General features: G+C 58.2%; 52 protein-coding genes, 1 tRNA gene and 2 pseudogenes. 25 read left to right on the top strand and 30 right to left on the bottom strand.

Going from position 1 to position 54,908, the window contains the following annotated elements:
* Positions 1-244: 244 nt before the first annotated feature.
* Positions 245-1,393 carry an ABC transporter substrate-binding protein gene (locus tag FJ145_19840; protein MBM4263663.1) on the bottom strand — a complete coding sequence of 383 codons (1,149 nt, stop codon included), beginning with the start codon at positions 1,391-1,393 and terminating at the stop codon, positions 245-247.
* Positions 1,394-1,535: 142 nt separating this feature from the next.
* Here FJ145_19840 and FJ145_19835 point away from each other — a divergent pair, with 142 nt between their 5' ends.
* Together FJ145_19835 and FJ145_19830 are read left to right on the top strand one after the other, a co-directional pair.
* Entirely contained in the window at positions 1,536-2,492 is a 957-nt protein-coding gene (locus FJ145_19835) for an ABC transporter substrate-binding protein (protein MBM4263662.1), read from the top strand.
* Positions 2,493-2,494: 2 nt separating this feature from the next.
* On the top strand, positions 2,495-3,487 hold the full coding sequence (locus FJ145_19830; protein ID MBM4263661.1) for an ABC transporter substrate-binding protein: 993 nt from the start codon (positions 2,495-2,497) through the stop codon (positions 3,485-3,487).
* A 286-nt stretch (positions 3,488-3,773) separates the two neighbouring features.
* Here the strand turns inward: FJ145_19830 and FJ145_19825 are convergent, their stop codons facing one another.
* Positions 3,774-5,069, bottom strand: a complete 1,296-nt coding sequence (locus FJ145_19825; protein MBM4263660.1) for a membrane dipeptidase — start codon at positions 5,067-5,069, stop codon at positions 3,774-3,776.
* A 98-nt stretch (positions 5,070-5,167) separates the two neighbouring features.
* On the opposite strand from FJ145_19825, the gene FJ145_19820 reads away from it, so the two are divergent.
* Positions 5,168-6,388, top strand: coding sequence for an MFS transporter (locus FJ145_19820; GenBank protein MBM4263659.1), 1,221 nt, complete (start codon positions 5,168-5,170; stop codon positions 6,386-6,388).
* Between the two features lie 30 nt (positions 6,389-6,418).
* Here the strand turns inward: FJ145_19820 and FJ145_19815 are convergent, their stop codons facing one another.
* Positions 6,419-7,291: an LLM class F420-dependent oxidoreductase gene (locus FJ145_19815; protein MBM4263658.1), complete on the bottom strand. Its 873-nt coding sequence runs from the start codon at positions 7,289-7,291 to the stop codon at positions 6,419-6,421.
* A gap of 171 nt (positions 7,292-7,462) precedes the next feature.
* Here FJ145_19815 and htpX point away from each other — a divergent pair, with 171 nt between their 5' ends.
* Positions 7,463-8,338: a zinc metalloprotease HtpX gene (gene htpX / locus FJ145_19810; GenBank protein ID MBM4263657.1), complete on the top strand. Its 876-nt coding sequence runs from the start codon at positions 7,463-7,465 to the stop codon at positions 8,336-8,338.
* Between the two features lie 71 nt (positions 8,339-8,409).
* Here htpX and FJ145_19805 read toward each other — a convergent pair whose 3' ends face one another.
* Positions 8,410-9,066, bottom strand: a complete 657-nt coding sequence (locus FJ145_19805) for a hypothetical protein (protein MBM4263656.1) — start codon at positions 9,064-9,066, stop codon at positions 8,410-8,412.
* Positions 9,067-9,178: 112 nt separating this feature from the next.
* Here FJ145_19805 and FJ145_19800 point away from each other — a divergent pair, with 112 nt between their 5' ends.
* From FJ145_19800 to FJ145_19780, 5 genes and pseudogenes are all read left to right on the top strand, one after another.
* On the top strand, positions 9,179-9,682 hold the full coding sequence (locus FJ145_19800) for a hypothetical protein (protein MBM4263655.1): 504 nt from the start codon (positions 9,179-9,181) through the stop codon (positions 9,680-9,682).
* Between the two features lie 75 nt (positions 9,683-9,757).
* Positions 9,758-9,833 (top strand) — tRNA-Asn (locus tag FJ145_19795).
* An 86-nt stretch (positions 9,834-9,919) separates the two neighbouring features.
* Complete coding sequence (locus FJ145_19790; GenBank protein ID MBM4263654.1) at positions 9,920-12,148, top strand: xanthine dehydrogenase family protein molybdopterin-binding subunit; 2,229 nt, start codon at positions 9,920-9,922, stop codon at positions 12,146-12,148.
* Between the two features lie 3 nt (positions 12,149-12,151).
* Positions 12,152-12,862 carry an OsmC family protein gene (locus tag FJ145_19785; GenBank protein MBM4263653.1) on the top strand — a complete coding sequence of 237 codons (711 nt, stop codon included), beginning with the start codon at positions 12,152-12,154 and terminating at the stop codon, positions 12,860-12,862.
* 208 nt (positions 12,863-13,070) lie between these two features.
* Positions 13,071-14,208: pseudogene (locus tag FJ145_19780) on the top strand (HAD-IC family P-type ATPase).
* Here FJ145_19780 and FJ145_19775 read toward each other — a convergent pair.
* From FJ145_19775 to FJ145_19735, 9 genes and pseudogenes are all read right to left on the bottom strand, one after another.
* Positions 14,181-14,354 (bottom strand): annotated as a pseudogene (locus FJ145_19775) (formylmethanofuran dehydrogenase). The pseudogenes FJ145_19780 and FJ145_19775 overlap by 28 nt on opposite strands.
* Positions 14,355-14,404: 50 nt before the next feature.
* Positions 14,405-15,352 carry a hypothetical protein gene (locus FJ145_19770; protein ID MBM4263652.1) on the bottom strand — a complete coding sequence of 316 codons (948 nt, stop codon included), beginning with the start codon at positions 15,350-15,352 and terminating at the stop codon, positions 14,405-14,407.
* A complete protein-coding gene (locus FJ145_19765; protein MBM4263651.1) occupies positions 15,349-16,179 on the bottom strand; it encodes a hypothetical protein in 831 nt (276 codons plus the stop codon). Before FJ145_19765 ends, FJ145_19770 begins: the two co-directional genes overlap by 4 nt.
* Positions 16,180-16,230: 51 nt before the next feature.
* Complete coding sequence (locus tag FJ145_19760; protein MBM4263650.1) at positions 16,231-17,496, bottom strand: nitrate oxidoreductase subunit beta; 1,266 nt, start codon at positions 17,494-17,496, stop codon at positions 16,231-16,233.
* A gap of 8 nt (positions 17,497-17,504) precedes the next feature.
* Positions 17,505-17,864, bottom strand: coding sequence for a hypothetical protein (locus FJ145_19755; GenBank protein ID MBM4263649.1), 360 nt, complete (start codon positions 17,862-17,864; stop codon positions 17,505-17,507).
* Positions 17,865-17,973: 109 nt separating this feature from the next.
* Entirely contained in the window at positions 17,974-21,504 is a 3,531-nt protein-coding gene (locus tag FJ145_19750; protein MBM4263648.1) for a twin-arginine translocation signal domain-containing protein, read from the bottom strand.
* A gap of 66 nt (positions 21,505-21,570) precedes the next feature.
* Complete coding sequence (locus FJ145_19745; GenBank protein MBM4263647.1) at positions 21,571-23,151, bottom strand: c-type cytochrome; 1,581 nt, start codon at positions 23,149-23,151, stop codon at positions 21,571-21,573.
* A 34-nt stretch (positions 23,152-23,185) separates the two neighbouring features.
* A complete protein-coding gene (locus tag FJ145_19740) occupies positions 23,186-23,599 on the bottom strand; it encodes an Rrf2 family transcriptional regulator (GenBank protein MBM4263646.1) in 414 nt (137 codons plus the stop codon).
* A 249-nt stretch (positions 23,600-23,848) separates the two neighbouring features.
* Entirely contained in the window at positions 23,849-24,574 is a 726-nt protein-coding gene (locus tag FJ145_19735) for a PEGA domain-containing protein (protein MBM4263645.1), read from the bottom strand.
* 234 nt (positions 24,575-24,808) lie between these two features.
* Between FJ145_19735 and FJ145_19730 the strand changes: the two genes are divergently transcribed.
* The 7 genes from FJ145_19730 (at position 24,809) to FJ145_19700 (ending at position 29,886) form a co-directional block, all read left to right on the top strand.
* Entirely contained in the window at positions 24,809-25,318 is a 510-nt protein-coding gene (locus FJ145_19730) for a DUF4149 domain-containing protein (protein ID MBM4263644.1), read from the top strand.
* 259 nt (positions 25,319-25,577) lie between these two features.
* A complete protein-coding gene (locus FJ145_19725) occupies positions 25,578-26,138 on the top strand; it encodes a hypothetical protein (protein MBM4263643.1) in 561 nt (186 codons plus the stop codon).
* A 118-nt stretch (positions 26,139-26,256) separates the two neighbouring features.
* Entirely contained in the window at positions 26,257-26,730 is a 474-nt protein-coding gene (locus FJ145_19720) for a hypothetical protein (protein MBM4263642.1), read from the top strand.
* A gap of 130 nt (positions 26,731-26,860) precedes the next feature.
* On the top strand, positions 26,861-27,163 hold the full coding sequence (locus FJ145_19715) for a hypothetical protein (GenBank protein MBM4263641.1): 303 nt from the start codon (positions 26,861-26,863) through the stop codon (positions 27,161-27,163).
* Positions 27,164-27,425: 262 nt separating this feature from the next.
* Positions 27,426-27,866 (top strand): hypothetical protein, encoded by a 441-nt coding sequence (locus tag FJ145_19710; protein ID MBM4263640.1) that lies wholly within the window; start codon positions 27,426-27,428, stop codon positions 27,864-27,866.
* A gap of 74 nt (positions 27,867-27,940) precedes the next feature.
* Entirely contained in the window at positions 27,941-28,159 is a 219-nt protein-coding gene (locus FJ145_19705; GenBank protein MBM4263639.1) for a hypothetical protein, read from the top strand.
* 863 nt (positions 28,160-29,022) lie between these two features.
* Positions 29,023-29,886 carry a hypothetical protein gene (locus FJ145_19700; GenBank protein ID MBM4263638.1) on the top strand — a complete coding sequence of 288 codons (864 nt, stop codon included), beginning with the start codon at positions 29,023-29,025 and terminating at the stop codon, positions 29,884-29,886.
* Here the strand turns inward: FJ145_19700 and FJ145_19695 are convergent.
* The 10 genes from FJ145_19695 to FJ145_19650 all read right to left on the bottom strand — a co-directional run bounded on the left by FJ145_19695 (position 29,883) and on the right by FJ145_19650 (position 38,269).
* Positions 29,883-30,335 carry a GNAT family N-acetyltransferase gene (locus tag FJ145_19695; GenBank protein MBM4263637.1) on the bottom strand — a complete coding sequence of 151 codons (453 nt, stop codon included), beginning with the start codon at positions 30,333-30,335 and terminating at the stop codon, positions 29,883-29,885. The genes FJ145_19700 and FJ145_19695 overlap by 4 nt on opposite strands.
* Before the next feature lie 91 nt (positions 30,336-30,426).
* Complete coding sequence (locus FJ145_19690; protein ID MBM4263636.1) at positions 30,427-31,221, bottom strand: enoyl-CoA hydratase family protein; 795 nt, start codon at positions 31,219-31,221, stop codon at positions 30,427-30,429.
* A gap of 57 nt (positions 31,222-31,278) precedes the next feature.
* Positions 31,279-32,058 carry an enoyl-CoA hydratase/isomerase family protein gene (locus FJ145_19685; protein MBM4263635.1) on the bottom strand — a complete coding sequence of 260 codons (780 nt, stop codon included), beginning with the start codon at positions 32,056-32,058 and terminating at the stop codon, positions 31,279-31,281.
* A gap of 19 nt (positions 32,059-32,077) precedes the next feature.
* A complete protein-coding gene (locus tag FJ145_19680) occupies positions 32,078-32,326 on the bottom strand; it encodes a hypothetical protein (GenBank protein MBM4263634.1) in 249 nt (82 codons plus the stop codon).
* A gap of 20 nt (positions 32,327-32,346) precedes the next feature.
* Entirely contained in the window at positions 32,347-33,192 is an 846-nt protein-coding gene (locus tag FJ145_19675) for an amidohydrolase (protein MBM4263633.1), read from the bottom strand.
* Between the two features lie 89 nt (positions 33,193-33,281).
* Positions 33,282-34,043 (bottom strand): glucose 1-dehydrogenase, encoded by a 762-nt coding sequence (locus tag FJ145_19670; protein ID MBM4263632.1) that lies wholly within the window; start codon positions 34,041-34,043, stop codon positions 33,282-33,284.
* On the bottom strand, positions 34,043-34,870 hold the full coding sequence (locus tag FJ145_19665) for a 2-hydroxyglutaryl-CoA dehydratase (protein MBM4263631.1): 828 nt from the start codon (positions 34,868-34,870) through the stop codon (positions 34,043-34,045). The genes FJ145_19670 and FJ145_19665 overlap by 1 nt, the downstream gene beginning before the upstream one ends.
* Positions 34,871-34,883: 13 nt before the next feature.
* A complete protein-coding gene (locus FJ145_19660) occupies positions 34,884-35,732 on the bottom strand; it encodes a hypothetical protein (protein MBM4263630.1) in 849 nt (282 codons plus the stop codon).
* The gene (locus FJ145_19655) at positions 35,729-37,042 is read right to left on the bottom strand and encodes a hypothetical protein (GenBank protein ID MBM4263629.1); all 1,314 of its coding nucleotides are present in this window, start codon (positions 37,040-37,042) and stop codon (positions 35,729-35,731) included. The genes FJ145_19660 and FJ145_19655 overlap by 4 nt, the downstream gene beginning before the upstream one ends.
* Before the next feature lie 69 nt (positions 37,043-37,111).
* Positions 37,112-38,269 (bottom strand): benzoyl-CoA reductase subunit C, encoded by a 1,158-nt coding sequence (locus FJ145_19650; GenBank protein ID MBM4263628.1) that lies wholly within the window; start codon positions 38,267-38,269, stop codon positions 37,112-37,114.
* 417 nt (positions 38,270-38,686) lie between these two features.
* Here FJ145_19650 and FJ145_19645 point away from each other — a divergent pair, with 417 nt between their 5' ends.
* From FJ145_19645 to FJ145_19625, 5 genes are all read left to right on the top strand, one after another.
* Positions 38,687-39,274, top strand: coding sequence for a hypothetical protein (locus FJ145_19645; GenBank protein MBM4263627.1), 588 nt, complete (start codon positions 38,687-38,689; stop codon positions 39,272-39,274).
* Between the two features lie 269 nt (positions 39,275-39,543).
* The gene (locus tag FJ145_19640) at positions 39,544-40,134 is read left to right on the top strand and encodes a hemerythrin (protein ID MBM4263626.1); all 591 of its coding nucleotides are present in this window, start codon (positions 39,544-39,546) and stop codon (positions 40,132-40,134) included.
* 180 nt (positions 40,135-40,314) lie between these two features.
* Complete coding sequence (locus FJ145_19635) at positions 40,315-41,331, top strand: hypothetical protein (GenBank protein ID MBM4263625.1); 1,017 nt, start codon at positions 40,315-40,317, stop codon at positions 41,329-41,331.
* On the top strand, positions 41,331-42,911 hold the full coding sequence (locus FJ145_19630) for a PAS domain S-box protein (GenBank protein MBM4263624.1): 1,581 nt from the start codon (positions 41,331-41,333) through the stop codon (positions 42,909-42,911). Before FJ145_19635 ends, FJ145_19630 begins: the two co-directional genes overlap by 1 nt.
* A 3-nt stretch (positions 42,912-42,914) precedes the next feature.
* Complete coding sequence (locus FJ145_19625) at positions 42,915-43,664, top strand: hypothetical protein (protein ID MBM4263623.1); 750 nt, start codon at positions 42,915-42,917, stop codon at positions 43,662-43,664.
* Between the two features lie 17 nt (positions 43,665-43,681).
* Here FJ145_19625 and FJ145_19620 read toward each other — a convergent pair whose 3' ends face one another.
* The 4 genes from FJ145_19620 to FJ145_19605 all read right to left on the bottom strand — a co-directional run bounded on the left by FJ145_19620 (position 43,682) and on the right by FJ145_19605 (position 47,104).
* A complete protein-coding gene (locus tag FJ145_19620; GenBank protein MBM4263622.1) occupies positions 43,682-44,926 on the bottom strand; it encodes a glycosyltransferase family 9 protein in 1,245 nt (414 codons plus the stop codon).
* Positions 44,745-45,677 carry an ABC transporter substrate-binding protein gene (locus FJ145_19615; GenBank protein ID MBM4263621.1) on the bottom strand — a complete coding sequence of 311 codons (933 nt, stop codon included), beginning with the start codon at positions 45,675-45,677 and terminating at the stop codon, positions 44,745-44,747. The genes FJ145_19620 and FJ145_19615 overlap by 182 nt, the downstream gene beginning before the upstream one ends.
* Positions 45,678-45,805: 128 nt before the next feature.
* A complete protein-coding gene (locus FJ145_19610) occupies positions 45,806-46,279 on the bottom strand; it encodes a hypothetical protein (GenBank protein ID MBM4263620.1) in 474 nt (157 codons plus the stop codon).
* A gap of 9 nt (positions 46,280-46,288) precedes the next feature.
* On the bottom strand, positions 46,289-47,104 hold the full coding sequence (locus FJ145_19605; GenBank protein ID MBM4263619.1) for a YfhL family 4Fe-4S dicluster ferredoxin: 816 nt from the start codon (positions 47,102-47,104) through the stop codon (positions 46,289-46,291).
* A gap of 283 nt (positions 47,105-47,387) precedes the next feature.
* Between FJ145_19605 and FJ145_19600 the strand changes: the two genes are divergently transcribed.
* A complete protein-coding gene (locus FJ145_19600; protein ID MBM4263618.1) occupies positions 47,388-48,395 on the top strand; it encodes an ABC transporter substrate-binding protein in 1,008 nt (335 codons plus the stop codon).
* A 160-nt stretch (positions 48,396-48,555) separates the two neighbouring features.
* A complete protein-coding gene (locus FJ145_19595; protein MBM4263617.1) occupies positions 48,556-49,302 on the top strand; it encodes a glucose 1-dehydrogenase in 747 nt (248 codons plus the stop codon).
* A 141-nt stretch (positions 49,303-49,443) separates the two neighbouring features.
* On the opposite strand, the gene FJ145_19590 is transcribed toward FJ145_19595, so the two are convergent.
* Together FJ145_19590 and FJ145_19585 are read right to left on the bottom strand one after the other, a co-directional pair.
* Positions 49,444-49,899 carry a response regulator transcription factor gene (locus FJ145_19590; protein ID MBM4263616.1) on the bottom strand — a complete coding sequence of 152 codons (456 nt, stop codon included), beginning with the start codon at positions 49,897-49,899 and terminating at the stop codon, positions 49,444-49,446.
* Between the two features lie 8 nt (positions 49,900-49,907).
* Positions 49,908-51,449, bottom strand: coding sequence for a sigma-54-dependent Fis family transcriptional regulator (locus tag FJ145_19585; protein ID MBM4263615.1), 1,542 nt, complete (start codon positions 51,447-51,449; stop codon positions 49,908-49,910).
* On the opposite strand from FJ145_19585, the gene FJ145_19580 reads away from it, so the two are divergent.
* The gene (locus FJ145_19580; protein MBM4263614.1) at positions 51,435-52,304 is read left to right on the top strand and encodes a hypothetical protein; all 870 of its coding nucleotides are present in this window, start codon (positions 51,435-51,437) and stop codon (positions 52,302-52,304) included. The two genes, FJ145_19585 and FJ145_19580, sit on opposite strands and share 15 nt — an antisense overlap.
* 75 nt (positions 52,305-52,379) lie before the next feature.
* On the top strand, positions 52,380-53,564 hold the full coding sequence (locus tag FJ145_19575) for an amidohydrolase (GenBank protein ID MBM4263613.1): 1,185 nt from the start codon (positions 52,380-52,382) through the stop codon (positions 53,562-53,564).
* A gap of 110 nt (positions 53,565-53,674) precedes the next feature.
* Here the strand turns inward: FJ145_19575 and FJ145_19570 are convergent, their stop codons facing one another.
* Positions 53,675-54,652, bottom strand: a complete 978-nt coding sequence (locus tag FJ145_19570) for a Tim44 domain-containing protein (GenBank protein ID MBM4263612.1) — start codon at positions 54,650-54,652, stop codon at positions 53,675-53,677.
* Between the last annotated feature and the right edge of the window lie 256 nt (positions 54,653-54,908).

Genomic DNA, 54,908 nt, shown 5'->3' with positions numbered 1-54,908 from the left:
GAAGATCAGGCAATTGACCGCGTTCATCGAATCGGTCAGGAACGAGAAGTTATCGTCTTCACGATTACTGCTAAGGGGACTTTGGAGGAAAAAATCGAGCAGAAGCTTGCGCAAAAACGTGACATCTTTGATTTAGTAATTCGGCCGGATGAACTGTTAAGGAAGGAAATAACTAGAGACGAACTGATGGAGTTGGTACAGCTGGAAGAATAGCCTGAAAAACATGGTGGCTTCATCGTAAAGGTTAGCGTCTGTAATTCTCACTCCCCCAGATCTCTTTCATGAATCCACTCTTTTCCAAGTTGTTGACAAACGTGTTGTCGTAGATCTCTTCCGGTTTGCGCCGCACCGTGGTGCCGCCTTCGCGGGCGAGGTCGACGGCTTCGGCGACGGTGCGGCCGGGCACGACCATGGTGCGGTCGAGGATTTCACGGGCATACACGTTGTAGGAAGATTGCAGCGCCTCTTCGTCTTTGACGCGCATCGCTTTGGCGATGGACGCCTTGGCTTTGTCGGGATTCTTGTCGACGAAATGAACGATCTCGGCGAAGGCAGCGACCATGCGCTGGACAATCTCGGGACGCTCGCGCAGCATCTTATGGCTGGTGTGCAGGCTGCTGTAGAGAAACGGCAAGTCGAGCTCGATCAAACGGTAGAGCACGTTGTAGCCTTCGTTCTTGGCGCGCACGTCCATCGGCGGCGTGATGATCACCCCCTGGACGACATTGGCCGCCATCGCCTGATAGCGTTCCCCCTGGCTGCCGCCGATGGGGCGAATCATCACGCTGTCGGGCGCCATGCCGAATTTTTTCACTACCGCGCGGGAGAGCCGGTCGCTTAAGTCGCCGGCGCGGGCAATGCCGAGCGCCTTGCCCTTCAAGTCTTCGACCCGTTTGATCTCCTTGCGGGTGATCAAAACGTAGGGCAGTTTGATCAGCGGCGCGGCGACCAGTTTGACATCGACGCCGGTGGCGAGGCCGGGAATGGTTCCATCCGCAGCGCAGTAGGTGAACTGCACTTCGTCGGTGGCGAGCGCCGTCATGTTTTGCGCGCTGCCGCGGATGAAAATGTTTTCGAACTTCATGCCGTATTTATCGAAGAGGCCATTGTCCAGCGCGGTGTAAAGATGGACGAAGCCGCCCGAGATGGCGCAGGTCGATATTTTCATCGACAGGGTTTTCTCGCCGGGCTTGGGCAAGTAGTGAGTCGCGAATGCCGCCGACCAAGACCATGCGACCCAGAGGGCCGCAAGGAGGATTTGCTGCGCAGAACTTCTAACGCCGATAGTTTTCATTGCCCCAGATCTCCTTGAGAAATCCGCTTTTCTCCAAGCTATTGACGACGCTGTTGTCGAAGAGGATTGGCCAAGGCACTGGCCGCGAAGAAAGCACATTGCACCAACAGTAAGAACGACAACGCTTCATCGCGGAACTCTAAGCTAGATCGGAGCGGCTTGTAAAGAGACTTTGGCTAGCCTACATAGGGAGAAAGTTTGAGAAACAGCCGATCGGCAGCCGCTGGACAAGGAGCAAGGCATGAGAGTTCGGAGCTATTTCGTTGGGCTCGGTATGATCGTAGCGATGGTTGCGAGCTTCGCGCCCTTCGCTCAGGCGCAGGCGCCGCTGCAAAAAATCCGCATTTCGCTGTCGAGCCGCAGCAATACCAACACCACCTACTATGTCGCCCAGGCGCGCGGACTTTTCAAAGAAGAGGGACTGGAGGTCGAATTCATTCAGGTCAATCCACGGCTGGGCGCATTGGCGGTGCTGAACGGCGACGTGACGTTTACGACCTCATTTGTCAGCACCTTTCGCGGCGTCGTGCAGGGTTTCCCGATGAAGACGGTCTTTATCTTGCTAAAAAAAGGACTGTACTATTTGATGGTGCGCCCGGAGATCATCAAAGAGCCGCAGGATCTAAAGGGCAAAAAACTCGGCGTCACCGCGGTCAATGGCGGGGATCATATCATTGGCCGCGAGCTCTTGCGCATGAAAGGCGTCGATCCCAACTCGGTGCAGGCGATCGCCGTGGGCGATCCGTCGCTGCGTCTGCAAGCGGTCGTGACCGGCATCGTGCAAGCGGTGTCCGTGCCGCCGCCCTACGACATTCTTTTGCAGAACCAGGGCTTGAAAGCGATCTCCGGCCCACCGGAGATCGGTGTGCCGTCCTCCGGGCTCTTCGTCGCCGACAAATTTATTAAAGAGAATCCGTTGGCGCTGCGAAAAACTATTCGCGCGTTGTTGAAAGCCAATCGCTTTATCGAGGCCAATCGCGATGAAACCTTGCGCATCATGACCCAGTACGTGGCGCAGAAGATCGAATATGCCGCGCGTTCCTACGATGTCGAGTTCAAAGCGCTGTCGAAGGACGGCACCATGACCGACGCCGAGATCGAAGCGCAGATGGAAAGACTGGCGGACAAGAAGCGGCCGCTCGACGAGATTCGTGATTTTTCCTTTGCCCGGGCGGCGCTGAAAGAACTGGGAAATTGAAAATGAAAAATGGGAAATTGAAAACCGAAGACGCGCGGTTCGGGATTTGCGCGCTTTCTCTGGCGGTCGCGATGGGTATCACCGCGGCGGTCTTCTTTGTCGATTCGGCGCTCGGCCAGACTCAGAAAGTGAGCATTTCGATCTCCAGCCGCAGCAACACCAGCGTGTCGTACTACGTCGCTGCGAGCAAGGGTTTTTTTCGTGACGAGGGGATGGACGTCGAGATTATTCAAGCCAATCCGCGGCTTGGGACGATGGCCCTGCTGAACGGCGACGTTGCTTTTACGGGCACGTTCGTTAGCACCGTGCGCGGTATTCTTTCCGGATTTCCATTGAAGATCGTCGTTGTCGCATTTAAGAAGGGCGTCTACTATTTGATCGCCCATCCGAGCATCAAAGACGTGCAAGAGCTGCGCGGCAAGAAGCTCGGCGTTTCAAGCATTCGAGGCGCGGATCATCTCGTCGCCGAAGAGTTGCTGCGATCCAAGGGTCTCAATCCCGCGCAGCTCCAGCCGGTCGCATTGGGCGACACCTCGGTGCGCTTACAATCGGTCACTACCGGCGCGGTGGAGGTGACCGTGCTGTCGCCGCCGCACGATCTGATGGCGCAGAAAGCCGGCGGCAAAGTCTTCGCCGGCCCGCCGGAGATCGGCATGCCGGCCTCCGGCATGATTACTTCGGAGAAATTGATCAAAGAAAACCCCCAATTCGTCCGACGCGGTGTGCGCGCCCTGCTGCGCGCCAATCGCTTCATCGAAGAAAACAAGGCGGAGACGATCAAAGTTCTGCTGCAGTGGGTGAAACAGACACCCGAGATCGCCGCGCGCTCCTACGACGTCGAGCTGAAATCGATCCTGCGTGACGGCATCATGAGCGACGCCGAGATGGAGAGTTTTATCGAACGACTGGGCAACGAAAAGAAGAAAACCGTGGACGACGTGCGCGACTTCTCTTTTGCCCGGCAGGTTTGGAAAGAGTTGGAAGCGGGGAGATAATCGGAGAGTGGCAGTTAGCTTCCCCTGCGCCAGCCTCGCAATGCCAGACCTAGAAATATTAGTCCGGTGACGAGAAACCCCGTTGCTGGTTTTACTTTAGGGTTAGTGAAGAGATCGGCCTCGTGCATCAACTCTGCCCATGCGAGTCCCGCGCCGGCGAGAAAGATAAGGGCTAGAAACAGGGCCGTATAGCGCACAAACGGTTTCATCTCGCCAACCTACCATAGATACGGTTTCATTTTCTTTTGTGAACGGGCGCTAATAAGTCGCTACCGTTTCTACCGGCTCAGTGCCGCCACTGTGTGGTTGGCGAAATCGTTGCCACCGTCTGCGCTGCTTCCATCACTCGCAGGATATTGCCGCCCCAGAGTTTGGCGATCTGTGCAGCGCTGTAGCCGCGGCGGATTAATTCCAAAGTCACGTTGCGAGTTTCGCCGGCGTCGTTCCAACCGGCGACGCCACCGCCGCCGTCGAAGTCAGACGCGATGCCGACGTGGTCAATACCGAGCAGTTTCACCGCGTGGTCGACGTGGTCCAGCAAATCGTCGATGCTGGTGGCTGGGTCGCCGGGGAAGGCTTCAGCGATGGCGGCAAGTTTTTCTTCGTAGATAGCGCGCTGATGTTCGGAAAGACTTTTCAGCAGCGCGTGGTAGCGGGCGCGGCTGGCGAAGTGGTTGGGTTCGGGCAGGCCAAACTCCTGGCGCGCTGCGGCCAGGGCCGAGCTTCTCTGTGGTGAATCGGGCGTCAGCTTTTTCAGAAAGAGATCGTAGGCGACGATTTGAATGACGCCGCCGGTGTGCTTGAGCGCTAATAATTGTTCGTCGTCCAAGTTGCGGCTCGAATCGCACAACGCACGGCAGCTCGAGTGGGACGCGATGATCGGCGCCTTTGACAGGGCGGCGGTTTGCAGCATCGCTTCTTTCGAGGCGTGCGAGACGTCGACCATGATGCCGCAGCGATTCAATGCGGCGATGACTTGTTTGCCGAGCGGCGAGACGCCGTGCCATTTCCAGCCTTCTTTCTCGCCGGTGTGCGAGTCGCCCAGCTGATTGTGGCCATTGTGGGTCAGTGACAGATAGCGCGCGCCGCGCTGGTAAAACTCTTCGACCCGGGCGATGTCCGCGCCGAGCGGATAACCGTTTTCGACGCCGATCAACGCGACTTTCTTGCCCATGTCCGTTATGCGGCGCACATCGCTGGCGGTCAGCGCGAGGGCAATCTTGTCGCCGGCGATCTCAGTAGTAAAGCGTTTGACGGCGTCGAACTTTTCAACCGCGTGCTTGTAGGCGCGCTCGTAGCCGGTTGTCTGAAGCGCCTCGGGATGCTGCGCCTCGCGGGTCTGGCCGACGTAGACGATGAAGAACGCCGCCGCCAGGCCGCCTTCGATCATCAGCGGCAAGTTGAATTGGGTTTCCAGCCGCTCCGAATAGTTGCGTTCGCCGGTGAGGTCGGCCGGCGCGAAATCGATGTGACTGTCGACGGTGAGTATCTGCTGATGCAGAGCGTTGGCGCGCTCGCGTAGCGCCGCCGCAGCACTCGCGGGAGATTCAGAAGAAAGCGACATGCAACTACTGGATAGCATGAACAGACGGCAAAACGCCAAGTCGCGTTTCCTTGGTCGCCGATTTCCGCTAGTCTGGCGGGAATTTCGCGGTTGCCTGCTGGGAGTTGGTTTACCACATGGAACGAAAATGGTGGCTGGTCATCCTTGGCTGCATTACCCACGCGGTCAATACCGGTTTCAGCTACTTCGGCATGAGCGCATTTTTTCCGTCCTTCGAGCGTGAGTTCGGCTGGAGCCGCACGGCGATCTCCGGGGCGTTTTCCCTGGCGCGCATCGAAGCCGGCATTCTCGGCCCCATCGAAGGCTACTTCGTCGACCGCGTCGGGCCCAAGCGCATCATGTACATCGGTATCGTCATTTGCACCTTAGGCTTTTTGTCGCTCAGCTTCGTCAACTCGCTGCCGATGCTTTACGTTTCGATCGTGCTCGGCATCGTGCTCGGTTCGAGCCTGGGCTATCACATGCCGATCAGTTTGCTGATCGCCAAAACTTTTCGTGAACGGCGCAGCTTCGCCTTCGGCATCTTTCGCATGGGACCGGGCTTGTCCGGTGCCATCGTGCCGCTGGTCGGCGCGATCATCGTCGCTTGGGGCTGGCGCACGGCGGCGCTGCTGTCGGGTTTGATCCTTTTTGCCATGAGCTTGCCGATCGCTTACCTGATCAATCGCATCGCCGACGGCGAAGAACGCAAAACGGAGTCGCTTGTTGCGGGTCACACGGGTAGCGGCGCGCAGGCGACCGTCGATCCGCAATTTAGTTTAAAAGAAGTGCTGCGGCTGAAAGCATTTTGGTTCCTGTCAGTCTCCATGGCGCTGCGCCACATGGTCACCGAAGGCGTTTCGGTGCACTTCGTTATTTTACTGGTCGACCGCGGTTGGAGCACCGAAGCGGCAAGCCGCCTCCTCGGCGTGTCGGCCTTGATCGGCGCTCCGGCGCGCATCGGCATGGGGTGGTTGGGCGACATGGTCGACAAGCGCAAGCTTGTGATGGGGCTGCTGCTGGCGTTGAGTGTGTCGGTATGCGTGATGGGCTGGGCCGCGGGTTCGCTGGCGTTTACGACGATGATGATCGTCTACTCGCTCGCCTACGGCGGCCTGGCGTCGCTGCAGGAACCGATTCGCGCCGATTATTTTGGCACCAAAGCCTTCGCAACCATTCAGGGCGTCAGCCGATCGATCACTACTTGCGGGACATTTCTCGGCCCGATCATTGCCGGGCTGTGCTATGATCTCACCAAGAGCTATGCCGTGGCGTTTACGATCTTCGCGATTGTCAGTTTGCTGTCGATGTTCTTGATGTTTCTGGCGCGCCGGCCGCAGGCGCAAACACTAAAATAGGACCGAAGCCGGACGACCAGCCGGTCGCCCCTACAAAATCGCCGCAATCGCTTTCTTGAAGCGGCGGATCGCTTCAATATGAGCTGTGGGGTTTGCTAGTCCCGACTTCATCGTGTTGACGCTCACGTGGGTGGCGCCGAGTTTCTTCCAGGCTTCCAGCTCTTTGAGCCAACTTTCCACAGAGCCCTGGCCGAAATTGATTCTTCCTTCGATGCCGATCTGCGCCGGATCCCGCCCCGCCGCGCGGGCGTAGCCGCGGACCTTCTCAATCGCGGCTTGGCATTTGTCGTCGGGTGCCATCAACGGAAACCAACCGTCGCCATGTTTAGCCAAGCGGCGCAGCGCGCGATCATCGGTCGCGCCGAACCAGATCGGGATCGGTCGCTGCACCGGCAAAGGGTTTATGCCGGCGTCGGTGATCTTGTGCCATTTGCCGGTAAACGTCACGGCGTCTTCGGTCCAGAGCTTGCGCATGAGCTCGATCTGCTCTTCGGAGCGCTTGCCGCGGTTGTTGAAGTTTTCGCCCAGCGCTTCGTATTCGACCGCGTTCCAGCCGATGCCAATACCCAAGCGCAGCCGGCCGCGGCTTAGCACGTCGAGCGCTGCGGCTTGCTTGGCGACCAGGACGGTCTGGCGCTGCGGCAAAATAATAATCCCGGTGGTGAATTCGATCTTCTTGGTCACCCCAGCCAGATAACCGAACAGAACCAAGGGTTCGTGAAAACTGTCTAAGTGAGTGTAGGGCGCGCGCCAGTTGGGCCGGCTGGCGCTGTTGGCGCCGACAACGTGATCGTAGACTAAAATATGCAGATAGCCCAACTCCTCCGCCGCTTGCGCATAGTCTTTGATGACAGCCGGATCGCTGCCGATTTCAGTTTGCGGAAACACCACGCCGACTCTCATGAGTGGCTCCTATTTTAATGAAGATGGGCGAATCATAGGCAAATTCGCGCAAGTTGGAAACGACCCCCTTGAAATGTCATCGCACCATACGCAAATTCGCGACAATGACTTCTTACTTGACATGGTCTAGTTATTTCGTAGGATACCTGCACACTTAAAGGAGGGCAGAGTATGAATGGTTTTCGAACCACGATTCTCCTCGCAGTGCTAACCGCGTTGGTGGTGTGGATCGGCCAGATGGTCGGCGGCCCCAACGGCGCAGTGATGGCGCTGATCTTGGCCGGCGCCATGAACTTCTTCAGCTACTGGTTTAGCGACAAGATCGTGCTCAAGATGTACGGCGGCCAAGAAGTCGGACCCAACGAGGACCCCGAGCTCTACAACATGGTGCGCGAGCTGGCCACCAAGGGCGGCCTGCCGATGCCGAAGGTTTATGTTATCCCGGAAGACACGCCGAACGCTTTCGCCACCGGGCGCAATCCGGAGCATGCCGCGGTGGCAGTGACCCAAGGGATTCGCCGCATCTTGAATCGCCAAGAGCTCGGCGGCGTGATCGGCCACGAGCTCGCCCACGTGAAAAACCGCGATATCTTGATCAGCAGCATCGCTGCGACGCTGGCCGGCGCGATCAGCTATCTCGCCCAGATGGGCCAGGTTGCCGCCATGTTTGGCGGCAACCGCGACCGTGAAGAAGGCGGCGGCGGTGGCATGTTCGGCTTGATCTTTATGATGATAGTGGCGCCGATTGCGGCGATGTTGATCCAAATGGCGGTGTCGCGCTCGCGCGAATACATGGCGGATGCCACCGGCGCGAAGATCGCCGGCGACCCGATGGCGCTGGCCAACGCGCTGCGCAAGCTGCACATGGGGGCGCAGAATATTCCGCTGCAGGTGAGTCAGGGCACCCAGAACGCCACCGCTCATATGTTCATCGTCAGCCCGCTTAGCGGCAGCAGCTTCGCGTCGCTGTTTGGCACCCACCCGGCGATGGAAGAGCGCATCCGCCGCCTCGAAGCGATGTCGAAGGACTTGAGCTACATGCGCTAATCTTCGCTGGCGCGAAGAATTCCAGACTACAAATTCCAGATTTCAGATTAGGGGCGACCAATCGGTCGCCCCTAAGTGTTTCTGGCGACCTTTTCGTCTAGCCAGGCGGAGAGGTCGTTTAGGCTGCGCGCGGAAATCTCGTGGCCCATGTCGTATTCTTTATACGTGAGCGGCAGGCGATATTGGCGCAGCGCTTCGACGGACTCGCGCGCGCGGTCGACTTGAATCGTCGGGTCATGGGTGCCGTGCTGCACCAAAGTCGGCAGCGTTTCGACACCTGTGCCGACACCTTGCTCGGCGACCAATTCTTTGGCCAGCCAAGAGCTGAGCGCGGCCAACGCGGTGAAGCGGCTGGGATTTGCTAGGGCTAGCCCGTACGCCATCACGCCGCCTTGGCTGAAGCCCAAAACGGCGAAGCGCTTGGGGTCGACGGGGTAGCGTTTCGGACACTCCTCGGTGAATTCTCTCAAGGCCTTTTGCGACGCGAGCATTGCCGTCACGTCGACCGGGCCGCCCATGCTGAGCGGGTACCAGGCGTAGCCAACCTGGTTCGGACCGATGGGTGTTTCGAGCGGCCCCTGGGGGCAAATCATCATGAACTTGCCGCCGCAAAGGTAGGGCGCCAAGCCGAGCAGGTCGAAGGCGTTGGCGCCGCGGCCGTGCAGGGTGAGAATTGTCGGGTGCGGCCCGGGGCCGTCGGGTTCGTAGATTGTGTGAACTAAGTTCATGGGAGCCTCCTGCAACAGCAGACTGGGAATATCTCGCGCAAAGGCGCAAAGGACGCCAAGTTCGGAAACTTATTTTCGCAGCCGCTCTTTAGCGTGAGTTGGCTACGAGTATATGTTAGGCCTTTGGTTGAAACTCAAGCGAATAATAAAGATGGCGCAAGAAATCAAATTTGCCGCCGACCGCATGCTTGGGCGCTTGGCCAAGTGGCTGCGGGTGCTTGGCCAAGATGTGATCTATGGCAAGCACCTGTCGGGCTACGGGCTCATCCGCGCGGCGCGGCGCGAGAGCCGGTTGATTCTAACGCGTGACCGCAAGCTCAAACAGAAACAGCCGCCGCCGTTTATTTTCATCGCCAGCGACCATCATCGTGAGCAGCTCCAGCAGGTGATGCGTCAGTGCGGGCTAAACTGTGCCGGCAAACTGTTCTCGCGCTGCTTGACTTGCAACGCGGTGCTGCAGCCAAGGGATAAAACAACGGTCGAAACGATCGTGCCGCCCTATGTGTTTGCCACTCAGGCGGAGTTTTCTTGGTGCCCCAAGTGCCGGCGCATCTTTTGGCCGGCGACGCACCACCAGCGCATGGCGGAGGAGCTGAAAGCGCTGCGGTTGGTGTGATTGATTGCGGGCTGTTTACGTGCTCAGTGCCTAGAATTTCTAAATGTCGTATGCTAAATAAATAAATCGTTTACTTCCCCGGTAGCTCAGTTGGTAGAGCAGGTGACTGTTAATCACCGGGTCGGCGGTTCGAGCCCGTCCCGGGGAGCCAGCTTCGATTCCGCTTCGCGCTCGAGGGGGCGAAGCGGAATCCACCCATCCAAATAGATTTTTTCTTCGGAGTCAGGAGGTCGCGCAATGGCAGCAGCAGGCAAACAGTTCATCGGTAACCCCACGCCGAGAATCGAAGGTGAGTTGAAGGTCAGCGGTCAGGCGAAATACACCGTCGACGTGACGCTGCCCGGCATGCTGTGGGGCAAATTGCTGCGCAGCCAGGTGCCGTCGGGCAAAATCAAAAACATCGACATCAGCAAGGCGCGCGCTTTGAAGGGCGTGCACGCCGTGCTCACCGGCGCCGATTGCCGCGGTTTGAAAATCGGCCGGCGCCTCTACGACATGCCGATCATCGCCGACGACGAAGTTCGCTTTGCCGGCGAAAAAATCGCTGCCGTCGCGGCGGAGACCGAGGATATAGCCGAAGAGGCGCTGAACCTGATCGAGATCGAGTACCAAGAGAGCGAGCCGCTACTCGATCCCGTCGAAGCCCTCAGGCCCGGCTCGAAGAGAATCCACCCTGACGTTGCTAGCTACAAGGGTTTGCCCAAGCCGCTCGACGGCCCGACCAACGAGTTCGTCTACTACACCTGGAAGAAGGGCGACATCGCCACTGGCTTTGCTCAAGCTGACATGGTTTTTGAGAACACCTTCACCACGCCAGTGGTGCACCACGCTTACATCGAACCGCATTCCTGCATCGTCGACACCAAGACCGACGGCTCAGCGCAGATCTGGTGCTGCAGCAAAGTGCCCTTCGCGATTCGCGAGCAGGTCGGCAACGCGTTGCAATTGCCCCATGAAAAATTGGTCGTCAATCCGGTTTTCATCGGCGGCGATTTCGGCGGCAAGGGCGACTTTATGGACGTCGCGGTGGTTTACTTGCTCTCCAAGGCGGCCGGCAGGCCGGTCAAGTTGGTGATGGACTACGAAGAAGAGTTTATCGCCGGCAACCCGCGCCACGCCTCGATCATCAAAGTCAAAACCGGTGTGAAAAAAGACGGTACTATCGTCGCCCATCACATGGATTTTGTCTTCGACAGTGGTGCCTATGGCGCCTTCAAACCGAACGCGTTTCTCGCCGGCCCGCACGGTTCGGCCGGTCCCTACAAGATTTCACACTGCTTGATCGAAGAGCACATGGTCTACACCAACAAGGTTCCCTGCGGCCACATGCGCTCGCCGGGCGATCCGCAAGGGTTTTTCGCCAACGAAAGCCATCTCGACATCGTGGCGAAAAAGCTCGGCATCGACCCGCTCAAGTTCCGCCAGAAAAATTTGATGCATGACGGCGACATCGACCCCATCGGCGAAGAGGTCGGCTACATCAAAACCGAAGAGACGCTCAAACAGGCGCTGGAAGACTCCGGCTACAACCGGCCCAAAGGGAAAAACATCGGCCGCGGCGTGGCCTTTGTCCAATGGATGGCCAACGGCGGCATCGGCACGGTGGCGCTGACGCTCGACGACAAGGGCTTGGTGACAATCTCCTCCGCTATGGCCGATCAGGGCGCGGGCACTTACACCGTGCTGAGCGAGATCGTCGCCGAAGAGCTGAAGGTTCCGCTCAGCCAAATTCGTTTTCAACAATTGAATACTCAAGACGGCGTCAAAGACACCGGCGTCGGCGGCAGCCGCGCCACGCGTGTCTACGGCAACGCCGGCTATCAAGCCGCGCTCAAGCTCACCGAAGCGGTGAAGCAGGCTGCGGCGAGCCAGATGGGCGGCGATGCGGCGCAGATGCAGCTTGCCAAGGGTGCGGTGCTCCATCCACGCATGGAGCGGCGCTTGTCCTATGCTGACTTGGTCAAAGCTAACGGCGGGCCGATTCGCGTCGAAGCGACCTACGACAACAACAAGAAGGTCCACGAAGCGTCGATGTGCGTGCAGATCGCCGAGGTGGAAGTCGATCCGGCCACCGGCCAAGTGCAGCTGAGAAAATTCACCTCGACGCACAACGGCGGCACGGTGTTAAACCCGCTCATGCACCAGGGGCAGATCGAAGGCGCGGCGATGACCGGCATCGGCTATGCGCTGATGGAGCAAGTCACCATCAACGACGGCAAAGTCGCGACCGCTAACTTCGGCGAGTACAAGATTCCCACCATCAAAGACGTGCCGACGTTTCGCAGCTCGGTCTTCGAGCGTGAAAAGGGCGCTGGGCCCTACGCCAGCATGCCGATCGGCGAGACCGCCAACGTGCCGACCGCGGCGGCGATCGCCAACGCGGTGGCGGACGCCTGCGGCGTGCGCATCACCAGCCTGCCGATCACTGCGGAGAAAATCTACGAGGCGCTCAACGGCGCGAAGTGACGCATGGCCACGGTTCCGGGAAGCATCGATCTCGGAAAATTTCGCGTAGCTTACGAGGAAAAACGAGAATCAGCGGGCGACGACGCGGACTATATCTTAGTCCAGCGCGCCGTCATTCGCTTAAACGACCAACTCTCCCGCATCGAGTCGGTCTCCGACCTGACAGTCTCCTGCAATCACGAGCCGTACCAGAGCGAAACCGGCCGCGGTCCGTCGGCGCTCCAATTCATCGTCGCTTCCATCGGGTTTTGCATGTTCAGCAAGATGGCGTGGTTTGCCGCGCGCCATGGCGTCGCCATCGACGACGCCGAGCTGGATTTGTGCATGGCCTACGACATGAGCGTGCAGCGCCGCCTGGGCGACTTCGCCAGCGCAACCAAGAGCTTCGAGTTTACGATTCGCATCAAGAGCGGCACACCGACGGAGCGGGTGCTGCAGGTCGCCCAGCTGGCCGGCCACGGCTGCCATACGGTTACGTCGATGCGCAAGCGCTTGCCGGTCACCGGCAAGCTCGTGCTGAACAACCGTGAGTTTGCAATTCCCGCCTTGCAAGTGAGCGAAGAAAGTCCAGCGCCGATGCCAGGCCAGCTCGAGGCCAATCGCATGCAAAAGAACCCGCCGGCTGAACAGCTATCGCTCGAAATGGCGCTACTCCCCGCCGCTGGAGTATGCGCGCCAAGTACCTCCACCGCGAAAAGCCGCAAAAGCGACTAGCCGCCCGGTGGGGGCTGTCTCAGCCATTGTAACCGTTAGCAGATGACGCAGCGCCACCGGACCCTCCATCGCACCAGCCGATGCACAGGCGTCTCGGTCGTGCGAAAAAAATCGCCGTGCATCTCATTTGTGATAATACGCGCGCCCTTCGCTTGTGACATTGCTGGCTTAGCCTTTGCCCGCTTCCAGGCCAGGAGCTCAGACCCAAATGCACAACATGCCTGCCGCGCCGATCAATGGGACGCCTTGGCACCAATTGGAGCCCAGCGCAGTGCTGACCCAATTCTGCAGCGATGCCGCTGGCGGCTTGACTGAAGCGGAGGCGCAGCGCCGCTTGGCCGAGCAAGGTCCCAACGAGCTGCAAGCGGTGGCGCGGGTTGCGCCGCTGCATCTGCTGATGGCGCAATTCAAGAATGTTCTAATTGTGATTCTGCTGGTGGCGGTCATCCTGTCGCTCTTTCTCGGCCACACCGTCGAAGCGATCGCCATCGCGATCATCGTGCTGTTTGCCGTGCTGTTGGGCTTCGTCCAGGAGTACCGCGCCGAGCGGGCCATGGAGGCGCTCCGTCGCATGGCGGCGCCGGCCGCGACCGTGGTGCGCGACGGCGAGGAGCGCAGCCTTGCGGCGCGCCAGCTCGTGCCGGGAGATATCGTTCTCTTGCACACCGGCGACGGCATTCCGGCCGATACGCGGCTCCTGGAAGCGTTTAACTTGAAAATCGAAGAAGCGTCGCCCACCGGTGAATCGCTGCCGGTGGAAAAGCATATGGCGGCACTTGGCGCCGTCGATGTCGCGGTGGGCGATCGCAGGAATATGGCCTTTGCCGGCACCGCGGCGACCTATGGGCGGCGCCGCGCGGTGGTGGTTGCCACCGGCATGCAGACGGAGTTTGGCAAGATCGCGCGGCTCCGGCAGACGGTTGAGAGCGGCAAGACGCCGCTGCAGCAGAATCTCGATCGCGTCGGCCACGCGCTGGCGCGGGCGGCTATCGTCGTAGTGCTATTGATCGTTGGCCTCGGCTTGTGGCGCGGTCAGCCGCGCGCCTTTGGCGTACGCCGCCATGCCTTGCGGCGTGTCGTGCAGCGTCGTCATCAGCGCGCGCGCCATGGCGAATGAAGCGTTGCGAGTCTTGGCGGTGGCTTACAGACCCGGCGTGACTTTGGATGACGAGGCGTGTGAGCGCGACATGATCTTTCTCGGCTTGGTGGGGATGATCGATCCGCCCCGTCCGGAAGCGAAAACCGCGATCGATCTCAGCCTGCGGGCCGGCGTCAAAACCATCATGATTACCGGCGACCATCCGCTTACCGCCCACGCGGTGGCGCAGCGGTCCATTTCGACGTAGACGATCAACTTTTCGCAGCCGCGCGGCTCGTCGATGCCGATTTCGCGGCACCCCACCATTGCCATCCGCACGCCTAAAACTTGCCCGGCACAGCTGTGGCCGTGGGTGGATGAGGATTGGGCGAGGAGTGCGTCGAAATTTCGCATGGTTTATGCTCGGGTAAAAATGGCCGCAAGAAAGAACATCTCAGTTTTGGTCAAACTGTCGGCGAATGCCAGCCTGGCAGCATTTTCAACGCGGCAAGCGACATCCGGCGGCCGCGGTAGAGATCGGCGCATTGGTTGCAAAGCCCTTTTTCCGGCGACCAATCGGGGAAGTCCGCGGTAATCTCGGCTTGGGTGTCGGCGCCGAGATTTTGCGGTGCCGGTTCGAAGGCGTAAGTGGGAAATTTGCAGAGCGGGCAATGGGTCGCTTGAGCGGAATGGGGGCGCGAACCATCCACTGTGGCGGCCGGATCGAAAGCCAACGGGGTCAGCTCCGCATGGCGCGGGTGGTCGCTGTCGTAGAAGCGGCTGAAAAGTTTTTCGCCATTTTCCTGGAGCATGGGAAAGGCCGCGATGAATTCGTTCAGAGCCTCCTCTCGCGCGGTCGGAGCTAGCCAGCCGCGGCGCGCGATACGCCCGGTGATCGTGATGTTCCACAGCGCGCGATAGCGATGGGTGATAAAATTATCGTAGGTCGGCCCGTCGGGACTTTTCGGCAGGGTGGGCTCGTAGCCGAATGCTGGATCGAGCATGTCGGCGATATGAAATAGTTCCTTGCGCAAAAACGATTGCAGCGCGTCAGCATTGCGCAGTGCTGCCGGACGCAGCGCGAGGCGTAAGGTGCGCCGCTCGTCCTTCACGTAAAGCTCCGCGCCTTCCTGCTTGGCATGGGCGGCGTAAACCACGAAGCAAGCGCCGACGGATTCGGCGATGAGCGGTTGCTCTTGCAGCGCCTTTTCGATGGTCAGGCTCAATCCCAGCTTGGCAAACCAGGTTCGGTAAAGGGCTTGAAAAGCGCGTTCGCGTTGTTCACCATCGGCGATTTCATAGAGGCGATCGCGCGCGATGTTGAGTTGCGCAGGCGCAGAGGTGTACCCGGCTTGGAAGACCGCTTCTTCGACAAGCTTGGGCTCGTAGTGGATGGGCAGCGCGGCGCTCATTCGACCTCTGCTTGCTCCGAGGCGCAGGCGCCGGCCAAGGCGGCGCAATCACCGGCGTTACCGCAGGCCATGGGCACATTGTTGTCCTCCGCGGGGCGAAGTCCCAAGTTCCCCGGACCCAGGGTGACGTCCAGGCGCGCGCACTCTGCGGCGATGAAGCGGCCCGCTAGCTGAGCCAGCGCGCCGAAGAAACCAGCAGGATCTTCTCGATCGAGGCTGGCGGCGAAAGCCGGCAGAAAACGGCCCAGATGATCGCGCAGGAAAAGTCTTTCTGCCTTGCGGGTTTCGCTCAACATGTCGCCCTCGTCTTGTTCCAGCCCATAGGCTTCTTTGAGAGCGAGAAACATCAAGAACTCGCACTCGCAGCTGACATGATCGGGCCGTTCATGCACGCCTTGTCCGGGCGTCAAGCCGAAGGCGCGATAGAAACCCATCAGATCGCCCAACTCCTGCGGTTGTTGAAACAACGCTTCGTTGCCGTATTCGGTCTCGTACGGTGAAATAACCCCACGCGCCGTATGGCCAAACAGGAGCCGATGCCGTGCTGCCAGGTCTTCGGCGTTGCTTCTCTGCCAACGAGGCAGCGCCTCGATGGCCGCGGTAATTTCCGCAGCGCCGTCGCCGTAGAGTAGCGACGCGGCATGGGCCAAAGAGGCACGGCTGTCCAGTGTCATCAGTCGGGACAGAGTTTCGTCGGTAGGCTCTTGAAAGCCGAGCGCCAGTGCGCTGTAGATCGCCGCACGGCAATAGGCGCAATCGATCTCGGTTTGAGATGGAGATGAGCCTGGGGCACCTGCCATCTCGGTTCTCTCTATGTTTTCATTCATACAGATTCTCTTTGGCTTCACGGTTGCTTGTTGCCTCACGCCTGTTGCTGCTTAAATCGAGTTCGCATGCTTATTGGGCCGCACGTGGACCGGCTCTTCGACTTGCGTTCTAAAAATTTCTTTGCCGTCCTGGCCATAGGCGATCACGGTGTCGTTGTACATGGTCACTTTGCGCCCGCGCAGTGTCGCCTCATAAACCTTCGGTCCTTCTTTGATCTCGTAGCGGAAGATGATCCGGTTCGAGCGGCGAAACAGTTGCAGGACCGCGAGTAGCTCGCGATCTGGATACGAGTAGCGCTCGATCGCCTCGTCGACGCCGGGGCCGAACATTTGCTTCAAGTAATCGCGCGGCACCCAGCGCGGCGGGATGTAGTAGCCATTCGGCTCGGTGCCGAACTGCGGGTAGAGGGGCAGGGCGACTCTGGCGACGTGGACCATGTAGTAGAGCGGATTGTAGCGGTCCTCGGCCCAGGTGCCGTCGTTGTTCATTTTTACCAAGCCCTGCATGCGAATCTGGCCGATGCAGGCCGCCATACAGCGGGTCTCCATCGGTTGGCCGCCGCTCTCGGGGTCTTTGCCTTCGACGCGCGGGTAGCAGGCGACGCATTTTTCCGACACCCGTGTGTTGCCGCGGTACATGGTTTTTTTGTACGGGCAAGCCTCGACGCATTTGCGATAGCCGCGGCATTCTTTCTGGTCGATCAAGACGATGCCGTCTTCCGGCCGTTTGTAGATCGCTTTGCGCGGGCAGGCGGCCAGGCACGCCGGGTAGCTGCAATGATTGCAGATGCGCGCCAGGTAGAAAAACCATGTCTTGTGCTCGGGCAGCGCCGTGCCTTCTTTGTCGAGCTCGTTTTTAACACCGCGCTTGCCGACCGGATTATCCTCGAAAATATTCGGCAGGTTCCATTCCTCATCGGTGGGCAAGTAGCCCAACACGCGCGCGCTGTCCGGCGTCAACATGTTCTGCGCTTCGTAAATGGTCTTGCCGTCGAATTGGCCGTAGGGCTTTTTCTTATCGTTGGAAGGTCGACCCGACCATTGTTGGTTGCCGGGATTGGCTTGTTCCATGAGGCTGAGAATTTTCGCATCCCAAAACTGCGGGTAGCCGCCGTAGGGCTTGGTCTCGACATTGGCCCACCACATATGTTCCTGGCCTTTGCTGAAGGTCCAAGTCGACTTGCAGGCCATCGTGCAGCTCTGGCAAGCGATGCAGCGGTTGATGTTGAAGACAAACGCAAACTGCCGGCGCGGAAATGCCTGCGGGTAGGGATAGTTCATTTCGCGGCCGATCTGCCAGTTGTGAACCTTGGGCATACCTACCTTCACGCCTTTTCCATTTTAGATTTTGGATTTTCGATTTTGGATTCTGAACTCGGATCGTCGAGCTCCGGGTCAGCGGGCAATGCGGAATCCAAAATAGAGACTTTGATGTTACCCCATACGTTCAGACATTCATCGATGATTGAAAGTGTTTCTTGTTCACCAAGCGAGCGATAGGCTCCGTGGGCGCCGCCGTAGAAAGGATTTTTGAAAAGCCAAAGCAATTGCTCGCGCGTGTAGCCCATGCGGGCGAACTCTTCGGCGAAGACGTAGGCCATGTCGCGGGTTGCTTCGGCGTCCGCCGGCAGCATCACGCCGACCAGCATGTTGGGATCACTGGGATCGGGATCTTTAAAGGGCATCACTCGCTCCTTCGTCGCTCGGGTTCAAAGTTCAAAGGTTCAACAGTTCAAGGTCTCGCAACCGGAGTTCAACGTTGAACCTTGAGCATTTGAACCGTTGAACGGGTTTTCATGGCTTCACCTTGGTTAGATCGCCCGCCAAATACCGCTTCATCATCTCATTCTCATTATCCGGCGAATGGCCGGTGGTCGCCGGCTTCCAGATGCCTTTGCCACCCAGGCCGCCATCTTCGGCTTTGGTCACGCGCACCAGCGTCTCTTTCGGGACGGTGTTGACGGCGTGGTTGTCGGCTTCGCCGCCGAAGATAAAGCTCATCGACACCTTGGCCTTGTGGAACAAGGTATCGGTCTGGTGCATCGGCATATGCCAGTTGCGCGTCACCGACTGCTGCGAGCCGTAGCGCAGGTTGGCCTGATAGCCGGTGTTCTCCGACAACGCGCGGCCATCAGGCCTAGTCTCGTGGGCTTTGACGCTCTTCTCCGTGGCGATGAAAGGCGCATGCTTCATCATCACGATGTTGTACGGGTAGGCGCGGTTGTAGGTGACGCGCAGCATGCAGCGCGAGACGCGGTAGAATGGGTCGTCCGGTTTGGCGCCCAAATAGGGCCTGTCGGCGGGGTTGGCGTCGACATAGACATAGTCGCCGTCATTGATGCCGAGATCGCGCGCCGCCTGTGGATTCATATGCAACTGATGCTCGCCGACGCAGGGGGCGCGCTTGTCGATGCGATAGGGATCGCCAAAGTTGGAGTCCATCAGCATATGCCAGTCGACGTTGGACCAGCCGCTGTGGACGCGATGGCGCGTCTTGGGAGTCAGGCAGAAAAACTGAAAGCCCTTCTCCCAGAGGAAATTTTTCGTTTCCTTGACCTTACTCCAGGGCATTTTGATGTTGCGGATGGTGCGCTGGTCCCAGTGCTCGGCGTTGGCTGGTATGCCGTAGTCTTCTGGCCTGATCAATGGATTCGAGCTGACGATCACGTTGGGCAAATAGGGCGTCGCTTCCGGACCTTCGCGGTGAACGACGAAGTTCTCGCCGTACTCGATCGCTTCGGGAACGTCGGCGTAGGCATGCATGCGGCCGGTGTCGGTGTAGAAGGGCTCGCTGTCGTGCACCTGTTCGTAGAACGGGATGCGCGGATAAGTTCTGAAATTGAGCAGGCAGCCGCCCGGAGGACCATACTTACCGGCCATGATGTCATTTAGTTTGTATCCGGAGGTTGTCGTGCAGCCGTCGAGCAAACGCTGGATGTAGACGTTCCGTTTATCGGGTGCGGCGAAGGCGAAGTAGTCGCTGAAACGCTTGTCGCCGGTGACTTTGGCGAGCGCATTGGCGATGCCGGCGAGCACGTCGGCGTCGTCTTTGGTATCGAACACCGGCGGGATGCCGCCTTTCCAGATTTGCAGGAACGGGTTGGAGCAGCTCGCGGTGATTTCCAAGCCTTCGGATTCCAACCACGAGTTTGCCGGCAGGGCGATGTCCGAGTATTCAATCGACGCGGTCATCTGAATATCGACCGAGACGATCATCTCGACGTTGGGGTCGACGTTCTTGATCATGCCGTAGGCCCACTTGGCGTTGTTGATCAAGTTGACGTTGGTAAAGATCATCGCCTTGGTCGGCGTCGGCATGTGGCTCTTGCCGGTAAAATTCTTGCGGCCAAATTTCGGCGTGTCGACAACCAAAGCGAGATCGCCGTGGTTCCAGTAGGCCGGCTCTTCGTCTTTAGTGTAGGCGGTGGCCGCAATATCTTTGCCGTTGGCGTTGGGATTCAAATTGATCTTGAACGGATCCTCCGCCACCCAGCCTTTAAAGCCTGGGCCAGCCCAAGCCGAGCCTTGAAACAGCGCGGCTTTGTAGTTGCCGGCCCAGGTGTGGCCGCCGGCGCCCGGCTTGCCGACGTTGCCGGTAAGCATCAGCGGCAGGTAGGCGGCGCGATTCATCTCGGTGGCGTGGAACCAGTGATTGATCCCCTCGCCTTGATGGATCGCCACCGGCTTCATGGTCGCGATGTCCTCTGCCAACTGTTGAATCATCGCCTTGGGCGCGTGGGTGATGTCGGCGACGCTGTCGAGGTCGTAGTCTTTTAAATGGGTCTGGTAGAGCGTCCAGAGAGTAGCGACTTCGATCTCTTTGCCGTCGGCGAGTTTGACCTTGAAAGTTCCCTCCAGCCGTGGATCCAAGCCTTTCTTTGCGAGAGTTTCGCCGACGTCGTCGCGGGTGATCGCTGCCGGCGCATTCTTCTTGCTGTCCCAGATGACAAAATCGCCGAGCTGCTGATGCTGCTGCGCCGTCAGCCCCTGTACCCTTATTGATGGCCCGTCAGCGGACAGTGCCGATTTGTAATTAGGAAATACTTCGTGGGCGCGCAGCCGGCGCAGATTATCGGTCCGCACCAGCAGCGGGAAATCGGTGAAGCGCTTGACGAAGTTCTCGTCGTACCACTTCTTCTCAATCATGATCTTGGTGATGCCGAGCCAGAGCGCGGCGTCGGTCTGCGGCCGGATCGGAATCCAATAATCGGCCTTGGTCGACGGCGGCCCGTACTCGGGCGCGATGACGACGATCTTGGCGCCGCGCTCCATACATTCGATGAACCAGTGCGAGTCGGTGAGCTTATTCTCGACGAGATTTTTCCCGTCCATGATAATCAGCTTGGAGAAGCGCAGATCGTTGAAGTCGCACTCGGAAGTTTGCAAGCCGTGCACCCAGGGATGGCCCGGCGCTTGATCACCGTGCCAAGTATAATTCGACCAGTTGCGCCCGGCGCGCGCTTTGTCGGGTCCGACGCCGCGCACTTTGGCATCGAGCAGCGCGAGAGAATTATTCAGCCGATACATACCGTACTTGCCGATGACGCCCAAGAGTCCCATGCCACCGCGCATTTTCACCGTGCGCGTGCCGGCGCCGCCCATCTCTTCGACCATCTCGGGCTGGTAGCCTTGAGCGAGCAAGAGTTTCTTGCCTGCTTCACCGCTGTAGCGTGCGGCGATGGCGACCAACGCTTTGGCGATGGAGTCGAAGGCGTCGGGCCAAGAGATCTGCACGAATTCGTCTTGGCCGCGGCTATCGAACATGTAGCGCTTCTTGTTTTCCGGAGTGAGCTCCGGGAAGCCGGCGTCGGCCCAAGCCTTCCACCCTTTGCGCACGATCGGATGGCGCAAACGATAAGGACCGTAGATGACGCGGTGAAACGTGTAGCCTTTGGCGCACTGGCGCGGATTCCAATTTGCTGTCGCTTTATCACCGTAGAGGTCAGCGTACTTTTGATAATCGTAGGTGCTGCCCAGGCGTGTGACGATGCCGTTGCGCACATAGGCGCGCACCCGGCAGGCATGAGTATCGTTAGGCGAGCAAACCCAATCGAACATGCGGTCGTACTTATATTGATCGCGATAGATTTTTTCCCAGTTGCGATCGACCGCGCCGGCGAGCGGATTGTCGTTGGGGTTGGCGGCGGCTAGGAGATTCAACGGCAAGCCCGTCGCTAGGGCGGCGCTGCCGGTGCCAATGCCGAGGAACTTCAAGAAGTCGCGGCGGGATACGCCGCCGGGAGAGCAAGGAGTCAGGAGTGAGGAGTCAGGAGATCGGCCAACGGAGCTTCTTGTCACTTCGTCTCGTACAATCCTATTGCTCATAAAGATTACCCCTTCATTCACCGCTATCCGATTCCGAAACCCCCCTCACTCCTTACTCCTGAGTCCTCACGGCCTGATTCTTAAGTCTTGCCAAATCGTCACCGACTTCTTCCCATCCCGATCGCCGGCGCTGCCGTTCCAGACGGCGAAGCCGACCGGCACGGTCGCTCCGGGTACCAAATTGACGGCGCCTTGTCCGGTGCGTCCCAGCGAGCGGCGAAACATCACACGGTAGGAGCCCGAACCGTAAATGCCGCGGGCGTCGACTTTTTGATCGATCTTAGGTCGCGCTTGCAGCGTGCCGAAGCCGCGCGAGGTGAGATCTTCCGCCGGAGTTTTTCGCTGCGGATCGGAAACGATATTGCCCGCGCCCCAGCCGGTGACGTAGGTCGGATCGGATTGCAGAGTCAGCGCGTGGCGAAACGGCTGCTCCACGGCGGAGCGCATCAGGTTCGGATAAGAGTCGATGCCGACGTTCGGGTAGGCCTTTTCGATCTCCTGAAATGCCACATCTAAATCCGCTTGCCGCTCCGATTTCCACATCCAGATGTTGACCGCCTCGGTTTTCTCGCCCATGGCGAAGAAGGGTGGATTGGCGGTCAGCGAAAACTGGATTGCGGCGGCGTCGCGAAACTCTTGCGGTTTTAGCGCCGTGGTGTCGTCGGTATCGTCCTGCCAAACCATTAGAATCGCCACTTCCTTGCCATCGTGAATCGCCCGCACCGTGACTTCTTCGGGCCGCTCACTGCGCCACCACAGCGGCATCAAGTGCAAATTGACCGGCGGCGCGCTGCGCCAGATGCCGGACTCGGGATGATCGGGAAGCGCTTGTACGCGAACCGCGTTGATGGTGAACTTTTTCATCTCGACGCGTTCGCGCTGCGTTTCACTGGAGAGCGAGCGCACGTAGTGGACCAGGTGCCACGCATCATTGCCCCAGGCCCAATCGCTCATCGGCATCGGGCTGCCCGGAATGCCGGCTATGATATGGCGATAGAGCGAGACCGGATCGTGGCTGCCTTTGAAAATTCCGGCAGTCAAATCACGCGGTCTGGTTGGATAGCCTTCTTCGTCTATTTGCTTCTCGGTGCCATCGCCTCGGCCATTGGCGCCGTGGCAGGACGCGCAAGCCTCTTTGTACATTTCCAGCGCGCGCGCCCGCCCCGCCGCGTCGTAGGGCGGAGCTGGCGGTGGTTGGATAATCCCTTCGCCGCCGCTCCCCTCGGCGTTGGGAGCTTTAGCCGGTCGAACCACAAGAGGTTTGGCGGCCAGCGTCTTGATATAGTGAACCAGCGCCCAACGCTGCTCCATGGTGAAATGTGCCCAAGAGGGCATGGAGGACCCCGGCATGCCGCGCGTGATCGTGTCGAATAGGTCCTGATCGGTGGGCACGCGGTCCCACGTAGAAACCAGGCGATACTTGGCGGCAACTAAGTCGCGCGGCTTGGGGTAGAGCAGGTAGGCCGCCTCGCCATCCCCGCGGCCCGTGTCGCCGTGACAGGCGGCGCATTGCTGGGCGTAGATCTGTTTACCCTGGGCGAGCAGCTGCGGTGTCACCGGCGGAGACTTCACATCCGCAGATTTGACCAGCGTGAGGCCGCCGATGATGAGTACGACCGCAAGGGCCAACGAAAGAAACAACTTCATTGTGAACTCTCTTCCTCAGATCGACAGTGATCTGTCATCGGCGCCGGTTGTCGGCCGCCAAGTCGGCTAAAGTCATTCGCTGCATCAATCCTGCGATGGTTCGCCGCGCCGGTTTGCACCTGAAGTGCATGGGGCAGGGCGACTCATCGGCGCAGCGGTCGCTCCAAAACAAACAACGGTCGAAGATATCCGTGCCTTCGACGGCGACGAAAATATCTTTCACTTTGAGCGCGTTAGGTTGTCGGGCCAGGGCGTAGCCGCGCACGGCGCCGCGGGAGGAGGTTACGATGTTAGCCCGGTTGAGTTTCTGAAAAGTCTTGGCCAGGAAGTTGGCTAGTGCGCCGGCTGCATCGGCGATATCTTGCAGTTGCATGATGGTTCCCGATCGCTTCTTGGCTAACACCAGCAGTCCGTCGATCGCATAGCGACTTTCCTTGCCCAGTTTCATTCTTAGAGTCAGTGGATGATTTCAGTCCGTTGACTCCCTTGGAGCCGCAATCGTTGTGCCAGGTTGGAACTGGGTTTTCTCGGTGCAAACGTCTGCTGGCGAACGGAAATTTGTTAAAAATAAGAAAATCGGCCTGCCGGTTTCCAGGTTTCGCGAGTGATTTGTTCGTGATGCAGACCAACAAAAAACGCCGAGCCGCGCAGGGTTTCTGCACGCTCGGCGTCGAAATGCGGCACTCAAGTAGAGTCGCTACTTCTTGCTCAATTCAAAAGTTACCTTCGCTTCTTCTCCCGCCTTGACCGTCACAGTCTTGGTCATCTTGCCTAGGGTTTCATGCCAAACTTCAACTGTATGATTGCCCGGCGGCACGTCGGCGATTTTGAAGTTGCCGCCATTGTCGGTGGCATCGATGTAGGGATGGTCGGTGACCACCACCCAGGCTGACATCCACGGGTGGGCGTCGCAGCTCACTTTGACGGTCTCAGCTTGGGCGAAGGTCTCGGTCATCTTTTTTCGGAACGCCGGCTGCGCCCGGTTCATCGGTGTGTTTTCCGTGCCGTGGGTGTGAAAATTGTGCAAAATACCGTCGTTGTTCAAAATATCGAGCGGCGCGCCGACGCCGACGATAGCCACATGCGGGCGAAAGACGCAGCCTTTTTGATCGATGGTCGATGGATTTGTCGGCTTGGGCGGTGTGCCTTTGAAACCGGCAACGCTAACCACGGCGAACTCGACGCCTTTATCCGGACCGACAACGAGCTCTTCGCTGGTGACTTCAGCGCCGCATTTCTCGCCGTCTTTGGTAACTTTGATTTTTTTTGCTGCCGGTGCATCGCCAGTGAAGACGACGCGGCCGGAAATGGCGCCAGCAGGCGATGCCGCGAGAGCCTTATTGGGTTGGTCGGCACTACTGCTGAGATATGCGCCGATGCCCAACGCGACCGCTAAGGACACACTCATAGAGAAATGATTCATCGAGAGCCTCCTCGTGTGGACAAAATATTTGCGAAGGAATTCGAGCAAAACGAAGGCCAGAAAATGAAGTCAGTGGCTTTCGCGGAGGGAGAGTACCGTTGCATGCCAAAGGTTTCCGAATTTCGAGAAGAAGCGAGCGTCAGATTAGCGCAAATGCGAAAACTATATCGCGTGCCTTCGCAATTGCTTGTTGAACGTGGCGGTATGTGAATTGCCAAAGGATTAAACCCGACGATGCATGCGCTTTATCTCCTGTCGGTTTGGCTCCATATCATGGCTGCGGTGGTCTGGCTCGGCGGCACGATCTTTATGGTCATTGCTCTCATCCCAGCCATCCGCCGGCCCGAGTTCTCCGCAGTTGCGCTCCGGTTGATCCGCTGGACGGCGATCAGATTTCGCTGGGTGAGTTGGCTTTGTTTTGGAATATTCCTGATGACCGGCACGGCGAATCTTTTTCTTCGCGGCTTGACCTGGAGCGATTTTCAATCGCTTGAGTTTTGGCGCAGCTCGTTTGGCACGACGCTCGCGATCAAACTGGCTTTCGTGGCACTGATCTTCGCGATGAGTGCTTTTCATGATTTTCACATCGGTCCGCGCGCGACCGCAGCTTGGGAAGCCGATCGCACTGCAGCGGAAATTGCCCGGCTGCGGCGCGAGGCGGTGCGCCTAGGGCGGCTCAATTTAATTCTCGCCCTGGCGGTGACGATTTTGGGGGTGATGCTCGTGCGCGGCGGGATTTGGTAATCGAAGTGCTTCAAGTCTCCGGTTACACAAATTCACGATTTTTTGCCGGCTTGTTCGTGACGCGACGTGGCTGGCCGAGAGCGATCAACGGATTCACTTCCGGAGGCTCACCCGTAGCCATTGGCCGCGGCAGATTGACTAAGGCTCTGGCGTTATTTTTGCTTCGCACCAAAAACGAAGCCCTAGGTTTCCGTCCAGAAAAGGAGGTGAGGCGTAGGTCAGAGTAAACAATGTAACAATAACTTCCGAGGAGGCCGCCATGAAGCTTATTTGCAAAGCGCTCTTTGTCGCTGTGTCCAGCATCGTGACATTGACTCTTCCGTATGAGGTCAAACTCAATGCCGCTGAGATCCCCGTTGCTCCGGTCGATGTGCAAGTTGTCAACCAACCGAACGTTACAGTCGTCAACACGCCAAAGATACCGATACCGGTAGGAGAGATTCAAAACCCAGCGTTCCAGCCTTTTCAAGTTGACGTGCGTTTTTCACTCGGACGTGGGGAAGGTGCCGGGGAAGCTGTATTGCCGCGGGTTGGTAACGCCAATCAGCGCGTCGTCATCGAACATGTGACCGTCGATGCGTTGATACCCGACGGACAAAGAGTGGTTGCCTATCTCAAGCTGGGTGAGATTTTGCATTCTCTGGTTCTGACATCACAGGGAGACTGGGGTGATGATCGCTATCGCGCCAGCCAGCCGATTCGCCTCTACTCGCTCGGGGGCGCTATCGGTTTCGGTCTCGCGGGAGTTGAGCGAAGTAGAACCACGGGCTCGGCGAATTTCTATTTTACCGTGTCAGGTTATCTTGTGGATCTACCGTGAGGCGGCGATACAGACGGGAGGCATTCGGCCTGGAGCCTGCCTATCGGGTTCAGGCTAGCGGCTCTTAGATAATCCTGATACGGCGAAAAGAGCACAAAATACAGGTCATCCAGAATTCATGGCCAGCGACGATCTCCGTGATTTTCTCCGCTACATGAGTTCGCTGTGGGGCGCGCTCGGCGGCGTGACGGTGCTCTTTCCGCTCGCCGATACACTATTCCGAGTGATTCCGCTGCCAAGCGATTCCTATGGCCAATCGACGGCGCCGATAGCGATTCCGATCGCGTCGCTGGTTGGCTTGTTCACGCTCTTCTACACGTTTGTTCAGCGCAAGCGATCAGACTCGACACCCGCGCGGCGCGCCGGTCTTTTCTTTTTTCTGGGTATGATCTGCTTGATGCTATTTTTCTTGCTAAATCACTTTGAGTACCGGCTGCGAGTTGCTTTCTTGCCGGGACTGGATAGCTCAGACGACTATGTTCTTTTTCTCGTTGCGGTGGTGCCTCTCTATATCGGGTTCTTCGCTTGTGTCACGCGCGCGTTTGCGATCTTAGCTTTGATGGAATTTAAACCCCGAGCCGACACCCGTTGAGCTGGTTTCTTCATTTCCGACAAGCAGTAATCGGGGCGCGTAGTTTTCCTAAGTTGGGGAAATTCCCCTGGCTGCAAGCGCGCTCAGGGCGCAAAATCCGTGGCATGCATCATGCTCCTTTGACGATTCAATGGATTTCGAGGAGCGCCCGTTCACCGTGATTTGGGAGACCACTCGGGCTTGCGACTTGGCGTGCCTGCACTGCCGTGCCGATGCGCTGCCGCAGCGCGATGCGCGGGAGTTGGCGTTTCGCCATGTGGAAAAACTGGTTTACGACATCAAGAGTTTCGGCGCGCCTTATCCGATTTTTGTTCTAACCGGAGGCGATCCGGCCAAACGTTCCGACATCTTCGACATCATTTCATACGCGAGTAGCGCAGGTCTGCGGGTGGCTGAACATCATCTACAAAGGCGACAAGCCGAAGATCAATGATGCTTTCAAAGCCAAGTCGTTCGTCGAGGAGTTTGCCAAGATCAACAAATAGCAAGGTGTGACATGTGTAGACCACAAATGAACCAGAACCCGGCCAGACTTCAGCGCCGACACGGGCGGCACCTATGTGAGTGAACGGTACGGCTGGCATCTGGAAATGATTCACAACGGCCGTTCGTGAGGGGCTTCGTTCAGCAGTCTTCTTGACGTTGCTTACTGCCGCAAAGTACAAACTCATCCAAAACTAAAAGGAGGAATGGTTATGGCTGTGACCGTTAGGAAGATTGTTCTGTGGCGTAAAGAAGTGGCGGACGACCAGCCCGGGATTCTCGCCAACGCGCTGGCGCCGTTGGCCCATGCGGGAACTAATATACAGGTGGTTATGGCTTACCGATCCCCTGGCAATAAAGGAAAGGCCGCCATCGAGCTGTATCCCGTCACGGGTAAGAAATCGATCGCGGCGGCGAGGGAAGCTGGCTTCGGTGCTTCGCCGATACCCGCTTTGCTGGTTGAGGGCGACAATCGAGCAGGCATAGGCTACGCAACTTCGCAAGCCATCGCCGATGCGGGCATCAGCATGGATTTTGTTGTGGCGCAGGTTGTGGGCCGGCGCTTTTCCGCGGTCTTTGGTTTTGCGTCAGAGAAAGACGCGGCTACCTGCGCGAGCATCATCCGTAAATCGGCGGCAGCGAAGAAAAAATAGTTGGTTTTACCCCTTGGGCCGTTGGCACAGGAGGGGTTGCTGATGGATACACGCGAGCTACCCGTACTCTATCATTGGAATCACCGTGGCAGTTCATCGTCCCGGCGTGGAACACCAAATTGGTCAAGAAAGAAGAAGAGCCGACTCAGCTGGAGAATTTTACCCACCCCAGATGGAAAGACCGGCTCATCGCCGAACCCAGAGATGTCGAGTTGCTGGTCGCGCTAAAACACAAATTCGGCAACGAGGAGAAAGCGATTGCGTTGTTAAACAAATCGCCGCCAACAACATAAAGTTTCACAAGGGTCACTCGGAGCTGGCAGAGTTTCTGGTCGCGGGCCAGGGCACCCTCTGTGTGACTTGTTACGCGCACCACTATCCAGAATGAAAACGGGCGCGCCGGTGAATTTTATGCTCACCGAGGGAATTGGCAGCATCGTCGCGGTGGCGATGGCGAAGAATGCGCCCCATCCCAAAGCTGCCTGGCTCTGGTATCGCTGGGTCATCAGTGAAGAAGGACAAAGGCCATGGCTCTGGGCGGCCGCATCCCGGCTCATCCCAAGGTGGAGCCGACCGACAAAGTACGGCCTGAGAAGAATTATGCGATCACGCTGGCCGATTACAAGAATTTCCCCGTTATCTAAAAATCTGGAACGACATTTTCAAACTCCGGTGATTGATTAAAGTGGTGGGCCTCAAGGTCTCCGACGAGTTCCCGGGAAAAGCGGTCTTTAGAGATTCTTCGATAGAAAGGCAGCAAGAACTCCCGCTAGCAGGGGGAAAAGAATACTTGCGGCCATCCGAATCGTAAAAAGCCGCGGCCCTAAAATTATAAACTCGTAAATGTTGGCAATGAAACTCTTATCTGTAGGAATCCGACGGGACATCATCGCGTCATGTAGGGCTGTTCTTGACGTAATGATCTATGACCGTCTGACACTGACCTTGCTCTTTGTTCCTAGTTAAAACCAGTTGTCGCTAAGGAGGAACCTAGAGCAGAGTAACGGCAATGGACAGCGGGAGCGCGAAATTGGCGTTGGGTGGTTTTTATGAGCACGGGCGGGATACGGGCGACGATGGTTTTACTGTTTCTTGCTTTGCGTGCTTTGCGTTTTTGCGGGGATAATCCGAGACCGAAGACCGGGAGGAGTCGTCTATGCCAAGACCGAGAATCATTGAATGGCCCGATAGGGCGAAGATCTGCGTGACGTTTATCATTCCTTGGGAAGTCTGGCCGGAGAATTTCGCCACCCGCGAGTCGCTGCAGCGCCACGGCACGCACACGATTCCACCGGCCAACGCGGTGTTCAAGAAAAACATGGCGGCGGTGACCGAACGAGAGTACGGCGACCGCATCGGTATCTGGCGCATCATGGACATGTTCGCGCGCCATAATTTGAAAGTGACCTTCTTGATGAACGGCTTGAAAGTCGAGCAGTTCGCCGACGAGTGTAAAAAGTTCAAGTCGCAGGGGCATGAGTTTTCTTCAGAAAGCTACGAGCATGAGTATTCGTTCATGTACACGCGCGAACAGGAGCGCGAGTCGATTCAGAAGACCGTGGCTGCTTTCGAAAAAGTTCTGGGACAAAAGCCAACCGGATATCTGTCGCCGGGCCACGCCTCGACGCCGAATACGTTGGAGTTGGTGGCGGAGGCGGGCTTCGTCTGGTGGGCCGATCCGTTGAACTCAGATAATCCGTACACGGTCGAGTCCAACGGCCGCAAGGTTGTCGTCGTGCCGTACAACGTGCCCGGCTGCAACGACTATTCGACCTATGGCGCCGGACGCACGCCGCGCGATCTTTTCCAGATAATGAAAGACCAGTTCGACTATCTCTATTGGGAAGGTGAGCAGGGCGCGCCAAAGTTCTTTGCTTTCAATTTACACCCGTTCGTTTCCGGCGTGCCGTTTCGCACCAAGATCATCGACGAGTTCATTCGCTACGCCAAAGGCTTTACCAATGTCTGGTTCGCGCGCCGCATCGAGATCGCCAACTGGTGCTTGGAAAAGGGCTACTAGTCGGCGTCGATTTCCTTTTGATAGTGCAGCATCTTGCCGTGGACAAAGCCGAGGCGGCTGAAGAAATGCTGTATTTCGCCCTGATTGGCCGTAATCAGGGTGAAGACCGTGCGAATGCCGTGATCCTCGGCGGATTCGGTAAATTTTTCGACCAGCTCCTGGGCGACGCCGCGGCGGCGAAAGACCGGGTCGACGCCGATCATTTCGATCCAAGCCACGGTGCCGGGAAGACCAAATTCGAGTTCGCCGGTGCGGCCCAGTAGAAAGCCGACGACGCGGTTATCGATCTCGGCGACCAGAGAAGTCCAGTGCGGGCGAATCGCCTCGGACATTTCGATGCGCTTTTCCCAGTAATGGGGCCGGGCGACGCCGGTCTGTCGTTCTTCCATGTCGACGATCGCCGGCAGATCGCGCTTTTCTAAATTTCTCACGTCGATGTCTTTGTTCATGATCGCCTCCGGGGCACGAGAATCGTCTTCGTGGTGAATATGTTTCAGTCCGACTTTGCGTCCTCCGCGCCTCTGCGCGAGATAACCGAAATCACGAACGGTTAAACCGCAGCGGCCGCTTTTCGATAAACGCGTTGTAGCCTTCGATGAAATCCGGGGTCTCCATGCAGCGCGCTTGGGCCGCCGCTTCCATCTCCAATGCGGTTTCCAAATTGACGTTGGCCTCGTATTCGAGCAGTTCTTTGGTGACGCCGAGCGCATACAGAGGGCCGTCCTTCAAACGCGCTGCCCACTTATAGGCTTCTTCCATAAGCGTTTCACCGGGCACCACGCGATTGGCTAAACCGACGCGGTGCGCTTCTTGGGCGTCGATAGTGTCGCCGAAATAAACCAGTTCCGTCGCTTTTCCCAAGCCGACGATGCGCGGCAGCAAATAGAGCGCGCCCATGTCGGCGCCGGACAGCCCGACCTTGACGAATAAGAAGGCGGCGCGCGCCTTGTCGGAAAAAAGCCGCAGATCGGATGCGAGCATCAGCATGGCCCCGGCGCCGGCGGCGATGCCGTTGACGGCGGCGATGATCGGTTTCCTCAAGTTGCGCATATTCTTGACCACGTTGCAGGTCATGCGGGTGAACTTGTAAAGCTCGTCGCCTTTCATCTTGAGCAGCGGTCCGATGATATCGTCGACCCGGCCGCCGGAACAGAAACCTTTGCCGGTGCCGGTGAGGACAACGACTTTTACCGAGCTATCATGAGCCAATTCCGCGAAGATTTTTTCTAGATCGCCGTAAACCTGAAAAGTCAGAGCATTCAAATGGTCAGGGTCGTTCAATCGGATCGTCGCCACGCCGTCATTGTTTTCAAAAACGAAACTGGTGTATGCCATGCTTCTGCCGTCCTCCAATGGATATTTGTGTCGACGATAGCTGCTCCGCCGAAGCTTTCAAGTGCCGGTAAAATTGGCTTTGCGCTTCTCTAGAAAAGCCCGAGTCCCCTCGGCTAAGTCATGGGTGTGCGCGATGGCGCCGAAGGTGCGTGCCTCGAACTCCAGTCCGGTGGCCAAGTCAATATTCTGGCTGCGGTTGATCAGCATCTTCGACGCTTGCAGCGCCAGGCGCGGCAGCTCAGCAAGTTTGCGCGCTAGCGCTTGTGCCTCGTCAGAGTATTTTTCTTTCGCGGCGACTTGCATCACCAAGCCGGCGGCAAGTGCTTCTTGGGCGCCGATGGGATCGCCTAGTAGGATCATCTCTTTGGCTTTGGCGATGCCGACCAAGCGCGCCAGCCGCTGGGTGCCGCCGCCGCCTGGAAAGGCGCCAATTTTAATTTCCGGCAAGCCCAATTTGGCGCTCTCTGAGGCCAAGCGAAAGTCGGCGGCGAGCGCCAACTCGCAGCCGCCGCCGAGCGCGTAGCCGGACACCGCGGCAATCACCGGCTGTGGCAGCGATTCGACTTTATCGAAAAGGATCTGAAACTCCCGCGCATGATGATAGGAGGCTTCGGCGTTGGCCGGCCCGCCCATCTCGCCGATGTCGGCGCCGGCGCAAAAGACCTCGTCGCCGCCGGTGACAATCACAGCGCGAATCACCGCTTTGCTCGCCAGCTCGTCGAGAAGATGGCTTAGCTCTTCACGCATGGCGCCGTTCAGTGAGTTTTTCTTCTCCGGCCGGTCGAGCTGGATCGTCGCCACCGCGCCGTCTTCGCGATATTTGAGAGTTTGATACATCGCTGCACCCGCTCCAGAGCTACCGATTCTCGGCGTATTGCACCGATTCCGGATAAGTCCGCTGCCAGTATTCGCCGCTTTCGAGCAGCGCTCGGCAGTTCTTGCTGCAGCATAACTGATCGATGTTCGTTGCCGCGTCGCAGGCGACGACATCGAGAGCGTGGCCGCGCAGCTGGGGGTAGGCTTGGAAGCGAACGTGATGAGTTTCTCGATCCACCGGACACTTCAGATCGAGCTCGAAATCGGCAGCTAAAAATCGGCACATCATGGCGCTCTCCTTATGTTTCGTTAGTGCAAGCCAAAAAGCTCCACCGCGTTGTCGCGCAACAATTTGCGCTTGACGTTTTCCTTCAAGCCCATTTCGTCCCACTGATCCAAGCTTTCCTTCCACGGCAGACCGTTGGTGCCCCACAGGCAGCGATCGGCGCCCATGCGGCTATTAATATAGTGGAGGATTTCCGGCTTCATGTATTTGGGCATCCAGGCATCAACGCCGAAGTAAACATTGTCCCATTTGTAGCAAACCGAAATCAGCTCCTCGACCCAGGGCCAACCGGTGTGGGCGCCGACCAGTTTGAGATCGGGAAAATCGCTAGAGATGCGATCGAGATAGATCGGCCGGGCATGCTCGCTCGGCATCGCCTCGAGCACATGGCCGACTTGCAGCGACACGGGGACTTTCAGTTCGTCGCATTTGGCGTAGAGCGGGTACATTTTGGCGTCGTGAATCGGGATGTCGAAGCCGTAGATATGCACATAGACGCCTTTGAACTTGTATTCTTTGACCGCGCGCTCGATCTCGGCGAGCGATTCTTTGATGCGAAACGGATTGTAGCCGGCCAGTCCGACGAAACGATCGGGGTAGCGCTGGGTGTACTGGGCTACCTCTTCAAGCTGGGTGTCCATGTACATCCACTTGTTGCGGTAGGACCACATTTTGGTTTGGGTGATGAAGACTTTCTCAACCTCGGCTTCGTCCATCTTGGCGAGCATGGTTTCAAAGCTATCGTAGTGCGGCAGTCCGCCGATGGCTTTCTCCATACGGCAAATCAGCTCACCTTTTTTCGCTTCATTCCAGCGCGCAATGAATGCTGGAGTGGCGACGTAGTACATGAAGTCGATAGCGTTGCGCATAGGGTCCCTCAATTCCAGATTCCAGATTTCCTATTCAAGATTAAGAAGGGGAACAGGATCCGGGGGCTGTGGGCTTTGAACTAGCAATCTCATAGCATCGTCAACCCGCCGCTGACGCTGAGCGTCTGACCGGTAATAAAAGTCGCCGACGGCGAGGTTAGAAAAAGCACCGCTTCGGCGATCTCTTCCGGTTGGGCCGGTCGTCGAAACGGCGTCGCTTTGGTCACCGCGTCGATGATTTTGGCGGTTTGCTCCGACTGACCGCGCACGGCTTGGAGCAGCGGTGTTTCCGTCAGGCCCGGACAGACGACGTTTACATTGATCTTGTGGCGCGCCACTTCGCGCGCGATGGTTTTAGAAAACGCGATGACCGCGCCTTTGGCGCCGGCGTAAACCGCTTCCCAGCTCGAGCCGACGCGGCCGGCGTCGGAGCTGATGTTGACGATCTTGCCGAAGTTTTGCGCGATCATGCGCGGCAGCACGGCGCGGGCAGTGTAGAGCACCGATTTGAAGTTGATCGCCAAGAGTTTGTCCCAAGTCTCTTCATTGCTCTCGACGAAGGGCTCCAGCCGATCCCAGCCCTGGCAGTTGACTAGAATATCGATCTGGCCATAGCGGCTGATGACCTCATCAACCATGCGATCGACGTCGGCTTTCTTGGTAAGATCGACCGGGCAAGCCATCGCTCGGATCCCCAAGCCCTGCACTTCACATTTGACTTTCTCGGCATTGGCTTGGACGATGTCTGCGACGGCGATTTTCGCACCGGCGCTCGCCAGCGCCAACGCCACGGCGCGGCCGATGCCGCCGCCGCCGCCGGCCACCAAGGCAATTCGGTCTTGAAGATTCATCATGCGACCCTCGCTTCCGGAGTGACATTCGATTGTTCCGCGCGGAGTTTTTCCAAGCGGCGCAGCGCCAGCAGGGCCGCGCCCAGGGCGCCGATCATCTGCGGCTGGTCGCTGACGTTGATCTTGCGCTTGAGCGTCTCTTCGAGCGCTTTGACCATGCCTTTCTGGCGCGCCACGCCGCCCACGAAAGTGACTTCGTCCTCCATGCCGGCGCGTTTGAGAAGGGCCAGGGCGCGGCTGGCGAGCGAGTTGTGCACGCCGCGGAGAATCTTCTCGACGCTCTCGCCGGAAGAGACGTGGTTGATGATCTCCGATTCGGCGAGCACGGCGCAGACGCTGCTGATGGTTTGCGGCTTGGTCGACTGGAGCGACAATTCGCCGACGGTTTCGATGCCGGTCTCGAGATATTTGGCGGCGCGCTCGATGAAGCCGCCGGCGCCGGCGGCGCATTTGTCGTTGGTGCGGAACTCTTTGACCTTGCCGGTCTCGGAGACGCGGATCGCCCGCGTGCTCTGGGCGCCGATGTCGAGCACCGAGCGGGTCTTAGGAAATAAAAATACTGCGCCGGTGCCGACGCAGGTGATGTCGGTGATCTGAACATCGCGGAAGGGCACGTTGTAGCGGCCAAATCCGGTGGTGGCGATATAGCTCAAATCGGCTTCCTTCAGCTCGGCATCTTGCAGCGCCGCCTGCAGGACTTCCTTGGCGATGGCAACAAAGTCAGGTCGCGTGCGGATGAACGCCTGGCCGCGCATCTTTCGGTCACCGTCGAGGATAACGGCTTTGGTCGATTTCGCTCCCATGTCGATGCCGGCGACGTAGGTCATGGAACCTCCAGGTTCAGTTTCGAGTTTCGAGTTCCGCGTTCCGAGTTGAACCCGAAACCCGATACTCGGAGCCCGACACTGTTGCGAGCGCTCTTTCCAGTGCGAACAAGCTCGCGCCGAGGGCGCCGACGTAGTGCGAGTCGGGGCTGACGTTGAGTCTCAATTCAAGTTTCTCTTCCAAAGCGCGCACCATGCCGAGGTTGCGCGATACGCCGCCGGTGAACGTCACTTCCGGCTCGATGCCGACACGGCGCACTAGCGAAATGGTCCGCGCCGCGATGGCTCTGCGGACGCCGCCCAGGATGTCCTCGACTTTTTTGTTTTGGGCCAGGTAGGACATGATGTCGGATTCGACGAAGACCGTGCATACGGTCGTCAGTCGCACGGGATTTTTAGCTTTGAGCGATATCTCGCCGATCTCGTCCAAGCTCAACATCAGGGCGTCGGCGGCGCTGGCGAGAAAACGGCCGGTGCCGGCGGCGCATTTGTCGTTCATGACAAAGTCTTTGACCTCGCCACCCTCGCCGACGCGGATGCCTTTGGCGTCCTGGCCGCCCATGTCGATGACCGTCTTCGTGTTCGGAAAGAGGTGATAGGCGCCGCGGGCGTGGCAGCTGATCTCGGTGATCTGCGCGTCGCCGAAGGTCACTTTGTAGCGGCCGTAGCCGGTGCCGACGATGTAGCGCACCAGAGCCCGTTCGATGCCGGCGAGCTTGAGCGACTCGACAAAGCAGTTCTCGGCGGCGCGGGTAACGTTGGCGCCGGTCATGCTGAGCGCGCGGGCGAGGATGCGGCGCTCCTCGTCGATGATGATGCCCTTGGTCTGGGTCGAGCCCACGTCGATACCGGCGGCGTAGATCATAACGTTGCTCCCGCGGCCTGGGTCTTGTGCGTCAGTTTGCGGTGTTCGAGCGATTCGAAGAAGGCGTCGATGCGGTTTTTGATCTGCGCTTCGGAAAAATAGCGCGGGTCTTCAAGATCGGATTCGATCAGGAGCGTCGGAATGCCCAACTCTTTGGTAAAATACTCGCGCATATCACCCTGGCCGGCGGAGAAGAGCCGGCAGCTCTTGACGGAATGAATCACCAGCGCGTCGGCCGACCATTCCTGAATGTAGCGGCGAATCTGCTCGTAGCGCTGCAAGAAGTTTCGATTAGTGACGTTCCACTGCAGCATGTGCTCGGCAATCGACTCCAAGGGCCGGTTGGGGTCGTGCTTGAAGCCAAACTCCCACAAACCGCCGACGGTGGAATAGGTGGAGGCGACGGCGACTGCGCCCCATTTAGCGAAGAGGTCGCGGAAGGTGCGCAGATAGGGCCAGGGCGGTGGCCCTTCGATGACGAAACGGAAGCGCTCTTCGGGCAGCGGGCCGCTGCCCATCTGGACCTTTTCTTCCATCTCTCTGAGCGCTGTCTGGAAAAACTTGAGCCCGTCTTCGGTGCCGCGCAGGCAATAGAGCGGCGCCATCATGGTCACTGAATCGAAGTAGTTGTCGAAAGGCGAGGGAATATGTTTAGTCAGCGACTTGATCTTGGCCCACAGCTCGCCAGTCTCGCCGGAGAGGGCGACGATTCTTTTCAGCTTATCCCAATCGAGTTTCTTGCCGGTGAGCTCTTCGCAGATGGCGATCACTTCTTCGAGCTGGTGCACGACGTAGGCGATGTCCTCCGGCGACGGCTTGCCAGATGGATCGCGCATGAACGGAATATCGAGATTGTAAATCTTGCCGTCGCAATACTCGGCCAGGTGCTCGAACCACTGGAGGTAGACATTGCAGCCGACGTAGTTGCACAGTATCAACGACGGCAGGGGGATAGTGGCAAAAGGCGTCTTGCGACCGCCGAGAAAAAGTCCGACATCGGCTTTGACATAGGCGCAGTTGTCCATTGAGTAGCCGAGCTCTTCGGCTTTCTGAATGAAGGGTAAGGCAGCCTTCTTGACCGCGAGCTGCAGGGCGTCGATCTCGGGATAGACCGGGATCATGTCGAATGCATGCACCAGCTCCACCGGGTTGCCGCTGATCAACATGAAGACCGCTTTGCCGTCGCCTTGTTCGGCGGCTCGCGTCACCCGTTCGAAATAGCGCCCCATGATCTCTTTCTGCAAGAGATGCATCTGGCCCTGGTAGCTGGTCTTCGCGGTGTCAGCGGTTTGTGCCATCGGGGGCTCCATTGGTTTCGGGTTGCGAGTTTCGCGTTTCGAGTTGGAGCTCGAAATCCGTAACCCGCAACTCGGACGTTTTCAGTCGAACAGCATCGATTCCACGAACGTCTCGATCTCTGTCCGTGCCTTGTCGAAAATCCACATCTTTTCTTCGAATTCTAAGAACAAATGCGGGATGCCTTCTTTCTCCAGCGCCCGTTTATAGAGCGCATAGTCAAACAACGCTGGCTCGCAGAACTTCGCCGACAAGATGAGCGCGGCGGCAGCGCCGGTCTCGCGCACTTTATCGATCAGGTGCTTGGCTTTCGGTTCGCGGGTGTCGTGCTTGACGCCGGAGTAGACGCTTTGCCTGAGATAGCCGTTGGCGAGATTACGCAGCGGATCGCCGTCGGTGGCGATGTCCTCCAGGAACCAGCGCCAGCCCAAAAGAAAATCGTCATCGAGGATGTAGCAGCCGGCCGCTTCCAGCGATTCGATCAGCTCAAGTGGCGGCTGTTCGCAGAAAGACCCTTCGAGGACAACTTTGATGCGGTCTTTGGGTTTTTCCTTGCGTGCGCGGATGTCGGCCAGCGCTTCTTTGAGGATCGGGATATGCTCTTCCGGCGGCATCAGCGTGCCGATGCGCAGCAAAACATAGCTTTCCACGGTCGAGAGATTCTCGGGCTGCTCGGCGCGGATCGCGTAGAGCTCGCGCAGCAGCCGGCGCTGCTCGTTGAAAAGCGCGATGCTCCGGCGTAGATCGTCGTCTTTGATCGGCCGGCCCGTCAGCGCTTCGTAGCTGGTCTTGAGGCGCAGGTATTCCGAGGCGAGATAGTCGATCGTATACGGCGAGGTCATATTCTGCGGAAAGTGGATGTAGTCGACCATCAGCTTGGGAAAGTTGCGCTTGAAGACGCTGCCCAAATTGCGCGCCGGATCGCAGATCGAGTGAAAGACGATGCCGTCCAAAAAATCGAGCCGGCCGGTCAGGCCAAGCTCGAGAGTGCTCTTGACGATGGAGCAGACAAAGGACTGAAAGCGCGAGTCGGCGTGGGCGATTTCCAGGCGATTACCGCCGCCGATGACGCCCACCGGCACCATGCCGGCGGCGTGAATCAGGTCGACGGGATGGTAGACCGGATAGCAGCCGACTAGTTTTTTATCGGCGTGACGTTTTTTCCAATCTGCGGCGAGCTCGAGTGGAAAGTTTTCGAGGGGTTCACGATAACGAGAAAGAATGCTCTCGACAGTTGTCATTGGCCACCCTGCGGCACGCTTTTGAGCCGGCAAGGGAGCAATATGAGTGCCACCGTTTTGTGGCAATTAATTCTCCTGCGAGACCGGTGAATCTTGAGTCTGTCCTGCGCAACGCCGAAGGCCTCAGCATAAGTCGATCGTGTCATGGCGAGATCAACCTCCAATCGATGCGCCGGGTTTTCTTCGCAGTAATTGGAAAGTGCGGTGAGAAATTCTCATCCGTCAGAACGCAGCGCTTGAAATTGCGCCGAGCGCAGCGGTGAAGATTGCCCTTCGCTTCGCCAGAGTTCCGCCTCGATCGTTGCGCTGGTAATTAGTTTTCTTTCGCGCAACGCCGGTCAATCTTGGGTTTGCAAGTGGCATAGGCCTTGCTGCCTATGACATTGAGGGCGCTGGTGAAACGAAAGGAGCTGTCCAATGGCACGAACGCCGCGAGCCAAAATGGTCAGGAAAATCTCCAACCAATGGGCGGAAGACGCTATGTGGGGCATCCCCGAATCGCCGGAGTTCTCTTCCGTCGAACGCTTGATGCACGAATTTCAGTCGCATGCCGAGCAGGAAGAGCGCTGGTTGGAGGAGTACCGCGCCAGCGCCAAGGAGGCCAGCGATCCATTGATCCGGTTTCTCTTGGCGCTCATCGTTGCCGACGAAGAGCGGCATCATGACCTGACCGGCCGCATGGTCACAAAGCTGAGAGAGGAATTGGCGTGGAGCCGCTCCAAGGGGCTGCCGCGGCGGGCACTTGAGCCAGCGGCAAAGGGCAAGCAGCTCCTGGTATCGATCAATCGTTTCATCGAAGCGGAGCGCCAGGGCATAAAAGAATACAAGCGCTTGAAAACCCAGAGCCAAGGAATGTATCGCGAAGTATTTTCCTTGCTCTATGGCACGATGATTCACGATTCTTACAAACATCTCGGTATGCTCGAGTTTCTTCGCGACAGACTGGCGGAAGGCCGGTCCGGAGCGCGGCAGCGGAAGCTGGCAGTGGCGGCGGAAACCGCCTGATGGCAAATATAGGCTCCGACTCTTGCTGTGGGCTCAGCCCAACAAACTGTTTGTCGTAGAGGCTGTTTGAGAGCCGCGAGTTTTCCGACACGCGCGAATTCAGCCGGGCGGTTTCGTCAATCTTGCGAAATTGGATTCGTCCTTCGCGCCGTCGGCCCGGAGCACTATCGCTCGGAGATCCTCTGGCATGCATCCTGCTGCGATCACTTACCAAATCAAGCGGCTGGCGGTATGCAGACAAGCGCGCTAGCCCTCACAAGGAGTAAACGATGGAACAAAGCTTTGCCCATAATTGTGGCTGCGGCCATGGGGCGGTCAAGCCCACGGAGATTCTTAGTGACGAGCACCGGGTGATCGAGCGTGTGCTCAGCGCGCTGGAAGCGCTAACTCGCCGACCAATACCGCAAGCGCTCGAGCATTGGCAGAAAGCCCTGGATTTCATTCGCTGCTTTGCCGACCAGTGCCACCACTTCAAAGAGGAACAGGTGCTGTTCCCGGCGATGGAAGAGCGCGGCATTCCCAAGGAGGGCGGGCCCATCGGTATGATGCTGCTCGAACATGAAGAGGGCCGGGGCTATGTGCGGGCGATGGCTGCGGCGTTAGAAGCAGTGGCTGCGCGGGATCGTGCGGCGAATGAGACGGTTGTGCAAAACGCACGCGCTTACATCCGTTTGCTGCGAGAGCACATTCAAAAGGAAGATCAAATTCTCTACCCAATGGCGGAAAACGCCATTCCCGCCGAGGAGCTGGAGCAGATGCGGGCGCGCTTCGCAGAGCACGAGGCCGCCGAGATGGGCGCCGGCACCCACGAGCGCTATTTGACAATCGCCCGGGATCTGGAGACGGCGTTGGGTTTGTAGAAAGCGCCAGCGAGCGCCTCCGGGTTTTTTAGGGGCCTGCGTGTCTGCCGGACGGGCGACCACACGGGTCGCACACATCGGACCTTCCACCCCACTCGTTTTTCTATGCCGGAAGTTTACCGAACGGCTTCGGATTTCTAACGTTGCAATGGCCCGGTAAGAGTGGGAAAAACAATAGCGATGATCCTCCATCGCTGCAAAGCAATAATCGGTGCGCCGGCGCGGGGTGACTTTTCTCGCCGCGCGCCTCTTGGTTTTTCATCCGATAGGTTCCGCACCCACCTCGCTTTAGTTGCGGTATGCCTGAGCCTCTGGCTTGGTTGCAGCCCCCCGCTCGACCCGGTGCTGCATGTATGCACCAACCAGTGGACAGGCTATGAGCCGCTTTACCTAGCGCGCTCGCTGCGCTACTTCAACGACAACGACATCCAACTGATGGAATATTTGTCGGCGAGCGATTGCATGCGCGCTTTTGGCAACGGCACGGTCGAGGCGGCGGCTCTGACGCTCGACGAAGCGCTGCAGCTAGTAGAAGATGGGGTGGCGTTGAAGATCGCGCAGGTGCTCGATTTCTCCAACGGCGCCGACGTAGTACTCACCCGCCCCGAGATCGCGTCACTGGCGGCTCTCAAGGGCCGGCGCGTGGCGGTGGAAAATTCTGCCACCGGCGCCTATGTCTTGCAGCGGGCTTTGCAGAAGGGCGGCTTGCGGCATGACGAGGTTCACATCGTTGCGGCGGTGGTGTCCGAGCACGAACGCGTCTATCAAGCCGGCGCAGTCGACGCAGTGGTTACTTTTGATCCGGTGCGCACGCGCCTGAAGGCGGCCGGCCTGCGCGAGCTGTTCAGCAGCCGTGAGATTCCCGGCGAGATCGTCGATATTCTCATCGTGCAGCGCGACTTTGCCGAACGCTTCCCGAACGATGTCCAACAGCTCCAGTCAGCCTGGTATCGTGCTCTGGATTATCTGCGGACTCAGCCCAAGGATGCCGCCGAGCGGATAGCGCCGCGTTCCGGGCTCACGGCCGAACAGTTTCACCGCACGCTGAGCGATATCCATTTCCCGACGCCGGAGGAGAATCGAAAACTGCTCGGCGGCCGCCCGGCGGAACTCCTCGCGCCGGCCCGGCGCATCATGGAAACCATGCTCGAAAAACAACTGCTGCGCCGGCCGGTGGCGCTCGACAGTCTGTTCTGATGGATGCCGCCGTGGCTCGCCAACCAGACACAAACAGCCCGCGGCCGATCCGGTTTTGGCTGCCCTTAATCCTCGGTGTCGCGGGTTTCGCGGGATTGGTCGGCTTTACGGTTTTCGATCTCGACCAAACGGTGCGCCGAGTCGAGGAGCGGGCGCGCGCCGATGTCGCCGTCAAGATGTCGAATCTGCAAGGCGCGATCACGTTTCGCTTGCGTCAGCAGGATATGCCAGGAGTGCAAAATGTTATCGCTAACCAAGGCTTTCATGAATACAGCAAGCATGTGTTGTTCATCGATAAGCAGGAAAAAATCATCGCGGCGACTCGCCTTGCGCTGTTGGGCCAGCCGCTGGCGTCGGCGGTGCCGGAGCTGGGCGGCCAACTGGCCGGCTGCAAAGGTAATCGTTGGCGCGGCGTCATTCAGATCAGCGCCGACCGCACGAGCCTATTTGCCTGCTATCCAGCGGCTTTCCCCAACGACGTGAGCGATCTCGCACGCGAGGCGACCGGCTATATTTTATCGACTCACGATCTGAGCCGCCCGAAGAACACCGCCAAAGCCGAGGCTAGCAGACGCCTGGTGCTCGTCTGGCTGCTATTTGGCGCTGGTTTTTGCGCGTTGTTATTTTTCCTGCGCCACGCCTTGGCGCGTCAACGGATCGGCAAGATCGTCGGCACTACGGCGGCTTTGGCGGCGGGTAACCTCGAAGCCCGCGTGGGCCTAACTGGCCGAGATGAGCTTGCCAGCATCGGCCAAGCGATGGACAGCATGGCGGCGCGATTGCAGGCTGCGGCTCGGGCGCTCAACGAATCGCGCGATCAAATGGAGCTGCGGGTCGAAGAGCGCACGGCCGAACTCAAAAAAGCCAACAAACATCTCGAACGGGAGATTGCTGCGCGTCTGCAAAGCGAGCAGTCGCTGCGAGAAAGCGAAGAGCGCTACCGCAGGCTGATCGATCTAAGTCCGGATGCGGCTTTTGTCAGTTTGAGCGGTACGATCGTTTACGTCAACGCCGCTATGGTGTGCTTGTTAGCGGCCGCGGATGATCACGCGCTGTTGGGCCGCTCGCTGTTCGACCTTCTTCATCCGGACTGTCACGAAACGGTGCGCGGTCGCATGCGTCAGTTGAGCCAGACCGGCCAACAGAATCCACCGCTGCTGCAAAAGTGGCTTCGTTTCGACGGCGCCATAGCCGAGGTCGAAGCGGCGGCGGCGCGGATCCCGTGGGCCGAGGGGCGCGCCAATCTGGTCATGCTGCGCGATGTGTCCGAAGTGCAAAAGCGCGAGGCCTGGCTGCAGGGGCTGATAGAAACCACCCAGGACGCGGTGATTTCCATCGACCGGGAAGCGCGCGTCGTGATGTTCAACCCAGCGGCGGAGAAAATCTTTGGCTACAGCAAAGCCGAGGTCGAGGGTCAGAAGGTCAACATGCTCATGGGCGAGCCTTACGCCAGCGAGCATGACGCTTATATAACGCGTTACAAGAGAACCGGCGAGGCTCGCGCCATCGGCAAGACTCGCACCGTGGTGGGGCGGCGCAAGGGCGGCGAGGACTTTCCCATTGAATTATCGGTAACTTAGGTGATGGCAGGCAGCGAAGTCAACTATGCTGCCTTCATCCGCGACATTTCCGAGAAGACCACGCTGCAAACCGAATTGGCCGAAAAGCAGCGCCTGGCGGCGGTGGGTGCGATCGCGGCCAAGTTCGCCCACGAAATCGGCAACCCGCTCAACGGCATGTACATGACCGGGCAACTCCTCGAACGCCGGTTGGTCAACGCCGGTTTGGATGACGAAACCCTCCTGACCTCATTTCGTCGCATTCTGCGTGAGATGGGCCGGCTGAACAGCCTGCTGAGTGAGTTTCGCACGTTCTATCGCGAGGACCGCTACGAGTTTCGGCCAACCTCGATCGCCGCGGTCATTCGCGATGTGCTCAACCTAGAGCGGCCGAACTACGTGAGCCGAGGCATTCACATCGACGAATCGGTGGCACCGGATATTCCAGAGCTGTCGGCGGACCGCGACAAGCTCAAGCAAGTGCTGTTCAACCTCTGCAAAAACGGCGTTGAAGCGATGCCCCAGGGCGGCACGCTGGGCGTGCACGCTGTGTGTGACGGCGCCGAGGTGATCGTCGAGATCAGCGATAGCGGTGTTGGGATTCCCGACGGAGTGGACGTTTTTCAACCGTTTAAGACCACCAAGCCAGCCGGCACCGGGCTCGGTCTGGTGATCGTGCGCCAAATCGTCGCGGCGCACCACGGGTCCGTCAGTTATCGCAGCACGCCGAATGTCGGTACGACGTTCACGGTCAAGCTGCCATTGACGAAGTGACCGATAATGCTTTGCGCCTAGAGGAGATGGGTGTCGACGGCGAGTGGTGCGCGCGGCAGAGCCAGCCGCTCACGTATGGCGGTGATGACCGCGGCAACCGAAATGTCCTGCATGCAACGCCGCTCGTAATCGCAGGGTTGCCATAGCCAGCAGGGAGCGCAGGGCAAGGCCGAATACAAGTTTGTGTTGCAGCTGTAGCCGCACTGCCAAGGGGTGACTCGGCCGCCAAACACAATGACCGACGGACAGTCGACAGCCCGCGCCAGGTGCATCAGGAAGCCTTCGCCGCCGAGATACAATCGGCTGTTAGCCAAGATCGCTGCCACTTCATGGATCGTGGTTTTGCCGCGCAGATCGCAGGCCCCTACCGCTTCTGGATCCGTCTTCGAGCCGATTTGGACGAACTGGCATTCCTTGCCGAGCGCATCGACGACGGCCTGGAAACGCTCGGGATACCACTCCTTGTTTTCAGTTGGAAACCGAGCTCCAAGGCCGCTGGTTTGGATGGCGATCGAGCCTTGCGCCCAAGACGCCCGCGCCTTGGCGCTATCGTCCACATGGAAGTAAGGGCGCAGAGCGATTTCGCCTTGAACGCCGGCGCAAGCGCAAAGCTCGGTGATCATGTGCCGTTGTGGCGGCACGGTGCGATCGGTGGCGAGGTCGATGGCGCCATATTGAAGTAGCTTATATCGCGACCCGAGCAACTCTAACCCTAAGCCATAGTTTTCATCGATCGGTATGACTTTGGCGACATCCCGGTTGTGCTCAAATAGCTCCGGGTGTTCGCTCATGATCCAGAGGTTTTTCTTGCCGCGTTTGGCGAGTTCACGGAACACCACGGTGCATAACAGGTCATCTCCCAACGCCGTGCCGAAATGTAAAACCGTGCCCGGGATACCCAGGTGGGCGGAGGTTTTGAGGGTGTGAAATAGAACCGAACCCGTTCGCCGCAAATTCTTGATGCTTGAATAATGTGTCACCGATTGCCCCATGCTGCATCTTGGGCTCGGTAACGCTTTACATAATACTTTTTGCCTTTTCAATATTGCTGCGCACAGTATTGAAAGGGCTGGGCGTGGGCTAGCTGTATAATTTTTCGATGTAGCCGCTGTCGTCCAACTCGCGCACATAGTGGGTGTTCCACAGCGCGAGCGGGTTGAAGTTGGCGATCTCCGGGTTGCGGCGCACCGCCAATTGAAAGACGTTGGCGATGGCATCGACGTTGGGATAGGGCTTGCGCTCGAGAGCGGCAGCCCATTCATCGTACAGCCGCTCGACTTCGGCGTCGGTTTCGAGCTTGAGAACCGGCGAGGCGTTCTCCTTGAGGATTTCCAAGGTTTCCTCTTTGCGCGTGATGAAAAAATGGATGGCGTCGACAAAGCCGCGGATCAAACGGCGAATCTCTTCTTCGTGCTGCTTGACGAAAGTGGTGGTCGTCGTCAGGGTGACGCCGCGGATCATCGGAATCGCGGGCACGTCCATGGCGTAGCCGCCGGCCTTTTTGGCGCGCTCGTCGTGCGGCAGCGTGACGAAAGTCGCGTCGTATTGGCCGCTCAGAACTTTTTTCCAGCGCTCTTCCGAAGAGCCGCGCATCTCGACCAGTTTAACGTCGCCGCGGTCGGCGTCCAGCCCTGCTTGCTTTAAGAATAACCAGATGTTCAAGCCGGCATGCGAGCTCAGTTTGTCGGCCACCACGGTTTTGCCGCGCAGCTCCTGCACCGACTTGACGGGCTTGTTGGTGACGAGTTTGTTTTCAGTCCAATCATTGGTCGCCTGGGCCAGATGGACGAAGTCTTCGCCCTGGGCGTTGCGGATATACAGATTGTGATGGTTGCCGGAGATCAAGTCGACGTGGCCATTCTTTAGCGCTTCGACCGCCTTTTCGCGCACCAGCTGCGGCGAGGTGTCGACTTCCAAGCCGTTCTTGCCCCAGACGCCGGACTTATCGGCCACCAGCCAAAGCGGCGCATGGGCGTTGGAGCGATAGATGATTCGTAGTTTCTTGTTGGCCATGATTTTTCCCCTTCCCGTGCGATAGCTCTCGAATTCATAGCATCAACGCGAGTGAAAATGCGAGCACTCAATACACTTACACTGCCACGCTTGTGAGATTTGAAATCTGAGATCTGAGATGCCGCAGGCTAGGCGCGCAGGCGCAAACCAAACCAAAGCGTCAGGGCGGCGAAAACCAAGATCAGCCAAGTGGCGCTGCTGAGCCGCTTGAGGATGCCGGCCAACTGCTCTGGATTGTAGGTCTCGCCGCTCTCCTGGCGCCGCACAAAGCGATGGCCGATGCCCATCGATTGATAAACCGCGAAGATGACCAGGAAAAAAACCAAGGTGAGTTTGATGGCGAGCGGGTAGCCCAGCTGCTTGATGAACATCTCGCGATAGGCGGCTTTGAGCTCGGTTAGCTGAAATGCGCCGGTGAACAGGACGATACCCAGGGCGCCAATTTGCAACGGATTGTATAGTTTTAAGCCGCGGGTGAGAAAGTGAACCCGCTGCTCGTGCTTGTCGAGCGCGGTCACCGAGGGCAAAAAGATCAGCCAAAAACCGACCACGGCCCCCAGGAAAACGACGAGGGCGACGAGATGCAGCCAGACGTTGAACATGAAACGGCGCTAGCTCCAGCGAAAGCGATTGCCCTTCCTGAGCGGTTTGCCCGGGGCATCGTAATTGTCGCCGATGACATCCAATTGCTGGCGGATCCGTTCGAGCTCGTGCTTTTGATGGGTCTCAAAAGTTTCCGCTTCTTTGGCGCGCTTCTCCATCAGTTGCGCCAGCTCTTGCTCGCGCCGCGCCAAGAACTGCGCCTGCTCGGTCTCCCACTTGTCGTAGGCGTCTTTGAGCAGCGTGCGGATGTGGTAGTTCAAGTTGTCGCGCACGACGGTGGATTTGTGGCAGTGCGGGCAGAAAATAACATTGCCGATGGCGAAGTTGGTGACCGGCTCGACATGGGGCTCGTTGCACTTGTAACAGCGCATCGGCACGGTCCACGAATCGATGGGCGGCAGCTCTTGGAAGTTGACTTCCGCCTCCGCGTACACCGGGACACCGGCAGCGGCTGGTTGGCCTGTGGCTGCGGCCCCGTCGCTGTTGGCTACCGCTGCGGCGGCTCCGCCGTTTGCCGGCGCTCCGGCTTTACCCTGGCCTTTGCGGAAACGCGACTCGAAATTGTCGCCGAACTGAGTTTCGGGGTGGAGCTGTTTGGCGCGGGCGATCAAAACCTCTTCGCTCTCAATATTATTCTGATCGGTGACACAGCAATCGACCGGGCAGACCGCGGCACAGGCCTCGTAATCGTGAAAGCCGACGCACTCGGTGCAGAGCTTGGCGTCGATGACGAAGATCGGATCGCCCTGCGAGATCGCGTTGTTCGGACACTCCGGTTCGCACGCGCCGCAGCTGATGCAATCGGTTGTGATCATCGTCGCCATTCGGTCAAACCTCCAAGATTTTATCGTGAATTTCACCGGAGAGAAACGATATTATCGTAGATGAAATCATGAGTTCTTGCAAATCAGGCTAGCGGCATTTGGCAACTCGTCAGCGGTCTCACGCTCCATGGTTGCAACGCAAAATCCCGCCGGCGCCTACGACGGGGTCGCGCTCAGCTGCGCTTGGCGCGAGAAGTTAACAAAGTCGCTTGCACGGCACGATCTTAATATTGGACAATGTAAGAATGTGCGATATAGGTTTTAGGCGTGTGAGGTTTTTCATATGAGAATTCGCCGTGGTTTTTGTGTCGTTGTGGTGCTCGGTGCGCTGGCTTTCTTCTCGTTACCGGCCGCGGCTGCGGAGAATGGTCGAAAACTACGGTTGGCCTATGCCGGCTGGGAGATCGGCACGGCGGTGGCGTACGTCGGCGTCGACTCCGGGCTGTTTAAGAAAAATGGCGTGGACATCGAAGAATTGCCGATCCGCGACACGCTTTCGGCCGGCGTTCAGTCGCTTCTGGGCGTCGATATTTTGATCGGCTTTGGCAATCCGCTGGCGATTCTCCAGCCGGTCGCAAGCGGCGCGGATTTGGCCTTTCTCGGCGGCCATGTGAGCTTTTACCAATATGGCATGGGCGTCACTTCGGCGATTAGCTCGGTCAAGGATCTCAAAGGCCAAAAGGTTGGCGTGTCGGCTTTGGGCGCTCGTTCGGATCTCATCGCTCGCGTGATCTTACGCCGGGCTGGGCTTGATCCGGCCAAGGACGTTGAGTTGGTGGCGGCCGGTCTCGCCCCAGCGCGCGCTTTGGCGCTTTCGAAGAATTTGGTCCAAGGCGCGCCCCTTGGTGAAGACGTCGCCAACGAAGCAAAAAAAATCGGCATCAAAGTGCTCGAAGTGAAAACCGTGCCGGTGATCACCGATTTGCTGATGACGACGCGCACGCTGGTCAAACGCGAAGAGGAGACGCTACGCCGCTTCATGAAGGGCTACGCTGAGGCGATTCACCACTTTGTCACCAAGCGCAATGAAAGCCTGGCAATTCTGAAAAAATATTTCCCGAGCAACCAAAGCATGACGGTCGATGCGATGCATGACAGCTTCTCCGCCCAGCTGCGCCCGCTGCCGGATCTCAACGGCGAGGCGTTGCAAGCGTTGGTCGACGTCGGCGCTGCGCTCGACAAACGCGCCAAGCCGGTGAAGCCGGCGGATATCATCGAGCCGCGCTTTCTCGACGAACTGAAGAACAGCAAGTTTCTGAAAGATCTCTACACCGAGAAAGTGAGTCTCTAAAAACCGGCAAACGTCGGAAGTTTGCTTCCCTGCGCCTGTCTTTTTTCCCTCCGCACGACGATGGGTGGAGCGGATTCGTGTCTTTAATTTTTCCGTCTGGACCTTTCTCAGTCCTTCTGTTATGGACAGACTTTAGTAGCAATTCATAACGGAGGAAATCATGAGACTGAAAGATCAGGTGGCGATTGTCACCGGCGCTGGTCGCAATATCGGCGAAGACGTGGCGAAATTGTTTGTGCAAGAAGGCGCCAAGGTGGCGGTGGTCGACCTCGATCCGGGCCGCGGCAGCACCGTGGCCCATCAAATCAACGAGAAAAATCCCGGCAAGGCGATCTCGGTTGTTTGCGACGTGTCGTCGGCCTCGTCCGTCGATAGCATGGTGCAAACCGTCGTGAAACAGTTCGGCACCGTTGATATTCTGGTCAACAACGCCGCTTGGACCGACCACAAAACCATTTTCGATATCTCCGAAGAGGAATGGAACCGCACCATGGACGTGTGCTTGCGCAGCGTCTGGTACTGCACGCGCGCCGCGGCAAAAGTCATGATCGATCAAAAGCGCAAAGGGCGCATCGTCAACATCGCTTCGACCTCGGGCCATTGGGGCCGCAAAGAAGCGACCGCGTATACGACAGCGAAAGCCGGCGTGCTGAATTTGACTCGCTCCATTGCCGTGCAGTTGGCGCCGGAGGGCATTCGGGTCAATTCCGTGTCGCCGAACCGGATCGGCTCGCCGGTCGGTCAACAGGATGTGCCGGAAAACCGTTTCGTAAAAAATCTCGCCGGCCGGCGCGGCGTGCCAATGGACATTGCCAAAGCAGTGGTCTTCATGGTTTCAGATGAATCGGAATTTATCTACGCGGTCGATCTACCTGTGGACGGTGGCGCTCTCGCGATCCGGGACTAGCTCTAGAAAAAACCGCAACGAGCGCAAAAGAGCCAAAGCCGTGCAGCGGGTCTAGGACTCGTCTGCTCTGCCCGCAAACACAAAGGGCCCGGGAGTGCCTCACTCCGGGCCCTTCGTTATTACGGGTCGCAGAAAAGCTGCTCAGTGCTTGGTTGCTGCGCTGGCGCTGATTCTTGAAAACGCCTGCTCGTTGGCTTTTTCCCATTCGACGCCGCGCAGCTGGGTGCGCACTCGATTGAGCAGGTCGCGGTTGTTGACGGGTTTGGCGACAAATTCACTGACGCCCAGCTCCATCGCCGTGGCGCGGGTTACCATGTCATCGCGGGCCGTGAGGAGAATGACGGGTATTTCCGGCGCGATTTTTTTCAGCTCCTGGCAAACCTGCAGGCCGTCCATCACCGGCATCATGACATCGAGGATGATCAGATCGATGGGCTGCTCGCGCACGATTTCTAAACACTGCGCGCCGCTGGAAGCCCCCAAGCCGCAAAATTCATGCTTCGACAACAACAGAATCAGAAAATCGAGCACGCCCTTGTTGTCGTCGACGATGAGGATTCTGGGTTTTTCCGCTTGTGCGGTCGGATCGGATTGCATAAGCCCCCTCAAGAGTTAAGCTTCTGCTTTTTGCCCGGCTCGGTGGCTGCTTGATAGGTGCTCAAGCTTTCCTCGAGCGCGCGGGTGTCTTTGACAAGAATCTTCGCTTTCTTCGTGCCGTTCTTGCGCAGTTTGGCAACTAGGGTTGTGCGCTTGAGGCCGAGCATCTTGGCCGCTTTGCTTTTGTTGCCATTGGTGACGCGCAGCGCCTGCTCCATCAACTGCTGCTGCAGCCGGTCGGTGGCTTCGCGCATGTCGCGCATGTCGACTGGGTCGTCGCCGACGGGCAAGATCTGCTGGCCCTTTTTGTCGCTTACGCAGGAACGAATGTTCGAGGGGAGGTCCTGAACGTCGGCGCAACTGCCGTCGGCCAAGATCACCAGGCGCTCGACGACGTTTTCGAGCTCGCGGATGTTGCCGGGCCAATCGTACTCCCATAAAACCACCACCGCTTCCTGGGTGATCTTGACCGAGAGGCCAAGCTTTTTGTTAGCCTTGTCGAGAAAGTAGCGCACCAATATCGGAATGTCCGAGCGGCGCGCGCGCAACGGCGGCAAGTGAATCGGGATAACTTGCAAAAGAAAGAACAGGTCCTCGCGGAACGAGCCTTTTTCTACCTGATGTTCAAGCTCTTTGTTGGTGGCGGCAATGACCCGAACCTTGACTGGCACCGGGTGCTTGGCACCCAACGGCCGCACCTCGCCGTCTTGCAGGACGCGCAGCAGCTTGGCCTGGAGAGACAGTGGCATTTCGCCGACTTCGTCGAGAAGAATCGTTCCTTGGTGCGCCAGTTGGAACAACCCAGGGCGGTTGTTATGCGCGCCGGTGAACGCGCCGCGCGCGTGGCCGAACAGTTCGCTTTCCAGCAAGGTTTCAGGGATGGCGGCGCAGTTGACCGGCACGAACGGCCCCTCGGCTTGGGGGCTCAAATTGTGAATCGCCCGGGCGACCAACTCCTTGCCGGTGCCGCTCTCGCCGGTGACCAAGACTCGAGCGTCGGCCACGGCCACACGTTTGATGATTTCCTGGATTCGTATGATCGACGCATGCTCGCCGATCATCTTTAGGGGAGTCTCTGCCATGTTTTGTCGCTGAGCTGACGCTTCCGTAAACCGAAAGTGTAAAGGATCGCCCGCAGAATTGTCAACAAAAGTTTCGGCTTGCTGCCTTCCCTTAGACCTTTGAATTCTTATTCTATTCAGAAGTTTTCCTCGTGATTTAGCGAAGACGGGGCAGGCGCGGGCCAATGAAGGATTTGCGGAGACTTGAAGGAAGATTGAGGAACAGGCTCGTCGAGTGCGGATCTTTCGGGACAAAGCCTGACTGGCCTGTGAGAATTGTGATAAGAAACGGTAGTTGCCAGGAGGTCGAGGGTTATGGTTTGTAAGGCTTCGGCTTTCATTGGATTGACCAGCACTGTTGCTTTTGCCTTTGTCGCACCGCTGCAAGCGACCACACATGATTTCTACCGCGGCAAGACCGTGCGCATTTTGATCGGTGCTTCGGCCGGCGGTGCATTCGATACTTGGGGGCGCATGACCGGGCGCCATTTGGGTAAACACCTTCCCGGCAATCCGGTGGTGGTGGCAGAAAACGTCACCGGCGCCGGCGGCTTGATTCTCGCCAACCAAGTTTACAAGTCGGTGCGCGCCGACGGTTTGACAGTGGCAACATTTAGCGGCGGTCTGCTCATGCTGCAAGTTTTGGGGCGTCCCGGCGTGGAGTTCGACGGGCGCAGGTTTGAATATCTTGGTGTGCCGACAAAGTTTGATTCAGTATGCGCGTTTACCAAAGCGAGCGGCATCACCAGTTTCGACGCGTGGAAAAACGCCAAGGCGCCGGTGAAAGTCGGCGGCACGGCGCCGGGGTCGAATCTCGTCGACATCCCGAAAATTCTCATGGCCGTGTATCGTCTGCCGACGCAAATTATCACCGGCTACAAAGGTTTCGCGGAAATCCGCTTGGCGGCGGACAGCGGTGAGTTGGCCGGCGCCTGCGGCGGCTGGGATGGTTTGAAGCTGCTCTGGGGCAAGCAGATCGAAGCGGGCGATGTGTCGGTGGTGGTGCAGACCGAAGCGCCGCCGATCGCCGATCTGCCCAAAGTTCCTTACATCATGGATTGGGCGACCAACGACGAGGACCGCCAGTTGATCGAAGCCGGTGTGCAGTTTCCAGCTTTGATCAGCTTGGCGTACTCGCTGCCGCCGTCGACTCCCCAAGACCGCGTGCAGGTGATGCGCAAAGCATTGACGGATACTTGGACGTCGAGCGATTTTCTCGCCGACGTGCAGCGCGCGCGCCTGCTTGCCGAGCCGGCAAGCGGCGAAGAGCTCAAGAAAATTGTCGACCGGCTGTTTGCACTCAAACCGGCGGTGGCGCAGCGGTTGAAGGAGACATTGAAATAAGCTTAATCAGGGAGGCTAGAGGCGCGATTCATCGCGCCCCGCGAAGTCTCGATAGAAGAGCGACGGACAAACGCCATGGCAAGAAACTATCGGTTCATTTCCGCAGACAGTCACTATGAATCGCCGCCCGAACATTGGACGCACCGGGTGGCTAAACAATATCGCGAGCGCGCGCCGCGGCGGATTAAATTGGCTAACGGCAAAGACGCGTTAGCCATGGAAGGCAAGCCGCTGATCTACGGCGGCACGAGCCTGTTTGGCGGCCGCGATCCCAAAGACTTCGACCCGACCTGGTTGGACTATGACAATACGCCGGGCTGCGGCGACGCCAAGCAGCGTCTGCGCGAGCAGGATAGAGACGGCATCGACGCCGAGGTGCTGTTCGCCCTCGATGTGCGCAATTCGTCGATTCGCGACAAAGCCGCGCGTATCGCGGTGGTGCAGGGCTTCAACGATTTTTTTGCCGAAGAATATTGCGCCGTCGATCGCGATCGTTTGATCGGCATGGCGGTGCTGCCCAATAGCGGCGTGGCCGAGGACATCGCCGAAATGGAGCGCTGCAAGAAACTCGGCTTCAAAGGCGCATGGCTCAGCACCTTTCCCAGCGCCAAGAGCTTCCCCTTGCCGGAAGACGATCGCTTTTGGGCCGCGGCTTTGGACCTCGACATGCCGCTGGTGATTCACACGAGCTTTCCCACCAAAGTGGGTTCACGTGAAACGCCGCTGTTCAAATATCCCAAAGAGCCCGAAGGCGAAGAGCGGCCACCGACCGATTTTGTGCAGCGCTTCGCGCGCCAGGCGCCGCACCATTCCGGCTCCGTGGAAGTGAGCCAGTTGATCGTCGCCGGCGTGTTTGACCGCTTTGCCAAGCTGCAAATCTACTGGGCAGAGAACAACGTCGGCTGGCTGCCCTATTTTGGCGAGCAGATCGACAAAGAGTACGAGACCAATCACTATTGGGTAGAGAACTATTTGGGCCTGCCGCGCCTGAAACAAAAGCCCAGCGAATATTTGAAAACCAACGCCCACTGGGGCTTTTTCGAAGACCGCATCGGCATGAAGCTGCGCCACGAAATTGGCGTCGACCGCATCCTGTGGTCGACGGACTTTCCCCACATCGTGACGAGCTGGCCCAATTCGCTAAAAGTTTTGGATGAACAGACGATGGGCGTGCCGGCGGCAGAAAAACACAAAATGGCGGCGGGGAATGCGATTAAGTTTTTTCAGCTAGATCATCTCGAACAAGGCAATAGACAGTAGGCAACAGGCAATAGTTTCGGAAGGCTTGAGGCGCGGCTAGGCTGCAAAAAAAAACGGACGCAAGCCCAACGCTTGCGTCCGTTTTTCGTTTCAGAAAGCTGCCCGAGCTACTAAGCTTGATTGACCGCGCTTAGCTTCCAGCCATTCGGTCCCACTGGGCGGCTGAAGGTCCAGTATTCTTCGAACTGGATCGGGTCGCTGTTGCTGCCGCTGACCACGGCGCCGGTCTTGGTATCCACCGTGTAGTCCAGCAGGTTGGCGAGCCATCGTACGGTGATGTAGTCCTCACCGTTTTCGGTCCAGGCTTCGGTGATGTCGCTTTCGCGCAAAGCGATGTTTTCCATCTTGTTCTGCTGGCCCTTGCTGCGTTGATCGTTTAGCTCTTGTTCCCAGTTCTGCAGTAACTCGTTGCCGACCACGTTGCGCAGCGCGTTGGCGTCCTGCTTATTCCACGCGCCTTGCACTTTGAAAAATATGTCTTGGGCAGACTTGAGGAACTGGTCTGGGTGGAAGCTTCGGTCCATCATCGTGATGGAGCTGTAATCGACGGCGGTTGCCGGCTGTTGCACTGGCGCGCTGGCCGGAGCCTGGTAGGTCGCGGTGCCGGTATTAACCGGCGGCTGATAAGTCGTTCCCTGGTATTGCATCGAGCCGCCGCCGGCACCCGCCATGGCGGCGCGATTCTTGAACATGCGAAAGAGGAAAAAGCCGACGCCAGCCAAAAGCAACAACTCAATCATGCCAAAGCCGCTGCCACCAAAACCACCCATGCCGGTGGCGTGGGCGAGGCCGGAGAAGAGCATCGATCCGAGGAAGCCGCCAAGCATCGCCATGCCAAAGGTTCTCATGAAACCACCGGCTTGAGGGGCCATGGGCGAAGGCTGAGCCATGGTTTCACGCTGCGGTTGCGCTGGACTGGCCGGTGTTTGTTTTGCCGGCGATTGGAAACTGCGCGAGCCACGCGAGCCACCGGAGCGGCCGCTACCGGCGCGGGCTTCTGCATAGGTTTCAAGGATAATCTGTGACGACCAGAGCACTGCGATAAAGCCTACGACATAGGTAAACAAGCGTCGCTTCGATATCGTCATAAACGGTTTCCTCCCAAAATGGTTACACGCAGCCTACGATCCGCGAATGGCTCTAATTTGCTATCTAGGGGGGGAATTGTCAAGACTAAGGTTGCAGATAAAAAGCGAACCAAACCCTCGATCAAAGCGAATCTATCGTGTCGTCGCCCGATGCCTTCGCCTGGCCAGGCGCAAACCCGTGACGCTGAACGATTTTCAATCCCGCAGCCCTTCTCACAATCCGTAGAAAGAATTTGTTTGCCTTTACGGTCCACTT

The organism is Deltaproteobacteria bacterium, assembly GCA_016874755.1.
GTDB lineage: Bacteria > Desulfobacterota > Binatia > UBA9968 > UBA9968 > DP-20.
The sequence above is the reverse complement of the archived record's forward strand: the minus strand, read 5'-3'. Positions and strand labels throughout refer to the sequence as shown.

Bases quoted from the DNA above. Each gene is read 5' to 3' on its own strand.
- FJ145_19690 (MBM4263636.1), bottom strand. From the start codon at position 31,221: ATGGCATACACCAGTTTCGTTTTTGAAAACAATGACGGCGTGGCGACG.
- FJ145_19830 (MBM4263661.1), top strand. From the start codon at position 2,495: ATGAAAAATGGGAAATTGAAAACCGAAGACGCGCGGTTCGGGATTTGC.
- FJ145_19785 (MBM4263653.1), top strand. From the start codon at position 12,152: ATGGCCACGGTTCCGGGAAGCATCGATCTCGGAAAATTTCGCGTAGCT.
- FJ145_19610 (MBM4263620.1), bottom strand. From the start codon at position 46,279: ATGTTCAACGTCTGGCTGCATCTCGTCGCCCTCGTCGTTTTCCTGGGG.
- FJ145_19650 (MBM4263628.1), bottom strand. From the start codon at position 38,269: ATGACAACTGTCGAGAGCATTCTTTCTCGTTATCGTGAACCCCTCGAA.
- FJ145_19735 (MBM4263645.1), bottom strand. From the start codon at position 24,574: ATGAATCATTTCTCTATGAGTGTGTCCTTAGCGGTCGCGTTGGGCATC.
- FJ145_19800 (MBM4263655.1), top strand. From the start codon at position 9,179: ATGTTAGGCCTTTGGTTGAAACTCAAGCGAATAATAAAGATGGCGCAA.
- FJ145_19750 (MBM4263648.1), bottom strand. From the start codon at position 21,504: ATGAGCAATAGGATTGTACGAGACGAAGTGACAAGAAGCTCCGTTGGC.
- FJ145_19635 (MBM4263625.1), top strand. From the start codon at position 40,315: ATGATCCTCCATCGCTGCAAAGCAATAATCGGTGCGCCGGCGCGGGGT.
- FJ145_19660 (MBM4263630.1), bottom strand. From the start codon at position 35,732: ATGATCTACGCCGCCGGTATCGACGTGGGCTCGACCCAGACCAAGGGC.
- FJ145_19805 (MBM4263656.1), bottom strand. From the start codon at position 9,066: ATGAACTTAGTTCACACAATCTACGAACCCGACGGCCCCGGGCCGCAC.
- FJ145_19825 (MBM4263660.1), bottom strand. From the start codon at position 5,069: ATGCTATCCAGTAGTTGCATGTCGCTTTCTTCTGAATCTCCCGCGAGT.
- FJ145_19655 (MBM4263629.1), bottom strand. From the start codon at position 37,042: ATGGAGCCCCCGATGGCACAAACCGCTGACACCGCGAAGACCAGCTAC.
- FJ145_19590 (MBM4263616.1), bottom strand. From the start codon at position 49,899: ATGCAATCCGATCCGACCGCACAAGCGGAAAAACCCAGAATCCTCATC.
- FJ145_19770 (MBM4263652.1), bottom strand. From the start codon at position 15,352: ATGAGCGCCGCGCTGCCCATCCACTACGAGCCCAAGCTTGTCGAAGAA.
- FJ145_19740 (MBM4263646.1), bottom strand. From the start codon at position 23,599: ATGAAACTGGGCAAGGAAAGTCGCTATGCGATCGACGGACTGCTGGTG.
- FJ145_19685 (MBM4263635.1), bottom strand. From the start codon at position 32,058: ATGTATCAAACTCTCAAATATCGCGAAGACGGCGCGGTGGCGACGATC.
- FJ145_19570 (MBM4263612.1), bottom strand. From the start codon at position 54,652: ATGACGATATCGAAGCGACGCTTGTTTACCTATGTCGTAGGCTTTATC.
- FJ145_19765 (MBM4263651.1), bottom strand. From the start codon at position 16,179: ATGAATGAAAACATAGAGAGAACCGAGATGGCAGGTGCCCCAGGCTCA.
- FJ145_19605 (MBM4263619.1), bottom strand. From the start codon at position 47,104: ATGGCGACGATGATCACAACCGATTGCATCAGCTGCGGCGCGTGCGAA.
- FJ145_19700 (MBM4263638.1), top strand. From the start codon at position 29,023: ATGCCAAGACCGAGAATCATTGAATGGCCCGATAGGGCGAAGATCTGC.
- FJ145_19670 (MBM4263632.1), bottom strand. From the start codon at position 34,043: ATGAATCTTCAAGACCGAATTGCCTTGGTGGCCGGCGGCGGCGGCGGC.
- FJ145_19745 (MBM4263647.1), bottom strand. From the start codon at position 23,151: ATGAAGTTGTTTCTTTCGTTGGCCCTTGCGGTCGTACTCATCATCGGC.
- FJ145_19680 (MBM4263634.1), bottom strand. From the start codon at position 32,326: ATGATGTGCCGATTTTTAGCTGCCGATTTCGAGCTCGATCTGAAGTGT.
- FJ145_19725 (MBM4263643.1), top strand. From the start codon at position 25,578: ATGAAGCTTATTTGCAAAGCGCTCTTTGTCGCTGTGTCCAGCATCGTG.
- FJ145_19695 (MBM4263637.1), bottom strand. From the start codon at position 30,335: ATGAACAAAGACATCGACGTGAGAAATTTAGAAAAGCGCGATCTGCCG.
- FJ145_19755 (MBM4263649.1), bottom strand. From the start codon at position 17,864: ATGCCCTTTAAAGATCCCGATCCCAGTGATCCCAACATGCTGGTCGGC.
- FJ145_19640 (MBM4263626.1), top strand. From the start codon at position 39,544: ATGGAACAAAGCTTTGCCCATAATTGTGGCTGCGGCCATGGGGCGGTC.
- htpX (MBM4263657.1), top strand. From the start codon at position 7,463: ATGAATGGTTTTCGAACCACGATTCTCCTCGCAGTGCTAACCGCGTTG.
- FJ145_19840 (MBM4263663.1), bottom strand. From the start codon at position 1,393: ATGTGCTTTCTTCGCGGCCAGTGCCTTGGCCAATCCTCTTCGACAACA.
- FJ145_19675 (MBM4263633.1), bottom strand. From the start codon at position 33,192: ATGCGCAACGCTATCGACTTCATGTACTACGTCGCCACTCCAGCATTC.
- FJ145_19820 (MBM4263659.1), top strand. From the start codon at position 5,168: ATGGAACGAAAATGGTGGCTGGTCATCCTTGGCTGCATTACCCACGCG.
- FJ145_19575 (MBM4263613.1), top strand. From the start codon at position 52,380: ATGGCAAGAAACTATCGGTTCATTTCCGCAGACAGTCACTATGAATCG.
- FJ145_19730 (MBM4263644.1), top strand. From the start codon at position 24,809: ATGCATGCGCTTTATCTCCTGTCGGTTTGGCTCCATATCATGGCTGCG.
- FJ145_19835 (MBM4263662.1), top strand. From the start codon at position 1,536: ATGAGAGTTCGGAGCTATTTCGTTGGGCTCGGTATGATCGTAGCGATG.
- FJ145_19620 (MBM4263622.1), bottom strand. From the start codon at position 44,926: ATGAATGGGCTGCCGCTCTCGAGCGCAAGCCCTATCCCAACGTCGATG.
- FJ145_19790 (MBM4263654.1), top strand. From the start codon at position 9,920: ATGGCAGCAGCAGGCAAACAGTTCATCGGTAACCCCACGCCGAGAATC.
- FJ145_19815 (MBM4263658.1), bottom strand. From the start codon at position 7,291: ATGAGAGTCGGCGTGGTGTTTCCGCAAACTGAAATCGGCAGCGATCCG.
- FJ145_19665 (MBM4263631.1), bottom strand. From the start codon at position 34,870: ATGACCTACGTCGCCGGCATCGACATGGGAGCGAAATCGACCAAAGCC.
- FJ145_19580 (MBM4263614.1), top strand. From the start codon at position 51,435: ATGACCGGGCGCCATTTGGGTAAACACCTTCCCGGCAATCCGGTGGTG.
- FJ145_19645 (MBM4263627.1), top strand. From the start codon at position 38,687: ATGGCACGAACGCCGCGAGCCAAAATGGTCAGGAAAATCTCCAACCAA.
- FJ145_19710 (MBM4263640.1), top strand. From the start codon at position 27,426: ATGGCTGTGACCGTTAGGAAGATTGTTCTGTGGCGTAAAGAAGTGGCG.
- FJ145_19625 (MBM4263623.1), top strand. From the start codon at position 42,915: ATGGCAGGCAGCGAAGTCAACTATGCTGCCTTCATCCGCGACATTTCC.
- FJ145_19595 (MBM4263617.1), top strand. From the start codon at position 48,556: ATGAGACTGAAAGATCAGGTGGCGATTGTCACCGGCGCTGGTCGCAAT.
- FJ145_19715 (MBM4263641.1), top strand. From the start codon at position 26,861: ATGGATTTCGAGGAGCGCCCGTTCACCGTGATTTGGGAGACCACTCGG.
- FJ145_19585 (MBM4263615.1), bottom strand. From the start codon at position 51,449: ATGGCGCCCGGTCATGCGCCCCCAAGTATCGAATGCACCGCCGGCCGA.
- FJ145_19615 (MBM4263621.1), bottom strand. From the start codon at position 45,677: ATGGCCAACAAGAAACTACGAATCATCTATCGCTCCAACGCCCATGCG.
- FJ145_19760 (MBM4263650.1), bottom strand. From the start codon at position 17,496: ATGCCCAAGGTTCACAACTGGCAGATCGGCCGCGAAATGAACTATCCC.
- FJ145_19630 (MBM4263624.1), top strand. From the start codon at position 41,331: ATGGATGCCGCCGTGGCTCGCCAACCAGACACAAACAGCCCGCGGCCG.
- FJ145_19600 (MBM4263618.1), top strand. From the start codon at position 47,388: ATGAGAATTCGCCGTGGTTTTTGTGTCGTTGTGGTGCTCGGTGCGCTG.
- FJ145_19720 (MBM4263642.1), top strand. From the start codon at position 26,257: ATGGCCAGCGACGATCTCCGTGATTTTCTCCGCTACATGAGTTCGCTG.